Raw genomic sequence first — 57,671 nt, forward strand, 5'->3', positions numbered from 1 at the left:
GTCATTTGTTATAGATGTGTGACAGATTCTGATCCTTGTGTTGACGGATTCTTTAATAGTGCTTTTGTTAGCGCTCTAGACGTGGCAAGCACTGCAACTACTCCTTGTGAAAATACTGTAGTATCACTTACCGGTACTATCACTCTTCCAACATGCTAATATGACCGTCACTTTTCTAATGCCCCAACACAAGGAACGACCAAGTAAAAACTAAAGTAAGGGGGGAAACCAAGATGAGTAAACTATCTTCACCTAAATCATCAAGTAAAAGCTACTATTCGAGAAGCCCCGCTAAAGCAAGGAGAATAGTTAGAAGGTCTTCTGGCTGTGGATGCGGGGGGAAAAAACCAGCAAAAACGACAGACAGCCAAAATCAAACAAAACCAACGTCGGCCTCACTATCATTACCTGTATTAGAGACTCATGAAACAAAGTCTAGTTTGAAACTCCAAACACAGCTTCCAAAACATTACGGGGACCAAAGTAAATCTACTCCAAATACAATTAAAGAGAATTCAAAATTTTCAAAAGAAACAACTGTTCAACCCTCAGGGACTGCTGAACATTCAAGCTGGTTAAAAAACATCGCGGGTTGGTTTAAAAAATTTCGTCAAAAAAGTATGATTTAAAACAGGCATTTTCTACTTGTTATGAACTGTACCCCAAATGGTGGACACTTAAAAAAGTCCCTATTTGGGGCTTTTTGTGTTTTGGCGAAAAAACCCGTTTATAATGAACATAACAAAATGAGTAGAGGACATGAGCATGAGTAAAAGGATATTCAATGAATTTCAAATACGGCAGCTGGAACACAATCCGAATGTGAAACATGTTTCAGAAGGCTCTATTTCCTATCAGCCTGATTTTAAAGTAATCAATTTCTTTTAGTCTTCCATCAGATACTCGTACCTCTTTGTTAATCCCATAGTAAGAACGTCTTTCTTGAATTGCCGTGTAAAATTCTTTTGTCATTCCATTCTTTCCCTCTGAAATGTTTCCGCTTAATTATTTTTTAATGTATATATCTTACATTCAAAGTGATTTCAAACTGACAAAAAGAGCTTGTCAAATCATCTATCTCCATAATATTTAACAAATAAACTTCAAGGTCAAACTATGTCGCTATTTCCTATGAAACTACTAAAATGGATAGCCTATTTCACTAAGAGTAGAGTATTTGGATCATCATGTGGTAAAATGGAATTGTGAACAAAATGGACAAACTGGGGGTATAAGGATGACTGAATATGAAAAAGCAAAGGTCCACTTAATTGAAAAATGGATGAAGTCTCGGGAATTGGACAAGCAGCAGGATGATGAATTCAACAAAGGAATAACATATGGGATGCTCTCTGGGCTCCACTCCATTTGCTACCAGGAATTTTTGACGCGTCCAGCAGAAGAGAATTGGTTGGTGTTTGAAGAGTGGCTTCAACAAGAAGTCATTCGTCTCAAGAATAAAGGATAAAAACTTGCCTTGAATGATCGTAAACAAGGCGAAAGAAAAGGATAGATCAAAGCCGAACACATCCGCTTTGATCTATCCTTTTTCGCACTGCCTATGACCTCATCTACGGGCAGTAAGACCCCACTTTTTAACATACTTCTGTTTTCACCAATATGTAAAACCTTGTTTTTTTAACGCAGGAGGCACATTTTTTTCGTATGCTTCAAAGCCGGTATCGTAAAAAGCTGCTGTTTTTTCGGACCAATTCGCCGACTCTTTTCCATCCGTTCGCTCGCTTAAATAGCTGCTATACGTCGTATCATATTTATTTATGTCACGTTGTACATGTTCTTTATCGTACTTTTCCTTATGGTGAACTGCACGAATGGGAAGTCTTGGCTTCTGATCTGGCAGGCCCTCTGGATGCCCCACTGCAAGTCCCGCCACAGGAAAAACATACTTAGGCAAATCTAGCATTTCAATCACTTTTTGAGGATCTTTACGAATCCCTCCAACGGGAACAATGCCTAGATTCATTGATTCAGCAGCCGCTATCGTATTCGATAACGCAATGCCGACGTCTGTCGATCCAACAAGCGCAAATTCAATATTATGGACGATTTCCAATGGTCGATTGTTTATTTCTGCTGCCAGCTTTGCCCGGTAAAAGTCTAAGCAAAAAACAAAAAAAACAGGCGCTTCCTTTACCCATGTTTGATTGCCTGCGAGAATCGACAGTTCATGTTGCGTTTCTTTATTTTGGATTTCAATAATCGTCACTTGTTGTCCATTCGCCCAATTCGGCGCTGCCATAGCCGCTCTCATCATGACATCGATTTGATGTTCCGTTACAGGTTTTTGTTGAAAATCGCGAACCGAACGATGGTTGTTCAACACATGAATGACTTCGTTCATGTTATGCTCCTCCTTTCATAATCTACACTCGTTACCATATCGAAATGTCAAACATCCGAAATATTGCAAGTGGGGCGTTTGCGAAAAGAACCTATGGCTTTGCAATAGGCTCTTTCTTTTTAACGTCTGAAACGTCTCCTTCTTTAAGCTCCATTGAGTACTTTTTCAGCGTTCCCTATCCACCGTATTACCTTTATTCAACACCGTGCCTTCTAGATAGATCCAGTACAATTGCTTTATAACCTATACCCTCACCTCAAAAATTCGGATTATGTACTAAAAATATTAACAGCCCACCCTCTATAAGAACATAGGCTCCTGACAATTTCAATTATTTTCCCTTATTCCATTTATGCTCATTCTAAAATCTTCATAGTAAACAATCCTTTCCTCATACATATGTTTTTCAAAATAAGATAGCTTATCCAGAAAAACGTAAAGTTCATATAGAGAAGTTTTGTTTCTTTAAACGGCGGGGAGGGAAGCATCATGTAAAGCCCGGTCCATCCTCCAAGATGAAACGAGCTTTGAATGATGTAACATAGAGTAGCAAGATGTCATCCGCTTTTTTCTTCATACTCCGCCATTTCCTGTTTATGTGTTATTAAGAAAGCCTCTGTGATGAGCAATATATCAGCTGAATCATTATAAATTACTGTATTTTCCGGTATTTGAAGGTTTTCCATTACAATCGCTCGTTCAATAATAGAGCCACGTCCAATCTGTGCATTTGGCATAATAACGGAATCTTTCACAAAAACGTCTTTTTCCACTTCAACACCTTGGGACACAACCGAATGCTGAATTTCTCCATCAATGATACACCCTCCAGTTACAAGCGAATGGGTGACAACCGCGTTATATCCCATCATTTGCGGCGGCTGATTGGAATGTGCCGAATAAATGCACCATGAAGGGTCATATAAATCCAATGTCTTTTCTCGGTCCAGCAAATCCATGTTTGCTTCCCATAAACTTTTAAGCGTTCCAACGTCTTTCCAGTATCCTTTAAATGGATAAACAAACAATTTCTTATGATCCGTAAGCATTGCCGGAATCACATCTTTGCCAAAGTCATTGGTTGAATCTGGATTATGAGCATCCTGTTCCAAATATTTTTTCATTACGGACCATTTGAAGATGTAAATACCCATTGAGGCAAGATTGCTTGCCGGGTTTTTCGGTTTTTCATCAAAACGCGTCACGCGATAAGAATCATCTATCTTCATAATGCCAAAACGGCTTGCTTCCTCCCACGGTACCTCAATAACAGATATCGTTGCATCTGCTCCTTTCTCCATATGATAATCAAGCATCAAATCATAATTCATTTTATAAATGTGGTCACCTGATAAAATTAAAACATGCTCTGGGTCATATTGTTTTATATAATCAAAGTTTTGATAAATGGCATTGGCCGTACCCGAATACCATTTCACTTCAGATGAATTAGTGTATGGTGGAAGAACCGTTACCCCGCCATTACGGCGGTCAAGGTCCCATGCACTGCCTATACCGATATATGTGTTTAACACAAGTGGCTCATATTGAGTTAAAATGCCGACCGTATAAATTCCTGAATGGGCACAATTGGATAGTGGAAAATCAATGATACGATATTTCCCTCCAAATGGCACCGCTGGTTTTGCTATGTGTTCAGTCAATTGTTCTAATCGGCTCCCCTTTCCTCCCGCGAGGAGCATTGCTATACATTTTTGTTTAGTCATGTTGTGAGTTCTCCCTTTTTATCTGCTATAATAATGCCTAATACATCGTGTTCAGTATTGGTACTTTTATCATTGACAAGGTCTAAAAGTACTCATGTCTTTTAGCTTACCCTATTTAAACCATTGTAGACCCGTTATCATTTACATATTTATTCCACTCTTGTTGATCAATTGTTTTTTGTTTTTTATTTTTCAAGTATAATGGTGGTTCCTTCATTTTAATTTTCAAAAGCCTTTTTTATAAAGGGACAGCTGGTTAACGTAATCGTATAAGGTAGAGATTTACGCCCTGCTCTTACATACTCAAAAAGGACCTTCTAAACAAGATGATGATCCTATACTACTTTCTTTAGGAGGAATAAAATGAATTTGATCATTTTATTTGATGGCGAATGTAACTTTTGTGATTCGAGTGTACAGTTCATTATAAAGCGGGATCCGAAAGGACTTTTTCACTTTGCTTCCCTTCAAAGTGAAGCAGGCCAAAAATTGCTAAAGAAGCACAATATTCCTACAGATATAGACAGTATGGTTTTAATGGAGAAAGAAAAGACGTATTATAAATCGTCTGCCGCGCTGATGATTTGCCGCCATCTACAAGGAGCATGGAAATTATTTTATATCTTTATCCTTATTCCAAGCCCAATTCGGCATATCGTCTATGATTGGATTGCCAAGAATCGTTATAAATGGTTTGGGAAAAAAGAAAGCTGTATGCTGCCACCACCAAGTAGTCGAAAACGTTTTTTGTGAAGATTTAATTAGAACGATATTGATCCATAAATAAGTACATATTCAAGAAGAATCCACTAATAATTTTATTTCTTCTTCTCATACTATAAAAGCGGGAATACCCGCACCCGACGTTCATTAAGCAAAAGGAGATGACAGAATATGGGGAGAGATGGGAATAAAAAAGGCAACCGCAATAAAAATTCGTTGCCGCAAACACCAAAACATTCAAAAATTCTTCCAGACCAATTAAATGAAGAGTTTTCCACTGAGCTGACTGGAATCACTAACCGGGATCGAAAAAACGCACGAAAAAAATAAAGTGCTGTTACGCCTGAGGAGGGGATCGTATGGAATTAGTACGAGCAAAACAAATTGTATCTACTCCATCATCCAATGTGGAAGTTCAATTTAATGGTGTTTCCGTCTGGATTGATGAAGTTCATGAAAATGGGAAAACAGCGACTGTCCATTTACGCGGGCTGGGGGAAGAACGGACTGAAGTAGGTATAGAAGACCTGAAAGAAATCACATATTAAACGACGCAACAACCATCCTGTATGTTAAATTGGATGGTTGTTTTTCATCATTCAAATCTACATAAGAAGGCCCTATTCACAAGTGCAAAGGAGTGTTTTTCTTGATGTATAGCGATATTGTCGTCCCCATTGAACATCCGGGTATTTTATCTGGATATAAACAGGTTCATGTCCAACCTTATATGTTTGATCATCCAGTACGATTTACTGTTTACCGTCATCAAACACATTCTCATTCCGTGATGATGGATGACAAGAAACAGTGGTATTTCGCTATTCGCTGGGAATGCAACACATTGACCGACGTTAAATACACCCGGCACGTTCACCGTCCTTCTTATGTGGACGTAAACACAACGTTAAAACTTGCCGATTATTTAGCCAATTCGGGTTTCACGTCTCAAATGACTGATTTTGATAAAGCATTTGTCCATACAACCGTATTTGCCGATAATCTGGATAATATCTCGTTAAGTAAGCAACTGCGAATCGCAAATGCCGATGGAGAAGATGATCCAGCTGTCATTCAGACCGTTCACTTCATTGAAAACACATATAACAGCCAGCGGACCCGTTTTTTATCCGGATTTGAATCCTATTCCATCGCCACCATTACGGAAAACCGCTATTATTTGCAGTACATTCACTTGCCCGCTGCCGCGTTTCTTCATTTGCAGTATTTCGTTTATTTTCAGCAATACGCGACCATTCCTTCCAAACAAATGATGGCAAAACTGCTCGGAAACTTGTGGGCCTCTACACAAGCGATGAACAGAAATTGGAATCAATCGCTCTTAACGATTGAAAACATTGAAATACGTTAATGTCTTTTCTTTTTAAAGCCTTTTCCCTCTAATCAAAACACGCGCTCAAGAATTTTTGATAAACGATAAACCTTTGTCAACGAGAGTACTACGGAGATGATGTTCCCCTTTAAAGGGATCATCAACTCACCTTTCCGTTCAATCAATGTCATCTTTCAAACATTCCTTAATCGCTTTTAACGTCAACGACACCTGACAGATTAAATAAATAATTAAGACGATTGTCCATACCTCTGCCTTATTTGTAAAAAATCGCATGAAAACATACTCAACCGTTTCTCCAAATTAAAGAATTTATTAAGAAACTGCGGAAAATAGCAAACAGAGTTCCGATTCGTATAAAAATAGGGACAGGTGGCATAATTGAAGAAAACATTGATCATTTAATTGATTTGGATGTTACTTATATTGCGATTGACATTGGACGTTTTTTCAAAATAGTTCATTTATTTAAGTGTCTGTGCTTGTAATGAAAACTTTTTCTTTTTCATTATATGACCATGGCTTTATGACTTAATAATAGGAACGATCTATGTATGAAATTTATGTAATTATGGAGAAGTGATTATGCCAAACATATTATTTTATTTGACGTTTATAATGATATCCATATTATTTGTCCTAGCTTTATTTATGCTTGTTTTTTGGCGTTGGATTATGAAACAAATAGTGAAGAAAGCTGGAAAAATCACTTTAACCGACAGCTATCAAGAAAATATTATGGAGTTAATGCCAGGGCTTCGGCATATGGGCATTCAAAATATGCTGGAAAATAGCTTGCGTGCGCAGACAGGTAATGTCCTTTTTCGCCCGCTTGGTGGCTCTTCACAAAAATGGCCGCACCTTGATCAGATTACATTTATCCCTGCACAGACGGAACCATTTCCCATTGATGGTAAAGAAGATGTCGATATACAAATAACCATTGGGCCACTAGCAAAAAAACCAATGCCAATAAAAATTCCGCTTATGATCAGCGGGATGGGCTACGGGGTTGGACTAAGTGAACAAGCAAGGCTTTCTTTAGCAGAAGCAGCAAAAAATGTAGGAACCGCGATTAATTCTGGTGAAGGCGGAATTTTGCCAGAAGAATTAGACACAGCTGGAAAATATATTTTACAGTTTTCCAAAACAAAATGGGCAAAGGATGTTGACATTATCAAGCGTGCTGACATGATTGAAATTAAGTTAGGACAAGGTTCTGTGTTCGGGATAGGAAAGAAAATCCCACCTAAAGATTTAACAGGTCCGGCTCGTGAAACAATGGGGCTTAAGGAAAATGAAGATGCAGTGATTTCTGAGCAATTTTATGAAAATCAAACAGTAGAAGATCTTACAGCACTTGTTGAGAAACTCCGGAACCTATCAGGTGGTGTTCCTATCGGGGTGAAAATAGGGACCGGGGGGAAAATTGAAGAAGATATTGATCATTTAATTGAAATGGGTGTCGATTTTATTGCGATTGATGGTGGACAGGCAGCCATGAAAGAGTCACCGCCTATTTTAAGTGATGACTTTGGAATTCCAACATTACATGGAGTTGTTCGGGCGGTTAATCATCTCGAAAAACGAAAGCTCAAAGGAAAAATTAGTTTAATTGTCTCAGGGGGACTTTTAGTGCCTGGACATTTTTTAAAAGTACTTGCACTCGGGGCTGATGCCGTATATTTGGGCTCCTCGATGTTATTTGCTGTCTCACATACTCAGTCCTTGAATCCCATTCCATTTGAACCACCTACACAAGGTGTCTGGTATAACGGAAAATTCAAGGATCAATTCAAAGTCGAAGATGGGGTTAAGTCCGCAGAAAAATTCTTAACTTCATGTACAGAAGAAATCGAAATGGCCTTAAGAGCGATGGGAAAACGCTCTTTAAAAGAGTTGTCTAAAAAAGATTTAGTATCCTACGATGAATTGACGGCTCGAATGATTGGAATTCCATTTTCATTTGAATCTTCGGATAGTAAGGGGATAAAGTGACTATTTGATCAGATACCGACAAACCTCATAAAGTGAAACTTCATTCAGTTGGGGGTTAGGTTCACAGGATGGGAATCATGCAGACGTTGTCACAGGACGTGACGATCTTAGTCTGCGTTCCCCGCTATCCCCCACTGAATGAAAGGGTAATGAGTTATACGATTTTACTAACGATTGCCGCCTCGATTTCCGCTTTCAATTCATCTGCAGATAATTCTGTAGGATATTGATATTCTTTGTTATTAATAAAAACAGTAGGCACCATTTTCACATTTCTGCGGATGGCCTCTGCCGTTACCTTTAAGCTGATTTCGATGTTTTGCGGTTCTTCTTTTAATTGATATTTTTCCGCTAACACATTTTTGATTTCCTGATTATTCAATTGGTCCCATTGTCCTTGTGTTTCAAATAATTCCTTTAAGATTTCTTTTACACGCAATGGATTCTCATAATCAAGGAAGAGGTTGATTAACGTTCCATTTAACAGCATTTCTCTCGGCTTATCATAATGTTTGACAATGAATTCAACTTGTCCCTTGTCTAAATAGTCTTTTAGCACCTCTTCCGCAATACCAAAAAATGTGGCGCAATAAGGGCACGTTAAATTTAAAAATACTTCAACCTTTACAGGCGCCTCTTTCTGTCCAAAACTCAATTGTGTATTCTCCATCTCTCTCACTCGCTTTCCATTATAATTTAATTCTTATTTTACAAATCATAAGAATTTATACAAAAACTAACAACAATGAAATTGTAGAATATTCACTGTTTTTTAATAATAACATATAATTCCGATCAAAATAAACATTCGTTCCGTTTCGATAAACTACCTTATTTAAGGTTACCTATGTTCCCTGCCGACACTTATTCCTTTTCTCTATCCATTATTTTTCATACAGTTTTGTATTCTTTTATCTGTAACATTCTTATAAACCTATGTGTGACAGCGGGCGCCCCCGCCAGATGTATCGCGGAATGTCGGTATTTCATTGTAGATATTAATTAGCATCTATTTCTTCGCTCAATTTAAAGTGACCCACAGAATGATTTAACTCCTCAGCTAAATGGGCAACAGATGTAAAGCGTATTACAATCTCATCCATGACACTTGTTGATTGTTGTACAGAGGCCGATGTCTGTTCAATACCCGCTGAAGATTCTACAGCGATTGAAGCTACATGATCCAATGACTGATTAATTTCTTCACTTTGTTTAAAGATCAACTTTAAGTATTCTGAAATTGATTGTACCTGTTTTTGTATGTCTAAGACAGAATGATTGATTTCCTCAAATGTTCCTTTTGTATTTTTTACTTTATCTGCTCCTTCCACTACTTGCGTAAAGCTTTGTTCCAATACTTGTATCGTTTGACTTGATTCATGCTGAACACCTTCAACAATCTTGACAATGTTTTCAACCGATCCAGTTACTTGAGTGGCTAATTTTCTTACTTCCTCCGCTACAACAGCAAACCCTTTACCATGTTCTCCTGCTCGTGCAGCTTCTATCGCAGCATTTAATGCCAGCAAATTTGTCTGATCTGCAATGTCTTGAATCATCTGAACTAACGCTGAGATTTCCTTAGATTGTGCATCTAATCTTCTTACTTTATCAATTGATTCAATAACTTTTTGATGAATCGTATCCATTTGTGTTTCATATTCATTCATCAAGTACGAACCGTTCTTCGTAAGTTCCATAACGTTTCTTGATGATCGATCAAGCATTTCCCCTTCACCCGTTGCTTTTTGTAGTTGATGAGTAATATCTCCCATCATTTCTGATACTTTACTTGTAGAATCTGCTTGGTCGTCTGCCTCTTTTGATAGTTGCTGCATTGTAACGGCAATTTGCCAATTTCCTTCTTTTACCTCGTTTGTGTTTTCTAATAATTGAGAAGAGGCGTTCACTAATTGATCAGAGCTGGAGTGTATGCTAGAAATAATCTTTTTTAAATCATTTGCCATCTGGTGAAATGAATTAGTCAACACACCGATCTCATCACTTCTTTTTGTTTTTAGTCTAATAGAGAGATCTCCTTCGCCGATCAGTATAACTTTTCTTGATAAGTCTTTTAAAGGCTTAACTAAATAGTAAGAAAAAATATAGACTATAATCACGCTAACGAACAAAATAAGGATCGTTGTTTGAATGCCTTTTTTCTGATTTGCGGCCATTGAATCATACACTTGCGCGGCGTCTAAGTCTGCTCCTAAGATTCCAATGATTTCACCAGAAGTAGATTTTAGTGGAACATATGTAGTAATAAGAGCTCCATGTTCCTCTGTATTGGACATTTCAATTTGTACAGTCCCTGTTTCAAAAGCATTAATGATCTTTGGATACTGTTCTACATTTTCTTTTTCCCCCATTTGTGATGCGTCTGCATCATCCATCGGCAGGCCATCTACCATATAGAAGTACTCATAGCCCTTTTCAGTCTTTTCACGAGCCATTGTAAATAGATAAGTTAGCCCAGTATTTTCCCGTAGACTATTTAATTCTTCGCGTAATTCTTTGTAGTATGTCGTTTCACCGGTCTCTAATGTTATTTCTTGCTGATACTTAGTTGGATCTATTAATTTCACTGCTTGCTGAGCAATTGTACCTGCCATTCCACTTAAAGAGTCCTTCACTAAACTAACAGAGGAAGTGTAACTTGAATAGGAAATAACTATACATGATAACAAAATAATTGATGAAAAGATGAAAATCATTTTTAAATGTAAACTTTTTTTCACTGTAACGCCCCCATATATAAAAAGTGTTAAATTATGTAAATTAAAAATAAATCTCATTCAATTAAACATATTTATACATTTTATTATAACCTAATACCTAGTTATATACTATTATAAAATAACATCCGTGGTAATTATCCAGTAGTATCCTAAAAAATAGACAAAAAAGCACCTCTCTTGTAGATTGTAAGTACGACCAAACAATCTAAAAAAGAAGATGCCTCTATGAAACAAATTACCGCTTTCTTAACATTGCTTCAAAAACGGATGACCGATGATCAAATCGCTAAGCTAAAAGAACAGCTTGGCTATGAAGATACAGCACGTAAATGTAACTTGAATACAGCTGTATTTTAATTGTGCCTGTTACATATAAAGTGAAACTTCATTCAGTGGAAGGTTAGGTTCACAGGATGTGAATCATGCAGACGTTGTCACAGGACGTGACGATCTTAGTCTGCGTTCCGCTCATCCCCCACTGAATAAAAAGGAACTCAGGTAAAGAGCACCGCATCCTCTTCATTCAGTGGGGGTTTTCTTCATCCCCCACTGAATAAAAAAAGAACTCAGGTAAAGAGCACCGCATCCTGCGGCAATACCTGAGTGACCGGCTTCAGCCGGCCCGAACCAATCGGGCTTTTACGGACAGTTGATCCCCCGCTTATTCTTCTTTTCTTTTCGTAGTCTTGAAGCGGGGATCTTACTGCCCGTTAATGCGGGATAAAAAATCACTTCCATTGTGCGACTTTATCAATCGGAAGACGAACGGAGTTACGGCCTTTATCTGCTGCTTTCCCGATTGAAATTAGCATAACTGGAACGTAGCGATCTTTATCTAATCCGAAAGCTTCTGCTATTTGGTCTTTTTCATAACCGCCTATTGGATTTGTGTCATATCCATAAGCACGGGCTGCAAGCATTAGTTGCATAGACACAAGACCACCATCAATTAGAACGACCTCTTTCATCTCTTCTCGTGTGATCGTTTCGTAATATCCAGAAATTGAAGCTAATATATTTTCTTTTACTTCTAAAGGCATAAGCCCTGTCTCCACTGCTTTACCGTAAATTTCTTCAGCATTTTCAAAATTGTTCATATCGCCAAATACGGCAATTACGGCAGATGATGTTTCGACTTGATTGTGGTTGAAGCGAGCAAGTGGTGCAAGTGTTGCTTTTCCCTCAGGACTATCAATCACAAGGAAGCGCCATGGTTGCATATTAATTGAAGATGGAGCAAGTGTTGCTACTGTAAGTATTTCTGTCATTTCTTCACGGCTAATTTTTACAGATTTATCGTAATTTTTAATTGAATGGCGTCCTGTGATAATTTCTTTGAAGTCATTTGTTTTTTGTGCTGTAGTCATGGTTGATATTCTCCTCTTTTTAACTTTAAATAGTTTAATGATGAAGCTATTTTCATTTCAATTTGTAACTATGCAAGCATTAAATTAGACTTGGCTTATATTATTTTGAATACGTGTCAGCATATCCATTAACTCTTGACGTTCTTCTTCTTTAAAATCTTTAAACACGAGAGTGACGAAACGAGCTTTTTCAGCTTGATAAGAATTAATTTTTTTGCGACCATGATCTGAAAGACAGACGAGAGTAAACCTATTATCCTCTGGATTTTTGCGTCTTAAAATCATCTCCACCGCTTCAAGTTGCTTTAAATGCCTGGTAATCGCAGCGCTGTCAATGTTGACCTTTTTTTGAAGTTCTGTTTGACTAATTTCATCAACTTGATAAAGCTGTTGTAAGATATCATGTCTTGATTGACTCATTCCAATACAACTTTCGAATTTTGAACTAATCTGTTTATTGATGCAGTACAATGTATATAAAATAGAAGCTTCCTCAGAACACGAATTCGTCAAGAAATATCCTCCTTTTCATACGTTAGAATTATAATTGATACATCAATAGTTGATGCATCAATTAATATACTCTCTTCCATATAATAAATCAAGTATTTTGATTTTGCCTTATGTACAAAAAAGAGCCCTCAATGTAGTTAAGGACTACATCTATATTAAAACTCCACGATAGAAGCCGCTATTTCAATGGATCTCTACACTTATCTGGACAGAAAAATAAGGTCACGTATACTTGACCTAAAACAAATGAGAAGCCCATATCATGACCAAGCAAGAATACCATTTAGGGTTAGAGAGTAAGGTCAGATTTGGGAGAGCTTTCACTCCCTTCATTTGTTCGTTTAAAATAAAAAAGAGCTTGTTTTGAAAAAAGTTTGTTCAAAACAAGCTCTATAAATAGATTAATGAAGGAAAATAAGTTAATATTTAGGAAACATTCAAAATATTTTCACCATTATATTAAACTGTAAATCCTACCTTAGTCAAAAGTAATGGACAGTTCTTCTAGTGACCTAAAACCGGTAAGTTTTCGCCACTTTGGATCCAGAGTAACTAGTTGAAAGTTAGAGAATCGCTGCAGGAGTGTATGAATAGCAATTTGTGCTTCTATACGCGCCAATGAAGAACCTAAACAAAAGTGACTGCCGTAGCCAAATGCAAGATGAGGATTAGGATTCCTCGTTATATCAAGTACATTAGCATCAATGAATTTTTTTGGATCACGATTGGCGGCACCTATAAAGATGTATACATGTTCATCTTTCTTAATGGTCGTTCCATTCAGCTCAATATCTTCTGATGCCATACGGGCTGTCATCTGTGTTGGGCTCTCATATCGTAAAAACTCCTCGATTGCTTTTTCAATAAATGATGGATTTTCCTTTAGCTCTATTAGTTGCTCAGGGTGGTTCAATAAGGAAAGGATCGAATTGCTAATGAGATTTACTGTCGTCTCATGCCCTGCAATGACGAGTAAAATACAGGTTGCCAGTAATTCCTCGTCTGTTAATGTGTCACCCTGCTGTTCCTCTTTAATCAACATACTAATGAGGTCATCTTGAGGGTTTTGTTTCCGCTTTTGAATCAATTCTCTAAAATAAACGAGTAACATCTTGGTTGTATCGTTACCGCTTGCTAACGCCTTTCTCGATCGTGTAAAATCAATTGTTTGAATTAACGTTACAGTCCATTCTCTAAATTGATGCCGCTCTTCTGCTGGTACTCCTAATACTTTAGCTATAATGAGGCTAGCTAAAGGAAACGCAAAATCCGACACAATATCCATTATTTTCTTATGCTGTACCTGATTAAGTAATCCATCAACCGTTTCTTTTATGTAAGAACGATAGTATTCTACAACTCCCTTGGTAAATACTTTACTGACCAGCATACGTAACCGCTTATGATCAGGTTGATTTTTAAAAAGCATCATGTCGTTCTGTATATGTTTAAGATGTTCATATTTTTTTGACGTCTGAGGCAGCGGGATACGATTTTGAAATCTCGTATCTTTAAGAATCGCTACCGCTTCTTCATAACCAGTTACATACCATCCCGGATATTTCAACGAATTTCCCCAGCATATAGGATTAACCGAACGTAGCTTATCATAAAATGGATAAGGGTTGTTTAAAAACTCAGGAGAAGTAAGTGAACTTTGGATTGTTTTCAATGCTTCTAAATGTAAACCGTTTGTCATTTCTTTCCCCTCATTATGTTATTTTTACTAATGTGCTCTTCAACTATTTAATTAATTTTCGCCTTCATTTGATTTAGTAGAAATGTTACATCCACATGATCATTTACCATTTTTCGAATGTTCAGTTTTGTTATCTCTTTAAGCTTAGGTGTGATACCTATAATGGGCACACCGCATAATTCTTCAATTACGTTCGGGTTTGTTTTTTCTGCGAGGTCGGGATGATCGCTTATTCCATTTATCACAATTCCAGCAATCGTAAGACCGATACTTTTTGCGTATTGAACAGTTAAAAAAATATGATTGACCGTACCGAGATTAGGTCGAGCTACAATAACAATTGGGAGATGTAAAGCTTTAATTAAATGACTGACGAGGAAATTTTCACCTAGCGGCACTGAAATACCACCAGCACCTTCTACGATGAAGTATTCGTGTTTTCCTTTAATCTTTTCCCAGCAGCGCAATACATCTTCAATTCTAACTTCATTCCCTTCTAGCTTCCCTGCCACGTACGGAGCAAGCGGCTCCTTGAATGCAAAAGGAGTAATGTCTTCATAGGTAAGAGCCGTTTGTGACGATTGCTTTAGCAAGCTTGTATCGCTTTCTGGATGATCTCGCGAAATGCCACTTAACAATGGCTTAAATACCCCAACATCCATCTTTTTCTCTTTTAATACCGCTGCAAGTCCACAAGATATCATTGTTTTCCCTACCCCAGTATCCGTTCCTGTTACAAATAAACCCTTCATTTAATTATGTTCAACTCTTTTCCAATTAAATTAAATGATTCTAATAAATAATCTATTTGTTTAAATTGATGGTCCGTGGTGACCGTTAACCGAATACGACTTTCTCCTTTTGCTACAGTTGGCGGACGAATAGCCGGTGCATATATTCCTTTTTCCTGTAATCTGTTCGCAAATGTTACAGTCTTTTGGGTATCCCCAATGATCACTGGAATAATCGGTGTATGCCCTCCCTTCACGGTATAACCTATTTCTTCTAAACTCGTTTTTATTTGTTTTACTTTTGATAGCAACAATTGACGCTCTTCTTTACTATGTTCAACAATCTCCAAAGCTGCATACGAAGCAGCACAGATGGATGGCGGGATGGCGGTTTGATAGATAAACGTTCTAGCATTGTTTAGCAGAAAATCAATGAACACCTTCGAACCAGCGACAAAACCACCTTCCGTGCCAATGGCCTTGCTTAGAGTGCCTATCACTACATCTGGAAAAACACCAAAATATTCACTAGTTCCCCGGCCGTTCTCACCTAAAACACCTGTTGCATGTGCATCGTCAACAATAACGAAAGCATCATAGCGTTTAGCAAGTGACATAATCTTATCAAGCGGCGCAATCGTTCCATCCATACTAAATACTCCATCTGTTACAATAAAACGGTGCTGATAAGATCCTGTTTCTTTCAGTTTTTCTTCCAGATTCTCCATATCAACATGGTTATAAATGACTGTTTCAGCTTTTGATAGACGGCAACCATCGATTATACTCGCATGATTTAATTGATCACTTAAAAGTACGTCCCCTTTTTCAGGTAAAGATGACAGTACACCAACATTCGCTAAATAGCCGCTTGAAAACAGAAGGGCTGCTTCCGTTTGTTTAAAGCTCGCGATTCGATTTTCGAGTTTTTCGTGCCACTTAGAATTTCCTGTCGTTAACCTTGAACCGCTGCTGCCTACTCCAAACTCGTGCAGTACCGTTCCTGCTGCATTGACCAATCGTTCATTATTCGCCAGCCCTAAATAATTATTTGATGAAAAGACAATTTGCTGCTGACTATCTATACACATCTCAGGTCGGGGAGCCGTATTCATTGTTCGTAACGTTCGATGCAAACCAGCCTCTTTCGTCTTATCTAATCGTTCGTTTAACCATTTATCAAACTTCAGCACGTGTTACCTCATTTGTTACCTCAATGATGGCTTCTTTCATGATCGCTACCATTTCTTTTAATTCTTCCCTCGTACTGACAAGCGGGGGCATAAAGACAATAACATCACCGAGTGGCCTCGTTAACATACCAAGCTCTCTCATCTTTAAGGTAACGTGATAGCCTACTCGTTTTTTAGCAGAAAAGGCTTCTTTTGTTTCCTTGGAGTGAACGAGCTCGATTCCACACATAAAACCGAGTTTCCTAATATCGCCCACATGAGGGAGTGGTTGCAGCTCATGAAGGAGTAATTGAAGATCCTCTGCTTTTTCGGCTACTTGTTCCACGATTTTTTCACATTCAAACAAACGTAAATTTTCAATGGCAACCGCACATCCGAGTTGATTTCCCGTATAAGAATGGCCGTGGAACAAGGTTTTTAACTTTTCGTAGTCATCATAGAAGGCCATGTAGATCTCCTCTGTTGTAAACGTTGCAGCGATTGGTAAATAGCCTCCTGTAATCCCTTTCCCAGCTGCCATCAAGTCTGGCTGCACACCCTCATGTTCACAGGCAAACATTTTCCCGGTACGGCCAAAGCCCGTCGCAACTTCATCCACAATCATTAAAACATCATATTTTGTACAAAGCTCACGTACACCTGCCAAAAAACCTTCTGGCATAATAATCATACCGGCAGCCCCTTGCACCATCGATTCAATGGATAGCGCTGCTATTTCTTGATGATTTTTAATAAGCAACTGTTCAAGTGCAACTAAACATTCGTCGCGACATTGTGCAGGATCGCCACTTTCTGAGTGATATACGTAAGGTATTGGTGACTTAAAACTTTCAAACATTAATGGTCCGTATACATGATGGTAAAGGTCAATTGAACCAACACTTACAGCGCCAATCGTATCGCCATGATAGCCATTTTGCATCGCAATAAACTTTTTTTTCTCTGGCTTCCCTATGTTCTTCCAATATTGAAAGGCCATTTTTAGCGCAATCTCCATTGCTTCTGCTCCACTATCTGAATAAAAGACGCGTGTCAATTTTTCAGGAGTGATTTCAATTAATTTTTCAGCAAGCTCCGTTGCTGGAACATTTGTCATGCCTAACAATGTGGAATGAGCGATTTTTTCAAGCTGTTTCTTAATCGCATTATCTAATTCCTTTTTACGATGGCCATGTACATTGAGCCAAACAGAAGAGAATCCATCATAATATTCCTTTCCATAAATATCTTTTACTTTAATGCCATTTCCACTCTCAATAATTAAAGGATTTTCATCGTAATCTTTCATTTGAGTGAAAGGCAGCCAAAGATGCTTTTTACTTTTTTCAATTAATTCTTTTGTCATCCTCTTCCTCCCATTGAACTAAAATAGTCTCTTTTTCTAGATAGTGTATGTATTCCTTCAGATCTTCCAAGCAATCAACGAAGAAAATTCGACAGCCTCGTTCATCTCCGTATTCTTTCAGCTTAGTGATACGTTGATAGCCTAACTTTTTACTTGCAACATACCCTGTTATATATTCAGGGTCATCTGACCAGCATAGTTCTGCGACAGTAGCTGGATGCTCACTTACCTTTGTTGCAAGCACAAGCGCCTCTTTCACTCTCAAATTTTTAGGATTATTGTAGTAGTCAGCCCATTTTTCAAAATTAGTGTTCAACCAGTCCATTCTGGAAACACGTACGCCCTTTTCTTTCCGATCATCCATTCGTTCACCTGAATGAACATCAATCAATAGGGCGCCCCTAATGCCTGAACATTCAGTCATATGTTTATACGCTTTTTCAATGATTTGTTCCTGAATACCAGCCTTCTCCAAGAGTCGCCAAGACAATGCTTGTCCTATTTCTACGGATTCCACTTCATTTGACTCAATTTGTAACGGCTTAACCCGTTTTATAGGCTCGTCAATAGCTTCAAACTGAATCTGCATAAAATCTGGTTTTCCCCTTGAATGAGTTAAGCCCTTTTCCAATAAGGCATTCACCGCATGTCTCATATCGCTAAAAGTTGAAAGTATTTCCCCGCCAGAAATATGTTTCCCCCCCTGCTCATGAGATCCATTCTTGGCAGCTCTCATTCTAACGCTATAATACTTTTCCTCTTGCATACCTTTTATCTCCCCCCTTACATTTGTTTCAACGTCCTTATTAGTGAAATAGCCGCACTCATCTTATAATATCTATAAATCGTACAATATTTAACGATCTATCAACCAAATGGTCTGCTAACAGGCTGCTGTAAATAGCTACAAAAAAATCGAAACAATTATCTAATTAATCGCGGATACTCCCCTTTTTCAGCTACCTGTCTCTAATTAAGTAAACCTAAATAAATAAATGGTTAACATAACTTTAATATTCTTCACCTATTTTGTCAACATGGTTACTAAATCAGACGGTTCTGATGCATAAATCATGGCTCGGTTGATGTATAAATAAAGTGAAACTTCATTCAGTGGGGGTTAGGTTCACACGATGTGAATCATGCAGACGTTGTCACAGGACGTGACGATCTTAGTCTGCGTTACGCTATCCCCCGCGTTTATCCTTCTGTTCTTTTAGAAGTCTTGAAGCGGAGGTCTTACTGCCCATTAATCTGCGATAAAATTCAAATTTCTTGTGTAAAGCTTTAATTTAAGGACACAAAAGCCCCTCCCGACTAGTATGATCGGGAGGGGCTGGCCATTGCTGATTATATGGTGATCGTTATTTAAACACTTTTTTAATAATGTTTCTTCAAAAAGATGAAGGAAACTTTTCACATACATGTAAGCACTGTCGTTACATCACAAAGCCGCCATCGACAAACAAAGTCTGTCCGGTCATAAACTTGCTCCAATCAGAAGCTAGAAACAAAACCGGCCCCGCCACATCCTCAGGAAGCGCAATTCTCCGAAGAGGGGTTTGTGCCATAATCATTTCCTTCACTTCTTCTTTTGTATGCTTGCTGGCACTCGTAGGATATACGATTCCTGGTGCGACACAGTTGACTCTAATGCCAAAAGGGCCGAGCTCTGCTGCTAAATTACGGCTATATCCCTGCAGTGCCGCTTTCGCGGTGCCGTATTCATGATAGGGGACAATAGGTCTCTCAACCAAGTTGCTGATCACATTGATGATGCTTCCCTGACTCTGTTTTTTCATAAAAGGAAGAACCGCTTGGCACATATAATGAGTGGATCGTAAAGCTCCGTCAATTTGCTTCTGATAATCTTCCCATTTTAGCTCCCAAGCCAACTTACGCTCATCAGGATTAAAGGAATACGGTGTAAATGCATTATTAACGACCACGTCTATTCTTCCCATTTCTAACAACACCTGTTCGACCATATCATTTACAGCGTTTTCAGATGTAACGTCAGCTTGAATAGCCCAGCCATCCCCCCCCAGTTCTAGACAGGATGCCACAACCTTTTCAGCGGCCTCTTTGTTTTGAAGGTAATTGACGACAACAGATGCTTTCTCTGCTGCAAAAGCACGAGCAATAGAAGCGCCAATTCCCCGACTAGCTCCTGTGACAAGCACCACTTTGCTTTGAAATTTCCCCATATTGCCCTCCATTATTTTGTAGGAATCAGTTCCTCTATTATAACCTCTTCCATATTGAGCTTATTTTCAACTAAGCCTAGTTTTTGATACGTGTCTGCACCTTGTTGCAAAATGGCTGCATCAAGTGTACCCAAGCCTTGCTCTTCTGTTCGTTCTGAGATGCTTGATGCATTGCGAAGTTTAATGATTTCTAAGTTTAGCTCCTCGTTTTTTCCATCGATCGCATATTCTTTTGCTAATGAAGCAGCTTCTTCGGGATAATCAATCATCCATTGCGCGCTAGTTTGATAAGCTTCTAAAAACTTCTCTAGTACATCTTTCTTATCTTCAAACGTTTTCTCTGTCACAACAAAAATATCACTTGGAATGTTCAAGTAGTCTTTTACTTCTAACACGTTGACATCGCCTAAGCCTTTTTGTTTTCCAATAACAAGTCCAGTATCAGTTGCAGCTGTGGCATCTACTTGTCCCTGCATGAGAGGTGCAAAGTTTAGAAGGCCTGTTTCAACAATTTTGACATCTTTTTCAGAAAGACCAACTTGATTCAGCATCACAAGCAGATTCTGACGGGTTCCGCTTGCCAAGCTATACACACCAATCGTTTTGCCTTTTAAATCTTCAGGCTTTGTAATGTTTTTTTCTTTCAGTGAAACAATGTTAAATACATTTTGAGGATAGACATTATAAAGAACCTTTAATTTTTCTCCTTTATCCAAAGCAAAATATAGAGAGCCAGGATCAGTAAAGGCAACATCTGCTTGTCCAGAAAGAATGTTTTTAATCGCATCTCCTCCGCCGGCTCCAGGAATAACGGTGACATTCAAGCCGTTTTCTTTAAAATATCCTTTTTCCTCATCTACGAGCAAGTTTGTTTGCTCAGTGATCGGCTGGCTCCAGCTGGCTACCCGGAGGTTTTCCATCTCTTCTGTTTTAGGTGCTTCCGTTTTTTGTTCCTGTGCACCGCAAGCCGTCATAAATACTGCTGCGGACAATAATAAAGCAAATATATTTTTCGTTTTCATTTTTTTGTCTCCTTCATATATAGTTTTAACCATCTTTTTTCTGCTATATTAACAAGCTGATAAAGGACCATTCCGATAATGGTTAGTAAGATTAAGGAAGCAAACATTAAGGGCGTATCCATCATCCCTTGGGACGCAATAATCAATGCTCCAAGTCCCTCACTGCCGCCAATAAATTCACCTATTACCGCACCTACTACAGCCAGTACAACCGCTACACGGAGTCCGGATAGAATGCCGGACAGACCTGCCGGGATTTTTAAATGAATCAATGTTTGCCATCGGCTGGCTTTAAGCATACGAAACAATTCTAATTTTTGCTTGTCCACATACTGAATGGAAGACATCGTATTTTCCAGCAGCGGGAAAAAGCAAATGAGCGCTGTGATGATAACTTTAGACGTCATACCAAAGCCAAACCATAGAATAAACAAGGGAGCCAAAGCGAGTTTAGGAACCGCTTGGCTGGCGATGATATAGGGAGAAAGAAGCTTGCGTAAAAATTCGCTTTCCCCCATTAAAATACCGATAATAAATCCAAAAAGACTCCCTAAAGTTAGGCCCAGTACAATCTCTAGGGTCGTCCGAATAATATGTGCTGTAAAATATCCATTCATTAGTCCCTCTATCAGTGTATGAAGGATGACAGAAGGGGCAGGGAGTACAAGTTCTGACATGTTGCCAGCTCTTACTTCCCATAAAGCAAGCAGGAGGATAAAGAGCAAGAATGAATACAATCGAATATTTTTCATAATCGCGCCTCACTCATAATTTGGCGTACTGTTAAACAAAGATCGTTAAAGTACGAACCATATCTCATTTTCATCGTACGTGGCTTTGCCAGATTCACTTCTTCCTCATAGATAATGCTGCCTTTATCCATGACAGCAACACGGTCTGATAAGTAGACAGCTTCTGAAATATCATGTGTGATAAAAAGCACCGTTGTATTTTGCAGCTGGCAGATTCTTAATAAATCTTCTTGTAATTCTTCTCTCGTAATGGCATCTAAGGCAGCAAAGGGTTCATCTAAAAAGAGCATAGGCGGTTTTTGAATGAGCGCTCTTGCTAAAGCAACACGGCTTTGCTGTCCTCCCGATAGTTGTGTTGGATACCTATTATGATAAGCAGACAGGCCGATCATTTCCAGTAAAGCGGCAGCATGCGCCCGGTCCTCTTCCGTTAGCTTTCGTCTAAGAGTGATAGGGAGCAGGACATTATCCATGACTGTTTTCCATTCTAAGAGGGTAGGTGACTGGAAAACAAATCCGCATTCATGAGAAGGCTCGGCCATGTCTTTTCCATTCAACTGTATACATCCTTTATCCGGCTTTAATAAGCCTGATGCAAGTTTTAGCAAGGTAGTCTTCCCGCATCCGCTTTTCCCTAATAAACAGTGAAACGCTCCTTTTTCAATGGCCAAATTCACTCCATTGACGACAGGACTTGTTCCTTGATACGTGTAGGTAATATCTTTTATTGTTAAAAACCCCATTCCGCGGCCTCCTAATCCACATAAGGCGCAAACTGTTCACTTGATGCTTCCGCAGCTGCTTCTATGTCTACCATGTTCACTAAGTCTAATAAATTAAAGCGGCCATCATGATGCCATCCAGCTTCCGGAGATGTCATTGATCCGAGAGCCGTAATCCGTGTGACGCCGGTTTTTCCTAGTAATTCAGCCCACTCAAAAAGTTCTTTTGGACTTGCGGCGACCCCCACAGTCTGAAGTAGGGAACGATGAAGATCAATACAAGAAAGAATCTCTTCAATCGTTTCGAATGCAATCACTTTAATCACACGGTTTAAACAGCTCGGCGTAAAATGGAGGTCGTTTTCTTCATATACAACAGTCCAGTCATTTGCCTGATTGCCGAGCACTTCATTATTCGGGTTAGAAAAAATAGTCATTTCTTCTCTTTGCCGCCACGCTGTTATGGATGCAGACTCCTCTATCGAAAGATTCCGCCGCGGATATCTTCTTTGATAGTTTTCTAATTCATTTGCTAGAAACCGTGCAAATTCTCTTGGAGAAACCTTTCCCCCATGCTGCACATAAAAAATATGAGGAGAATAGCATCCTTGCTGATCATATCGAATCACATCCAGAGCTGCCTGATGAACCGATTGCCATGCTTTTCTCGAATCAAGGCTTGATTGGGACACAATACCAAAACTGATTTTATGGCCAAATGGTAAAAAGCGTGTTGTAATCGGCATACGATTTTGCAACGACTGCAACGACTGATTGCCGCCGTAGCCAACGACAACATCTGATCGCTCCAATAGACAACGCTCCCGCTCTTCGTCACCGCCTTTCCACCAAACAATAGCGAAACAGTCAGCTAACCGTGGTTCTATTTCGACCAGTATATGAGCAAACCAGCCCGAAAACAAGGGCTCTGTGCTCGGAACTTTTCCAATATTCCCCGCTTTCACAAGCAAGCCTGAGATCAAACTCCATAAAGGCAGAGCAGGAACGTTGCCAGACCAAATATGAGTGACGATGTTCGGTCCCATCGCTTTTGAAAATCCCCCTTTGACACGAGGCTGGAAGTCGTCAAGCAGCAAAGGATTACCTAAATCCTCTACAAGAAAACGCTGAAGCTCTTTCTTTCGGAACGCTTTCAAATAGGAAGTAAGGCCAAGCCGAATGATTTCTTCATCGTATCCTGTCACAACGGGCAACAGCTTTTCTGCTTTTTGCCGGTATGGAGATTGGCGATCCAGCAGCTGATCAATGGCTTGATCAATGACGCCGGCAATTTCCGAAACAGAAAAAGATTTTAAGATTTCAGAACTGGCTCTTTTCACCTTTTCAATCACCTTGTTCATCTGCTCATTCGTAAGAAAAGGTATTTCCACTTCGACCTTCTCACTCTGGCTCTGAAACGTTAACACCTTTGTCTCAAATTCTGTTTCACCTATATCTGGAAGGTAACCTGCACGTTCCCTCATTCTGAAACCCCTTTTGATGCGGCCTTTAAGAACTCTTCTACAGCAATCGAGCAGCCTTTTGCTTCGGTGCCTTGCACTCTACCTAAAAGAAGAATACCGTTTTCAAGCTCAACTCCAACGTCTTCTGTTAAAATAGTGGTCACTGAATTGAAATTGCCCAAATCACAGTGAACAAGAACCCCACGTTCGCCCTTAGGCACCTCTTCCCCAGTTAAAGGATTAATGACTCTAGTCCGTATCCAATGAGGTCCTGATTTAATAGAAGGAACAGATTCATTCCCCTTATCGTAAAATTGCGTGCTAAGCTCGGTCACTCCATACATATTGATACAGTCTGCGCGATCTACACCAAGAGTAGTAGATAGTAGATGATAAAATTCATTTAATTCCAATTCCTTTGACTGGTTTTTAAATCCGCCTGTATCCAAAATCCTGCTTCCTTTTGGCAATGAAAACGTTTTCCCCATGCGTTCCAATGACTCAAGCATATGGACAAAACTATAGCTTGCGCCTAAGAGAGCATACGGTTCTCCTGTTTCCTCCGCATGATTCAGTTCACCCAGCAGACGTGTCATATCAATTCCATGTTCGTTTACAAAATAATGGCTTTCCTTCGTGCCAAATTCTTTTACAGCCAATGCTAAATAATGGGCCAACGAAGAATTCGGCATTTCCTTTTTCGTTGGAAAAAGAATCCCCATCCGGATGTGTTCCATGTCTTTCATAAACCGTTTCTTAAAGTTTAGTTTCATAGATTGATCATAGATATGTAAGGTAGGATGGTAGTGCTTTCCTTTTACTCCTTTCGTCGTGCCACTTGTCATAAATATGGCCTCCGCTTTTTCCGGATCTGTACAGCTTAGCGTAACATCTTTAAATGCATTGATCGGAACGGGAGGTATGTCTTTCCACGTTCTCACCATTCTTGGTGTTTTGCCTTTTTGCATACAAAAAGTTCGATAAGGGAGGTTATATTGATATTGATAAGCATACAGGCGTAGCGCCAATTCATTAAACTCCGTCGCCTTAGAAGCATCTGTTTGAATGAACTGAAAAACATGCTGAATGATTTCTTTCTGATGATCCATTATTTTCCACCCTTTCTAAATCTACATAAAATAAAAACACTTTACATAAGCAAAGTGTAAATAATAAATATTCTTCATCACTTTCCCTACGCTGGCATTATCCAGCAGGTTATAACGGTCTCCAACGGATTAGTTGCACTCTCAGTCTGATTCCACAGACTCCCGACGAATCATTTTGATCAAAGTCTACTCTTTCTAAATATAGAATGCAAGATTTTTCTCTATTTGGTCCAAATACTAACGTTCTATTTATTCAAATGAAAACCGAAAATTATGTTCATAATCGCGCATTTTAATGTAATCACTTTTTATATACAGCTAATCGCCTTGTGAGGATAGCTAATTCGCTTGTAGGCCAACGCTATATTACAAAGAAGCTTCCGTTTTTTACGCCTTGCAGCCTCTTTTCATATGCACCCCGCTTAAGGTTCAACATAAGTTGGTATATAGTACTGCTGCTTGCAAAAAAATTTTAGGAATAGGAGATAACTGATGAGCCATAACTATTTAGATTTATTAGCCTATTTTGGAATTGGGGGGGCGCACCCCGGTGGTTTTCCTTTAACACAACGTCTATTGCAAGATGAAATCATTACCCCATGCAGTTCGGTTTTAGATATCGGCTGCGGGACCGGACAAACGGCGGCTTTTCTAAATCAAAAATATGGGTGTCATGTGACAGCCGTAGATAATCACCCCATTATGCTTGAAAAAGCAAGAGAGCGCTTCAAGAATCAAGAGTCAACTGTACAAGTGATCGAAGGAGATGCACAGAAATTACCTTTTAAAGACCATTGTTTTGATTTCATTCTAGCGGAATCCGTTATTACGTTTACTGCTATTTCTAAAACGTTGAATGAACTCTTCAGATTATTAAAAAGGGATGGGTGTATGATCATTATTGAAATGACAGCGGAAAAGCCCCTATCAAGAAAAGTACGAAAAAAAGTGCACACCCTTTACGGCATACACGAAGTTTTAAGTGAAAAGGAGTGGAAATTGAAACTGCAACAGATCGGATTTACGCATGTCGACATGATAAACCCATCTTCTAGACTCATCCAAACAGACATTACAGATATAAATCCATCGAAAAATCTTAGCGATGAATGGTATGATTTATGGGAAAAGCACCACTCTTTTATCAATCAATCCACTGTCCCCCTTGGCTTTCGTGTATTTCGTTGCAGTTTCAAATAATATTTTCATTTCTTCCTAACTAGTTACTTATACGGGAACTTAGATCCAGCGATCAACTCTTCAGACGTTTTGGCGTACAATTCGTTATTCTTAAAAGGACCGTGGCGCATTTGATAGGAATCCACAATTTGAAATCCTATATGATACCCAATCCATTTTGGAAGTTGTCGATTGCCTTTGCCATATAAAAAAAGATCGTGTTTTTCCTTCCCCATAATGTTTAATGACGGAACAAAGTGGCGCTCCCACAATCCCACGCTCTCTTCAAACGTATAGAGATGGACCCAGGGCCCTAACCACTTTTCGCCATATAATTCTTTAACAGCAAACTCCCCAAGCCCTTCAATCATAAGTGAATCTTTTAAAGTGAGCTTTTTATTCTCTACATCTAAATAGGCTAGCCGGCACACATGGTTATATTCATGAGCAAATATGGCCTTTATTTCTTCTTTTAATAGATCTGGCGATAAAAATAAAAAGATCGCTCCCATAAATGTTACCCCGTTTTTTTTAATACCCTTTTTAATTGGATAAATAAAGATCGGAGCCTCTGGACCATTCCATCTCTTTTTTAATCGCTTGTATTCCTGATTCACTAGTCCCCGCATGTTGTTTTTTTCCATCTTCTGAACAGTCGTTACAATCCCTTTCCATTCTCTCGGTTCAAATAATCCTTGTTCTAGCAAGTGATAATGCAGTTCTTCAGCGCTTATTTCAGGAATCCAGTCTTTTAATGGATCACATAAAGTCTCACATTGAATAAAGTAGGGCTCTCTTGATTGTTGTTCTTTGCATGCCTTCACAAACGTATTCAGCCATATGTGGGTCTCTATAACGGACAAGTGTCTCCCCCTTTTTACGCATACGTGCTTTCTTATTTATATGATCTTCGGTATTTCATTATTAAAAGAAGACACTATTTTTACTTAAATAAATATAATGTGCATATGGAGACAAGTGTCTATGACAAAATCTCATTTTCTACATACGTTAATAATACATGGAAGCATGTAAATAAGATTAAAAGGAGGATATGTATGCCCTATTCAAATATGTATAATCTTTGCTGTAAATACCACGGGCAAATGGTTAGAATAACGGGTCGTGATGGCAAAGTGCATATAGGAGAAATCACTAGAGTTAATAAGGATTACGTTTGGCTACGGCCTAGAAATCTAGGAGGCTATGGCTATGGATTTTTCGGAGGATATGGACGGGGATATGGTTATCCGTTGGCTCTCGGTTTCATTACGGGGATTGTTTTAGCATCCGCGTTCTTCTGGTAATCTGAATGGATGAATAAAGATAAAAAAGCTGTCCCAAAAGTCGATGAATAACGAACTGTGGACAGCTCTATTTTTTGTTTACAGCCTTACGTCTTACACGATCTCTACAAATGTAGATGATTCTGTACTGCCATGTCTGTTGCGTACGTTTACCCGTTTGTCTTCAGCTTCTCTCAGTTTGAATTTTGATATTTTAATGTGATCTCTTTTATATAATCCATTGTGACTTTAGTAGCTTGCTCAGGAGAATAACTTAAACGATTATTGAGTATTGTTGTCAGCATCCCCTTCCATACTAGAACAGCTACTTGTAAAAGAAAGTCTATATTTTCCTCATTAAAATTTTCATTTTGTGTAGCTTCAATAAGCAAAGGTTTTGATCGTTTCGCTATATCATGTTCTAGCATAATATTTTTAAGTTGGTCAGGAAACTTATCGAAGTCATTACTGTATACACTATAGTAATGTTTTATTAATTCATTTGGGTGTTCCCCTAAATCAGATATGAAAATGGCATGATAAATTTGTGGTTTAGCAAAAGAATGTTTACAAAAACATTCCCAAGAAACTAAATATTTATCTAGAGGTGTTTGTGCTTTTTGAGTGTAAGTGGAAAGATCTTTATTATAATCATCTAGGAATCTCATCGAGGCGAAAAAAATCAAGTGTGATAATTCTTTGAAATAATTATAAATCGTTGAACTCGTATAGCCAGCTATGTCTGCAACCCCTCTAGCAGTTACATGTTCAATACCTTTCTCTTCTATTATAGTAGCTGCTGCTTCGATAAAATAGTCATGCATTCTAGCAGTTTGTTTTTGTTTTCGTGCATTCATTTAATCACGCTCCCATAATTAATTATATGCTTATGACATGGTACATAACAACAGCCTACATACAATAGCAATCGTTAAACTTTTTTCATCAAAAAACAATTTGTAATTTTAAAAAAGCTCGAATTGAAATTAATCGAGCTTTCTTGGATCCTCACTATTTTAATAGGCTTTCATTTTCTTTATAAATCAGTTTAATCTAATCGGGTTCCTAATGTTAAACCACCATCAACAACTATTTCTGTACCCGTACAATACGAGCTTTCATCAGATGCTAGAAAAGCAACCACCTGGGCAATTTCTTGAGGTAAACCTATACGTCCTAAAGGAGTATTCGAGTAAAAATCAGGAACCTCCCCATCTGGAGCTGCCATATTTGTTTTAATTCCACCAGGATGAATAATGTTGACACGTATTCCTTTTGGACCTACTTCCACAGCAGTCGCCTTTGACATAGCTACTACCGCAGCTTTTGTAGAAGCATATGCTGCGGTACCATCTAATGGAGCAAAAGCCGATATAGAAACAATATTAATGATAGAACCTTTTTTCTGCTCTGACATGATTGGGATAATGGTTTGCATTCCAAGAAAAACACCTATTTGATTTACCTGTATTAATTTTTGATAATCCGCAAGAGAAGTGTTTATTAATGGACTGTTTTGGTATATTCCTGCATTATTAACAAGGGCATCAACTTTTCCGAATCTATCTAATACAGCATCTTTAGCGTTTTGCCAGTCTTTTTCTCTCGTGACATCTAGCTCAATTGGAAATACATTATCTTCTCCTATTTCATCTGCAAGTTTTTTTGCATCTTCTAAAACCCGTGCACCTATTACAACGTGCATTCCTAAGGATGATAAGTAGCGTACTTGGGCTTCGCCTTGACCTCTTGATGAACCTGTAACGATGACAACTTTTCCTTTTAAACTGTTCATTTTATTGTTTACCCCTCTCACTATTAGCTACGTAGGCTACGGCATCTATTTCGACAAGAATGTTTTCTTGAAAGGACGCAATTTGAACGGTTGTCCTAGCAGGAGCCCCGTCCATTGTCACCCGTCTACGGTAAACCTCGTTAAATTCTTCGAGTCGATTAATATCCGTAACGAACGCTGATATTTTTAAAACTGTAGATAGATTTGCACCGGTGGTCTTAAGTGCAGCTTCCAGGTTATCAAAGGCTAAATCTATTTGTTCAGAAAATTCATCAGGAATGCCTCCTTGACTGTTCATGCCTATTTGCCCACTTGTCCAGACAAGATCGCCAAAACGAACGGCTGAACTATAAGGATGGGTTGGATCTTGTGTTGCAACTTTAAATAGTTCTCTTTGCTTTTGTAGGGTCATTTTCTATTTCCTCCATTTCAATAAAGTGATACTTCATTCAGTGGGGATTTTCTTCATCCCCACTGAATGAAACAGGAACTCAAGTAAAGAGCGCCGCGTCCTGCGGCAATACTTGAGTGACCGGCTTCAGCCGGCCCGAACCAATCGGGCTTTTACGGACAGTTGATCTCCGGTTTATCCTTCTTTTCTTTTCAAAGTCTTGAAACGGGGGTCTTACTGTCCGTTAATGCGGGATAAATTTTATTTGAAGGTGAAGTACCTAATAAACTTAGAATATCCTGTGCCGCATCATACCCTGTTTGGATAGCCGTTTCTGTATAGAGAGTTCCCAGATAGTCTCCAGCTAAATATAAGCGACCTGATGGTCTAGTCAAGTAAGGCTGAATTTTACTGCGTCCTGGGAAACAATAGACCAGTCCAAGCGGCCATCTTTGCACTTCGGATTCTACTACATGGTTACTGAAACCAGGAAAAATATCATCCAAGTCATTTAAATAAGTTTTTACTATTTGATCATCTGTTTTCTCAATAAGATTGCGTGCTAATCGTGCAGGTGAGAAGGTCATAAAACTACTGCCTTGTTGTCTTACAGGCTCGTTGTTTCTTACGATATTAGACATATTAAAAGCAACATTGAAGGATCTTTTTGGTGCTGCAACAGCATATGCATTATCCCAAACCTGAGGACCCGTTTCATTTGTTAAGAAGGCAGCGCTTACATATGGCCCATAAACGATTTGATCTAGTGCTTCTCCCATTTGTTGGTCAATATCAACCGCTATTTTACGTGTAATTGGAGCTGGAGTGGCAAGAATAGCATAACGAGCTTCTTCTTCATAAGATACTCCATTTTGAGTATACCGTACAACAACTGAATTTGGTTTATGAAAAACTTCATTTACTACGGCACCAATCTGTACTCGTTCACCTAACCCTGCTGCCATTGTTTCCGTTAATGTTGAAGGACCCCCTATTATATTACGTGTTAATCCTTCCCCGTCCCCTTTACTCCAGACAAGATTGAAATATTCTACTCCTGCACCTGCTGAGATTTCTTCAGGGTCCCCAGCTGATCGACTAACTGTTGGACGGAATAAAGCATCTGCATCTGTTGGAAGTTCCCCAACAAAATCGGTAAACGTCTGATCGTTCATAAAATCATATACCCTTTGTTGCTGAGCCCAATAACTCTCATCAGGTCATCTAGCAACTATTTTTCCGTTTCTCTAAGTCTTGAAGTGGGCGTCTTACTGCCCTTTAATCTGGAATAAAATACAGATTGAAAGTATATAGCAACTTAACACTACACAAAAAAATCGTTTGGATTTTCCAAACGATTTTTTATATACTGAAATGTATAACATTCAAGGATCTATTGTAGAAAAACTAATGTAATACGACGTATCGAAAACCGTTTTACATGCTTCCACTGCAAAGGTCATTAGGTTTGAAAGGAGAGTGAGTTGACGGTGTTTTTACTTTTTCTTGTACATCGAGCAGCATTCTTTCAGCCAGTTGATCGAACCATCTCTCGTCCCCGGTATGAATGGCCAGGTCAATCAAAGAATCCCAATCCTCTTTTTCAAGTGTTAAATTGAGTTTCCCAACACGATCGACGGTAAATAGTTTCGGTGTTGGTTTCACAGAATGCGTTACACCTTCAACGTAATTTGCTACTTTTGTAATAAACACCTCGTTACGTGCCACAGAAATACTCTCAATAAAACCGATCACGTGATAATTATCGATCTGAGCAATAATCCAATCTCCACTTCTCAACATGCTCCTTGCCCCTTCCTGTATTTATTCTATAGCAATTGACCTTTCTCTATTTAGCTGTTCCGGTTAAAATAAAGACTTATCTACATCTAGATTAGTCTCTTATTATCATTATCCCATTAAGTCTTTTTAAAGCAATAATCAATAATTGGAAACGCTTTCATAATTGTGAGCCGTTTACGTTTCTATCAAAAAACTTCATCCATATTTGAAATTTCCTCAATCGGTGCAACGGGTATGTTGAGATCTTTCTTGATCAGCAGATGCTTCTTTTTTTTTCGATCATTACATGAATAAAAAAGCTTTACATGGTTATCTTAAAAATGGTCAGTACCTATTGTATGAAAGTTCACCGGCAGAAAGGGGTGTTCGATAAATTTACTGACTTGGTTAAAAGAGTGTTTCCTGATGCTCATTAAATAGATGTAAATAAGTTTTAATGATGCATCTTTATTCGAATTTTACTAACAGGAAGGAGGTTTCTTTTTATGAACAACCAAAATGGGATGATGTCTTCATTACTTACTCTTGGTTTAGCTGCTACAGCTATTTACGGATTGACAAGAGGACTGCGCAACGGATCTTTCCAGCCATTCCTGCAAACATTGATGAGCTCCTTTGGTGGACAGGGACAAGTAGCACAACAAATGACACAACCGATGATGCAAGGTATGATGAATAATCAATCCTCAGGTCAACAAATGAATAATTTTAAACAAAGTGGAACGATGAACAGGCAAACACAGGCAGCCCAGCAAATGGCACAGCCAATGCAAGGTATGATGAATAATCAATCCTCAGCACAACAGTCATCGAATCAACAAACAAGTAATTTTAGACAAAGTAGAACGATAAACCGTAACCAGTCAAACTAAAAAAGCCTCTAGACTTAGCCTGTACGAATGGCGGTCTAGAGGCTTTTTCAGATGGGATTATTACTACTAGTCATTTGGATTTGAGAAAGGCTATTTTTATCTTTTTAAAGTTAAGCAACTTCTCCCTTTTACTCGATAAGAAAGAACCGCGTGCTATTTAGCCATTATTTCCCCGTTTGCTACCATTACTTTGTAGGCTTTTGGAAAATGGATTGAATGACGTGGCTTGTGCCTTGGTGAAGTTTCCCCTCGTTCCGTTTTGCTTCGCCCGTATAGAAGTGATGGATATACCAATCTTGAAACGTATTCAACATTTGAATAGGTGTATATAATAGCTCAATGTCCCTCGGTCCGCCCGATTTAAAGTGTATTTGCTCAGTTGAATATAATTCAGACACATACAGGCCGCCAGGTTTTAGTGACTTCTTGATGCCTTCCATTGTCTTTTCAAAAACAGGTACCGGGAAATGGCCAAATACATGAATAACAGCATCCCACTTATCCTCCGTCCACTCTGCCTCAGCCAGGTCACAAAATTCGGCTTCTACAACAACTCCTCGTTCTAATGCCAATTTTTTCGTTTTTTCAATGCCTGAAAGAGCGTAATCCCATGTTGTTACATGCAAACCGTTTTCAGCCAGAAACACCGCATTGCGCCCCTCGCCCTCTGCAATAGATAGAACTCGGCTTTCTTTTCGTAGTTTTTCCGCAGCTATACGGACAATTTCGCTTGCTTCCTTACCGTAAACATACTCCTCTTCTTTGAATCGTTCATGCCACATGTTCATTTTATCCGCTCCTTTAAATCAAGCTTAATGCTGACCAGCTTACTCTTTCCACTTTAAGTATGAGGTCAAGAATGTGGAAAAATCAAATCATCTAGCTGGCAGCCATTTTTCTAAAATCATTACTCTTCATCGAGATTCTCTGATAATATTCCTTTGCAACTTTTGTAACAGCCGCTCCTGCTTTTTTTCTGTTTATCTCTTAAGTTTGCCTTATCCTTTTGAAGTGGCTAGATTTAGAAAAGAAAACAAAAAGGAGCCATTGTTGACTCCCATGTTTTTATTTCAAAGAATGTCCATCCAAATTTTAATCGAGGTACCTAATATTAACAAGGCTAACACCACTTGCAATATTTTCGTATTCACTTTTTGTCCAGCCTTTGCTCCTAAAGGAGAGGCAAGTAAGCTAGCGACAATCATGATGGCTGCTGGGCCATAAAGAACCTGGTCAGTCGTGATTTTACCGACCGTGGCGCCAATCGAGGAAATAAAAGTAATCGCGAGTGAAGTAGCAATGGTCATCCGTGTTGGAATCTTTAAGACGACGAGCATTATGGGTACGAGGATAAAAGCTCCTGCTGCCCCAACAACTCCTGCTCCAATCCCTACGATGAAAGCCAATCCAGCTGCTAGCCATTTATTAAACGTGACCTGATCCAGTGAAATATCATCAATTCCTTTTTTCGGGAGAAACATCAAAACCACTGCAATCGCAGCGAGTATCCCATAAACAAGATTGATGCCTCCTTCTGACATCATGCCAGAACCATAACCGCCAATGAAACTTCCGACTAATATACTAGACCCCATATAGATAATCAGAGTTTTGTTCAAATAACCACCTTTTCGGTACGCCCACACTCCTGCGATAGTAGCGAAAAAAACTTGAATGGCACTAATTCCAGATACTTCATGGGCACTGAACGCAGCCATACCAAGTATCGGGGGAATATACAAAAGCATTGGATATTTAATGATGGAACCGCCAATCCCGACCATTCCTGAAATAAAGGACCCGATAAAACCAATCAAGAAAATCGTGATAATAAACGTAAGATCCATACGCTCCTCCTCCTTTCAAAAAAGAAAGGGTATCGAACAGATACCCTTTTTTCTGATCAGCCTTTTTTGATCCAGAATTTTAGTACATCGTCCTCTTCTGCCTGATTCACAAGATCATGTCCGCCGGATTTTGCCCAGGCTGTGAGGTCTGCTTTTGCACCTTTATCTGTCGCATGGATTTCCAATACTTGACCTGTTTCCAGTTCATTCATAGCTTTTTTCGTTTTCACAATTGGCATTGGACAGGCAAACCCTTTTGCGTCTAATACTTTATCTGCGTTCATTTTCATCTCTCCATTCATTTTTTACGTTATTTTGCTTGCACACTTTTTATCGAACGGCACAACGATTTGGCCCAATTTCCATCTCCCGTTGTTTTTCTTCATCCGGATTGATTTTCCCCATGTTCGTTTCACGGATCTCCTGATAAGCGTTTGGCTGTGGCGGCAGGTTGCCGGTTACCATTTCTCTGAATGTCGTCTCATCTTCTATATTCAAGCCGTGATTTTTCTCAAACAATGTGCCCAACTTTTCCGATACACTGCCGTCCTCATTCAACTCTTCCATGATCATAAAGTGAGCAGGTAAAACGATGAGATCATCAGATAATTCTTTATAACGGGTGTAAAGTGTATCTCTCAAATCTCCCACCCAATCTTCTGCCAGTCCAGCCAAGTCAGGTCTTCCGATCGAATCAATAAATAGAATGTCACCTGAAAGTAAATACGTGTCATCTACAATAAAAGAAGTAGAACCGATCGTATGGCCTGGGGAATACAACGGCTGAATGTTGATTGTCGTATTGCCAATCGTTACATCTTGGCCTTCTTCTAATGGCTGATAATCAAATGTTACTTCCTGTGCATCCTTTGGCGGAAGCCAGTAAGTGGCATTTGTTGTTTCAGCAATCTTTCTGCCGCCTGAAATGTGATCAGCATGAAGATGTGTATCAAACACGTGAGTGATTTTCGCACCGATTTCTTGAGCAAAATCCATATATACTTCTGTCATACGCGTCGCATCAATAAGAGCTGCTTCTCCATTTGATACGACCATATAAGAGAGACACCCTTTGCCAATTCGAACAAACTGATACAGTTCTCCACCGTCTTTTAAATCGCCCACTTTAACAGGGTCTAAATGTTCACTCCACGCTTTCATGCCGCCTTGAAGATAAGATACGGTCATCCCTTCTTCTGAAAGCATATCAGCGACCATGATGGATGAACCTTCTTTTGCACATACAACCAATACTTCTTTATCTTGAGGGAGCTGTGGTAAAATTTCTTCGACTCCATCCAACAGGTCAAAGTAAGGAATGTTTAAATATTGCACATTTTCTCCTTCCACTTTCCAGTCTTGAAAAGCATCTTCATTCCGAACATCTAAAATAAAGAACGACTCTTTATTGACAACCTTTTTAGCGACTTCTTTCGCTGTCATTGAATTTACTGGCATATCCAATTACCTCCTAGGGTATAATTTATTTTAAAATTTTTTATTTTCTTTATCGTACATTAAAATGTTAACGTCACATCGGCATCTTTAGCGAATTCTAAGAAAGTCACTGCTCCGCCTACTTCAATTCCGTCAACGAATGCTTCTTTTTCCAGACCTATGACATCCATCGTCATTTGACAGCCAATAAAGGTCACGCCCATTTCTTGAGCCATCTCCACTAACTCTGGAATGGAAGGGACATTTGCTTTCTTGAATCCTTCTACTAAATGTTCTTTTCCTTGAGGCATTGGCAGCTGCTGGTATGCTTCTTTGTGAATGAGGTTCAGTCCTTCAAATGTAAAGAAAATGGCTACTTCCTGATCAGTCGCTGCTGCAGCTGTCGCAATATTGAATACCTTGTATGCATCGAACAATCCGCCATTTGCGGCAATGATCGCTGTTTTTGTACTCATATGTTCTTTTCCTCCTTTCTTTAAATCGTTTTCCCTGTCCAGTCACGCATGCCAGGTACAACATTGAATAATTGTTTGAATCCTTTTTTCGCTATTGTTTGAGCGGCTAATTCACTTCTTCTGCCCGAGTGACAGATCACATAAATGACGTCTTCTTTGTCCAGCTCTCCAGCACGCTGTTCGACCTCTCCAAGTGGGATATGGATAGCACCCTCAATGTGTCCTTCTTCATATTCCTCTATTTCCCGAACATCTAAAACCGTTAAATTTTCATTTTTGTCTACTTTTTCTTTAAATTCATCTAATGAGATTTCAGGAATCACAACGCCCTCTGCTTCTATTGCTCCCGCTTTGCGCAGGAAATGACGCAAGGTGTCCCCTTCTGTTTCTGTTCCTAAATACTCGTGGCCCGTGCTTTTAGCCCAAGCCTGCAAGTCGGCCGTTGAACCCTTATCGGTTGCCTGGATTTCTAATACCTCGCCCGGCTCTAAATCCTTCATTGTTTTTTTAGTTTTGACAATAGGCATCGGACAAGCTAGTCCTTTTGCATCTAATACATGGTTTGATTCCATCATTGTGTTTCCTCCTTGTTAATAATACCTGTATAGTTTTTAATACCGTAAAAAATTATTTAATAGCGCCTTCCCACTCATTCATACCGCCTGTCATATTGATGACTCGATATCCATGGCTTTCTAAAAGATTAGCGGCCATCGAACTTCGCCCGCCTGACCGGCATACCATGACGTATTCTTTTGACTTATCCAGTTCATGCATGCGAAACTCTACTAAACCTAAAGGTATATTTACAGCCCCAGGAATCTGTCCAGTTGCTACTTCATCTGTTTCACGAACATCAATAATGGTAAGATCTTTTCCTTGACGGATTAATGCTTCTAACTCACTCGGCACCAATTGTTTCATTAAAAATCCTCCTTTTTTGATTAATACCAGGCACTCATGCCGCCTTTAATATTAGTTATGTGTTTAAATCCAAGCTTTTTTAACACTTTGCTTGCTTTACTGCTCCTCATACCACTTTGACAGATGACAAAAACCTCGTTGTCTTTTGACAATTCACCGGCCCGTTTCTTTAATTCATAGAGGGGAATACTTTTAAACCCGTCGATTCGATTTGCCTGAAATTCATGTGGCATACGCACATCAATAAACTGCTTCCCGCTTTTCTTTAATTCTGATTTTAATTCACTCGTCGTCATCGTTTTAATGCCTTTTACGGGAGCAAAACGTCGGTAAGCAAACCATACAACGAATGCAATCAATAAAGCATTGATCAAGAGATCTGTTTCAATCATCTTATTCATTTCCCACCTTTCCTTTATTCATTTGCTTATTTATCCATAGCCATTAGATAAACAAGTTGACATTTCCCTCTTCAGCGTCAGCTAAATAAGCAGCTACACCAGCATATTCAATTCCATCCAGCAATTCTTCCTGCTGAAGACCAAGCAGATCCATCGTCATTGTGCATGCGATAAGCTTAACGTCCTGTTCCTGCGCCATCTCAATTAATTGAGGAAGTGTCATCGCGTTGTGTTTTTTCATGACATGCTTAATCATTTTTGGTCCCATTCCGGCAAAGTTCATGTTTGATAAGCCCATTTTGTCTGAACCTCTCGGCATCATCTTCGCAAACATCTTTTCAAGCAATCCTTTTTTCAATGCCAATGGTTCATCTTTACGCAGCGCATTTAATCCCCAAAATGTGTGGAAGATGATTACTTCATGATCATAAGCAGCTGCACCATTTGCGATAATATACGCTGCCATCGCCTTATCATAGTCCCCGCTGAATAAAATAATCGTTGTTTTTTTCTTTTGTTCAGTCATAGTAAAACCTCCCTGTCCTCACTTACCCATACTAGCATGGGTATAATATGTGATTAAAAAAAATTAGCCTTTTTGAATGTAGAATGTGAATATTTCATCTTCTTCTTTTGCGTTTAAAAGTGTGTGCCCCATTGATTTTGCCCATGCGGTTAAATCACCGTTTGCCCCTTTATCAGTTGTTTGAACTTCTAATATTTGTCCCGCTTCTAGCTGATTTATCGCTTTCTTCGTTTTCACAATGGGCATTGGACATGCAAGCCCTTTTGCATCTAGTACTTGATCTGCTTTCATTTATTTTCCCTCCGATTCTTTTTATACCTATAAGGGTATATTAAAGGATTGAGATTCATTCGTCAACCCTTATATTTTTTATTTTTATCTGCTTTTGACAAGTAAGTCTACAGCTTCTTGCACAAGATTATCTGTTTCTTTCCCTGCCTCAATATTCTCTCTAAGGCACTGTTCCAAATTCATACTGACAATAACACCCATTGTCCGGTCAATCGCACTGCGTGTAGCGGATAATTGAGTCACAACATCACGGCAGTCCTTTCCGTCTTCAATCATTTTCAATACCCCTCTGATTTGCCCTTCAATTCGTTTTAAACGATTTTCAACTTTTTTATCGTACATCATAACGCATATCTCCTTTTTCTTTTATTTTCGATTGACTGTTTTTAAATAAATAACTGTCCACTTTAAAACCTTTCGCTTGTAAGTACCGCAAACTATGATGCAATTCGAGGTGATCCGTAGCGATTACATGGATTTAATCGCATGGAATTTCCAGGTGATTTTTCTTTAAATTAGCAACTGGAATGTTCAAATAAGCTTTTGAAAGCCCTTTTTGAGATTTATGGTAATATAGTCGTTCACACCGCTTTCTTCTTATAATTAAGAAACCCCTTTAACAAGATAATAACGCCTATAAGCAATAACGGCTACAAAAAAGAATAACATACTGATGATGATAGAAATAATGTATCCAATCTTTTTACATGAATGCTTTGTACCCTTATATTATACCCCGTTAGGTATATTGTCAAGCGGTTAAATTGTATAGTCAGCACTATTTTTTCTTCTTTTATTTGTTTCCATTCATCAAAAAAGATACCTGTTTAGGCACCTTTTTTGATGTGTTAACGAACAGCACAGCGATTCGGAACGATTTCCCCTCTCCCCTTGCTGTTCTAAATCTGCCGTTATTTTCCCCTTATTCACCTGACATATCTTTTGATAAGCATTTGGCTCGGGCGGGAGATCCGTTGCCGTTTTTCTACATTCTTATTCGTCCATATATATTTGCTCCGAGTTTTTCAAAAACGCTTTCAGCCTGATTCACTTCGTTTTTAATATACATTTACCTATAACGGTATATTGTTTTCAAAAAGAAAAGAAAAAAGACATCCATTCCCCAAAAGTGATTTACACACTTTTATCAATACAAGAAATAAGACGCTTTTCAATATCCTGTGCTAATACTTTGATTTCTTCATTTTGAAGCATCTCGATCATGGCAGTTGGTTTAGGCATCCCTATTTTTGTCCCTTCATGATCTTGATACACAACGATTTTACATGGCAAAAAGTAGCCTACAAGCAGATTCTCAGACAGAACACGCTGTGCTTCTTTTGGATTGCAGACTTCTAATACCGTATACGGGGTCTTAAATTCCATTCCCTTTTCCTGAAGCTTTGCCGTTAGATCAAAATTCCACAATACGCCGAACCCTTCACTCTTTAAAGTTTCTTCTAAAGACAGAATAGCTTGTTCAGAACTTTTCTCTGTTGATACCGTATAATCGAACATCTTAAATCTCCCCATCCTATTGATAAATTTTGGGTTTCAAAGTCGTAAACCCGAACACATCTCTTATTCCCAAAAAAGGATCAGATAAAACCTTCACCTAAGTGTACACTATTTTTACGTATTTCGGTTATATGTATGGTGAGAAAGTTCATGATAATACGGATAAAGAAGGCACCCAGAATTTGATCTCTTACATAGATCATTCTTATTTTACACCGACTCTAACAGCCCCTTCTCCAAACAAGTCGCAACCAATAATGCTTTTTCTTTTGCCTCAAATATGAATCTTTTCTTCGTTTGTATGTGGGCTCTTATATTCGCTGCCTATATAACGGTTAATTTTTCATAACTGCGGCAAGATACATAAGCAGCACCTATGAACAGGAGGATATATAGATGAATGTAAACGATACAATGACGTTTCACGTGACAGGCATAACAGAAAAAATGAAAACGACTGTAAAATCAAAACAACATGAAATTATCATTGATGAACCGCCTATTTTGGGTGGGATGGATGAAGGGCCAGACCCGCTTTCTTATCTTTTGGCTTCTTTGGCAGGGTGCGAAAATATAGTCGCTGCTATGACCGCACGGGAAATGAACTTCGATCTGCAGTCAATGAATTTTGATGTAAAAGGCGAGTTTGATCCACGGGGGATGCGAGGAGAAGCAGGAGTACAGGTCTTTTTTAAAAAAGTATGGTTCAAAGTAAATGTCGCAACAAGTGAATCGGCAGAACGGATCGCTGAACTGAAAGAAAAAACAGATGCCCGCTGCCCCGTTCTGACCATGATGAAAGCAGCTGGTATTGAATTAGAAACGGAATGGGTTAAAGAATAACATACTGATACGAAAGAGGACTCTCTAAAACATGCTTCACATTCCGGTTATGTTTTAGCAAGCGTATTTGATTTTGCCCGAATACCATTTTACTCTATCTCATACCCCTGCCCATTTTTTTGCGTTTATTTACAAAAACCGTTTGGAATATCTAAACGGTTTTTCGGATTGTCGATACTAGATCAGGCACTTTTTTAAGGGGGATTTTATGAAAAGCGACGGACTTACCGACGGACTTACATAGCCTAGTACCTCATTTTAATCTTTAAGAATTAAGAAAATTCCATTGCTTGTTTTGGTTACATCTCCTTTCACGGCCTTAGCGATATCGAGCATAATTTGTTTTTGCTCCTCCTCATTTTGAGCTTCTACAACAAATGAATTACCCCCAGAAACTTTGTGATGAGCCAATGTTACAGCCGCAATAATGTTGTTCGTTTCCTTCTGGGCACTCTCTCTTCCCATCTTTTCACTCTCCTGACGTTACATTCGTGTCCATGAGTGCATGACTTTTCTTAACTGATTCGAGCAAAGGTGTTTTTTTTACTGCTTCTATTAGCTTATTTATGTCCCGAATAAGCGGAACGATAACAATGATTGTCTTACCGCTTTCAAAATCTTTACGGGTATAGTGATATCGTTTGACACCGATGGCGCGTGTAGCTTCAAATAAAATGGCTTTTCGTTGCCCGAAATTGTCTAACGTGATCCGATAATGCTCTTCATTCGGTTCAATCGTTACTGCGAAAGCTTCTTTCAGAAGCATCTTTTGTGCATTATCCGTTCCAACTAAGTTGCTAATAAAGATTCCATCCACAAACAATTCAGATTCCTTTACTTCAATTTGGCCTTCTTTGATTATTGCGATATCTTCAACTTGTTTACCTTTTGAAAATCGCTTCAAAAGGAATAACACAATAAAACCCGTGATTACCCCCAGCCCAATATCTAATATCAACATGGGCGGTTTGTAAATCTGCATAGCAGCAGCCGTAGAAATAGAGACAACTAATGCAAAATAATTACGAGATTCAAATGTTTTAGCAATACCATCGATATACGCGTCTCCTCTAGGTGTAAATTCTGTATTCTCTAGGCTTTTTAAGCTTTCCTGTTCTGTTTTTCTAACATCTCGGAACTGTTGGATAGCTAAAGATAAGAATGTGACCGCCACCCAATTACTCGTCATAAGCGCCGGTATAAATACTGCCCCCAGCGTGGAAGCAATGAACCCAATTAAAATGTGAATCATGTAGCCATTCGGATAGGATGGATATTGTCTATAGTCCTCTTTTAAAACGAAGATCCTAGCCAACGTTCCCATAACCATTGCTGTCAGGATTAATGTAATATTATCCGTTGAAATAATTGATTCTTGACCACCCATTAACAAACCTCCTTGCAACTTATTTACTAATAGTTAGAGTGGACTTACTTTTCAAAAAGTAAACCTACCGGAGACAGATTAATTGGATAAGAAAAAATTGAATTGGAGAGAATAATACTGATTAAATTATATTGGAGGTTTTAATAAATGGGTGTATTGTCGACATCACCAACTAATATGGATCATTGTATTGAAGCATGTGTAAAATGTGCAAGAGCTTGTGAAGAATGTTCGGTAGCTTGCTTACAAGAACCAGATGTTCAAGCAAGAGTAAAGTGTCTTCAAACACTAAAGGATTGTGCAGAAATTTGTTTACAGTCCGTGGCTTATATGGCAAGGAACAGTGTATTTGCTACACAACATTGTCAGCTATGTGCTGCTATTTGTGAAGCATGTGCGGTGGAATGTGAAATGTTCAAAGATGACCATTGCCAAGAATGTGCTAAAATTTGCCGTGAATGTGCAGAAGTTTGCCGAAACATGGCTTCTTAACAATCCATTTTCTGAAATAACCAAAGCCCCTACTAAAAACAGTAGGGGCTTTGGTTATTTAGTTTATTACAATAGACTACGGCATTCTGTAATACATGCTTCCAAGTCTCTGGATGCATGTTGCATTTTTTGTTTAGCATGGTCATGAGCCTTACTCATCGCATTGTTCAAATGAGATAATGCACTTTCACATTCTGTAATACATTCTTGAAGGTCATTCTTATTCATTCGGAACAAACCCCTTTCTATAATGATTTAAACAAGACGTATTGTGTGTTATTTAAACCTTTCTTATTCAATTCCCATATAAAAGAGGGTTTCTCTGGTACAATGCTCACGCTGCACGGAAGCCTAATAGTTGTTTATATATCGTATTAAGTGTAGCGTCACATGCCCATAAAGCTAAGTTAAAATCATATCCCAAAACGAAAAAGTGCTATGCTTTTTGTATGTTAGAATTTGTAACTTTCAGTATATGAAATAAGAATAAACGAAAGATCTGGGAGCTACAAACAGAAAGGGGAAAAGGGACAGAATTTCTGATCGTGTCTACGTATGATGTATTTCCAAAAGATATGCCTTACTTCGATCAAATTTCCTTCAACTTACGGTCAGAAAATCCTCTTTTAGCCTAATACTTCTTTGTTCACTAGCATCTATTGAGCAAGAAAGGCCCTAAATGGTCTCCTTCATGCATATACATATACAACCGAAAATAAGGATCACACCGAAAGAACATAACGAATAATTTTTCTAAGTTGTCCATTATCAAACCATCTCAAGAAAATCAACGATCATTAAGGGGGAGTATCCATGTTAGCAAAGGTTTCAAAAAATATATTTCTCTACGCTTCACAAAACAAAGCCTTAAATACGGTCGCAAAGAAATGGGGCCTTAAATTTGGCGCGTCCCAAGTAGTAGCTGGAGTAAACATAGAGAGCGCGATCAATCAAGTTCAGCGATTAAATGAAAAAGGACTTCTCTGTACTCTCGATCATTTAGGAGAATTCGTTTCAAGCCGAGAAGATGCACTAGAAGCGACCGTATGTAATACAAGAACGTTGGAAGCCATTGCAAAGGCCGGCGTCAATAGTAACTTGTCGGTTAAAATGACCCAGCTTGGTTTAGATATCGATCGGGATTTCTGTGTCCAAAATATGCATCGAATTCTGGACACAGCTAAATATCACAATAACTTCGTCCGAATCGATATGGAAGATTACTCACATTGCCAAATTACTTTAGACATCTTAAAAGAGCTGCGTGAAACGTATACGAATGTCGGGACCGTCATTCAAGCTTATTTGTTTCGAGCCGAACAGGACGTGAAAGAGTTGAAAGGCATTCCTCTTCGTCTAGTAAAAGGAGCATATAAAGAATCTTCTAAAGTGGCTTATCAGGAAAAAGAAAAAGTAGATGAAAATTATATGAGAATTATTGAAGAACATTTATTGAGCGGAAGTTATACAGCGATTGCGACTCACGATCATCATATCATTTCTAAAGTGAAAGATTTTGTGCAAAAAAATGAGATTAATCGTGATCAATTTGAGTTTCAAATGCTGTACGGTTTTAGAACAGAGATGCAAGTAAGCTTAGTTCAAGAAGGATATAAAACTCGTGTTTATATTCCCTTCGGCGACGACTGGTTTGGCTATTTCATGCGCCGGCTCGCTGAAAGACCTCAAAATATCTCATTTGCGTTGAGAGGTTTTTTTCTAAAGAATTAAAGTGTTCGTAACTACTGCCTAACCAAAGGGGATAAGCCACTGTTTATCAGCAGGTGCTTATACCCTCTTTATTGAATTAAGTGAATCTTCCATCAGCCGAGGTTTTCTGTCCTCCCCCACTGATGGAAGAGGAACTCACGTAAAGAGCGCCGCGTCCTGCGGCAATACCTGAGTGAACAGGCTCTGCCTGGCCCGAACCAATCGGGCCTTTACGGGCAGTTTGTCCCCCACTTATCCTTTTTCGATTTCTCTAATTGTTGAAATGGGGGTCTTACTGCCCATTAATCTGCGATATAAGACTTTTGCATACCTCTTTCCCCTCAAAATGCCTCCGTTATGGTCTGTCCCTGCATATGGAGAAGCAAGTAATCCGGGCTTCCCGCTTTTGAATCTGTTCCCGACATATTAAAACCGCCAAATGGCTGATAGCCAACGATTGCGCCTGTGCACCCTCTGTTAAAATATAAATTGCCCACATGGAATTCTTTGCGCGCACGGGCGATGTGATCGCGATTATTGGAAAGTAGCGAGCCTGTTAGTCCGTAATCTGTATTGTTTGCAATCGTCATCATATGATCGAAATCCTCCGCTTTGCATATAGCAACGACCGGACCAAAAATTTCTTCCTGCATAAGACGGTCTGTTTCTTTGACATCCGCAAAAATCGTTGGTTCAATGAAGTAGCCTTTTTCAGCATTTCCTGTTCCACCTGTCATCAAGCGGCCTTCTTCTTTGCCAATTTCAATATAGTCCATAATTTTTTTGTACGCTTTTTCATCAATAACCGGTCCCATATACGTATCAGCTTGTTCAGGGCTGCCTATAATTAATGTTTCGGTCAGTTCAACCACTTTTTTAAGCACTTCATCGTACACATCCTGATGAATGACCGCACGGGAGCCTGCTGAACATTTTTGACCGGTGAAGCCAAAGGCAGAATAAACAATGGATGAAGTAGCCAGGTCAAGGTCAGCGTCACAGTCAACAAGAATCGTGTCTTTTCCACCCATTTCCGCAATGACCCGCTTCAGCCAGATTTGACCTTCCTGTACTTTTGCCGCCCGTTCATAAATACGGCAGCCGACAGCACGGGATCCCGTAAACGATACAAACCGTGTTTTGGGATGCTCCACAAGATAGTCCCCGATTTCAGCGCCGCTGCCCGGAATATAATTCAAGACGCCGGCCGGAAGACCCGCTTCTTCCATCACTTCCACAAATTTTGCAGCAATAACCGGTGCTGTCTCGGCCGGTTTTAAAAGAACCGTATTGCCAGTAACAAGCGCAGCGACAACTGTTCCCGCCATAATCGCCAGAGGAAAGTTAAAAGGTGAAATGACGACGCCAACGCCAAGAGGAATGTAATTGAACACATTTTGCTCACCCGGACGGCTGTTAACCGGTGCGCCGTTTTTCAGTTCAAGCATTTGCCGTGCGTAATATTCAAGAAAATCAATCGCTTCTGCCGTATCCGCATCTGCTTCTTTCCATGGCTTCCCTGCTTCTTTTACAAGCCAGCTTGAAAATTCATGCTTCCGGCGGCGGATGATCGCGGCGGAGCGAAATAATATGTTAGCTCGGTACGCCGCGTCTGTTGTTTTCCATGTTTCAAATGCTTGAAGCGCCGCCTGCATGGCCTGTTCCGCCAATTGTTTGTCGGCCATCGATACAATACCGATTATTTCGGCTTTTTTTGCTGGATTAATGGACTTTTCTTCTACGTTTGACACGATTTTTTCACCATTAATGACAAGCGGGTATTCTTGTCCAAGTTTAGTATTCACATAAGTAAGCGCTTTTTGAAAGGCCTTTTTGTTTTCTTCTTTCGTAAAATCAGTAAAAGGTTCATGCGTATAAGCTGTTACCATGAAAATCCCTCCAAATTGATTTGATCCATGCTGATGAAAATAAATAGCTTGTCTACAATGAGCCTATTCCTTCTTATCAAGGAATAGTATTCGAAGTTCATCATTTCAGAGCGAAAACACGATTTACCTTATGCATGATTCATTTCAAGGAATGGGCTCTTCTTATTTTCCCTTCTTGCGCAAAACCCCTGTTACTTTTTGTTGATTAGTGGTACTATTTTTCCTGGAGATTTTTCGTTAAATTATGCAGATAGGTAGGTATCCATATGGAACTAAACGTCGTTATTCAATCAATCGCTATTATATCCTGTATGATCCTTATAGGGGCCATCCTCTCAAAAACATTCAAATTCAACGAAGACACAAGAGGAGTTTTCATTAGTTTAATCGTGAATGTTGCCATTCCATGTATTATATTATCAAGCATTTTTCACGTGGAGATGAACGAGAATATATTTAAGATGATTGTCCTCGTTTTTTGTTTATCCATCTTGATCAATCTGATTGGAATCGGTGTTGGATGGCTACTTGCGTTTGTTTTTTATCGTCAATCCGCAATTAAAAGAGAGTTGGCCTTACTATCAGGTCTCGGTAATACAGGATTTATCGGCATTCCTTTATGCGCTGTACTTCTTGGCCCTGAAGGTGCACTTTATGCGGCTATTTTTGATGCAGGAATGGACTTTACGACCTGGACGGTAGGAGTATTCATGCTTCAAAAGAATAAAATTTTTGACATTCAAACATTTAAATCCGTGATTAACATACCGATTGTAGCCATTGTAGCAGGATTAGTCATTGCTTATTTTCAATTTACCCCCCCTTTGCTGGTCATTAACCTTGTTGACCAATTAGCAGCAATAGCAGCACCGTTAGCAATGTTTTATATCGGTGTTCTCGTCATGACGTTACAAGGTTCAAAAGTGAAAGAATCCGGATCGAAAGTATGGATCCCCCTGACAACTAAGCTACTAATCCTTCCTGGAATAGTCGCATTCCTCATGCTCTTTTTAAAGCTTGAACAGACAATTATGCAAACCATCCTCATTCAATCCATGATGCCGACGCTGACACTGGCATCCATCCTGTTTGCGAAATACTCGGCAGACGAAAATCTCGGTGCTATAACGACTGTCCTCTCCACACTATTAGCATTATTGACCATTCCATTTATGATCTATTTAGTGAATGTATATGTATTGTAGATTCTCTTATTCAGTCAAACGTCCAAGTTAATAATAGACGACATAAAACCCTTTGAACACTAAAGGGTTTTATATTGTCATTAATTTGACATCAACTCAAAGCAAACTGCTTCACAATCCCGATAAATTGGCAATGGCGGGGAAATCAATCTGCTAATTAATCTGTATATCTCGTATTTTCTAAATGCTTATTCGGGAATGGAGAATAACATCAGTATTCACTGAAAAGAAATTGTAAGATTATTTTCTAACAATTTTTGATGGATTGTTTATTTTAAACGATGCTGGCTCATCCAATATAAACGCTTCTTCCACTTCTTTCCCTTTTGGCAATTTCTTTTTCACAATTTTTCCGTCAAATTCAATTCTTTCTCCCAGTTGCAGTTCCACTTTTTTCAACGTCTTACTGTGACTGCACCAAGCAATACCAACGTCAATTGGATTTTCTTGATCAATTTGAACTTGATCCAATACGACGACTTCATCGTTTTCCTCATTGAAATGATTCCAACTCAAAGCAAACTGCTTCACAATTCCTGTAAAGTGAACCTTTTCTACCGGCAATTCAAGTTTTGGTCGTTCAGCTTTCTTTATATTTTCTGCTTTCGGTTTTTCAGCTGGCCGTGTTGAAGATAAGGAACGTTCTTCAGCATCTGCCTTATTTACTTTGTCTTCTTTCCCGAAATTGGATGATTGCATATCTTTTAAGTAATCCGGTAAAATGCAACTTAAATGGCCATCTTGAAATTCAATCACAAGCGTATTAAATGTCTTTGAAACACCAAACTCCTCGTATCCTTTAATCGTAACAAGGCGTTGATAAGTTTTATCTTTGTACCAAAATTCTTTTTTTACTTCTTTTGTGGAGGAAAGCCCCCACTCTCTCACTTTTTCTGCATAATGATCTTCATCTTGAAACAGTTGGTACTCTCCTTTTGGAGAAATATAATGTGTTAAATCGGACTCTTCGATATGAGGATATGTAATCGCCATAGTCACACTTCCTTTCTTTTTTTAACTTATAATAAAAACGGCTTCATTTTATCATGTTTCTTCTATAATACATGCTGAGCGGCTTCAAGAAAACCAATTGAAGCAACGACACTTTTATAATTTCAAGAACAACGAAGCCATTTATCAGCAATTTTCATTTTCTTCTATTACACTAATCAGTAATGGTATAATTTTAAAAAAGGAGGGTACTGCATGATATTAGAAGCTATGATACATCACGTTAAACGCGGAATGGAGATAGAATATGAAGAGGCTTTCCGTAAGGCATCCCTTATTATTTCTTCAATGAATGGTTACATATCTCATGATTTACAGCGTTGTATGGAAGTTGAAGGGAAGTATTTACTCTTAGTAAAATGGGATAGTTTAGAGGACCATACAATTGGATTTAGAGAATCACCGGAATATCAAGAGTGGAAGCAGCTATTACACCATTTTTATGATCCTTTCCCAACAGTAGAACATTTTGAAAAAGTGAACCTATCATAATACATACTTATTGTTCTAACGGGGACATGAGTTCGAGAGATCGAAGTATAACGTTCAACTTAATGAAACAGCCGTTCATGAAAAAAGCGAAATTATATTTTCCAATTGACTCGAAATGAAGTTCCTATACAGCTGGATTTGCCTGTCCAGTAAGTGCATAGAGTGAAATAAGCCCCCATCTTTATATAAAACGGGGGCTTATTTTACACAGCATAATTTGAAACAAAAGAATTATTATTGGCTAAACTGGAATGCAGACAGGCATACGTTAAGCTCCTGATTTCATTTCAGAAGCTTTGGAAGATATAGAGGGCTTTACGGACAAATACGCAACTACGAAGAGGAGGATCGCGATTATCGTTACCGCCCATGTTGTTTTTGGCCCTACTTCATCCCACTGGCCAATTAAGATTAGAAAAGCAGGAATAGTCGCAGTCATCCAGGATTGAATGAAGGTCACCCAGCCAGTAAAGATAGCAACGTTCTTCTTTGAAGCAAGTAATAAGTAAAACATTGTCCAAAGAAAAGCCCACATCGACCAAATGATGCCAAACTTCACATCGTGAAATTGGAAAAAGCTTACGCATGCATAGCCTACTGCAAGGATGGCCACCCATAAGGAGTACCAGCCTACGCCCGAGGTATCAAGATTTTTCAGATTCGTAATACCTACATAGAGGTACGTTAGGCCAAATAGAAAAATACCAGAGGCATTAAAAATGGTCCAAGAATCCCCATTCGCTGTGAATATTAAATAGAATGGAGAGATCACTTGTATAGAACCGACAAAGAGATTAAACACTCCAGCGCTTTTGCCGTCGATTTTACCTAACAGCATTAAACTGTTGACAAATAATACAGCTCCAACATACAGTAGCCCAACCGAGTTCACCTTTTAACCTCCTTCGTTCCGGATCCTTACGAAAGCAACCAATCGGACAACTGCTTGTTTTCTGCAATATCCATTTCACAAGCTCATCGCTTAAAATCTTCCCCTCTTCCGAACGGTTCAGCTTCCTTCCATTCCTCAATAATGTAAGAAAATCCCCTCATAAAACAATCATTGTCTTCAGATAATAACTATAATAAAATGCAGACATCATTTAGTGGATTCTGGTGTGGTAATAGTCTGAAAAGGGATAGAATCAAACATTTTTATCTCGGCTTTTTGATTACAAAATTGACAAGTACCTTTACATTTTTTCATTTTTTCTACGTGAGGAGTATGAAGATGTTTTAGCCCTTCTTTACCATGCTTCTGACAAACTATGACCATATTATACCCTCCCTTTCCGTTCTAAATAGGATGTGAGATATGAAAGGATGAAAAGAAAAGCAGCCAAGACTTTCTTAATAAAAACTTGGCTGCTTTGACTATATCTGTACTATTTAATTATTAACTTTATCTAATGTTTGCTCTGCTAGCCCTAATGGCAATGGTTCCTCTGACAAGAAGCGCTTCAATACATTCTCGGTAAGACGAGATATATTATTGTCATAATTATTGTGAGATAAACTGCCGCAATAGGCAATGGAACCGGTCGAGAAAACAGCACCGCCATTAGGGGTAGGGTAATAGACCATATCTGCTCTCACTTTTGGATTTTCTTCTCCCCCAAGGCCCGTAATATTAAAGTACAATTCTTCCGCTACCGGCACATACACATTTGTGTGACCTTCTGATGAAGCCAGAATGACCGCATGTGAAGGTGTCCCCAGCTCTTCATCGAAAATATCCAATTCTAATCCAGCAGCTCCTCCGCCCACTAGACCAAAGTCTCCCAGTATTTCATCCATTTCAATACCTTCAAACACCCAATCTAAATTTGAATTAAAGCTGTCTTCTGAGCGGCGGTAGTAAGATGAAACTTCAAATCCTTCAGCCATATAGCCGACTCCGCATATTTTTTGAGGTGCTCTCCCCCGGTGCTTCCAAATGCTTCCTTGCTCTCCTGTAATACTTAAATGAATTTCACCTGGTTTTGATTTCCATCCTTGGTTTCCGTAATTTTTTCTAACTTCCATCAAGCTTGGGTTTTCGGGATCAAAGGTAACAACCCAATAAAATCCATTCGAGCCCATATACATAAAGCGGCCGCCGTTACTTTGGAAGTCTTCAACTGCATCTAACATAGGGCCTGAGAAATATTCGGGATGGGATCCAGTGATGGCCACCGTATAGTGATTGAGCAGTTCAGCTCCTTCAAAATGAAGATCTTGGTCGGTAATCACATCAAAATCAAATCCTTTTTCCGTCAACCAGTCAATTAAATGCAGATCTGCATTGAATTGCCATAGGGAAGGGGATAAATTATGACGGTATTTCGGTCTCATATTTAAAATCGGGCGTAAACTGGATGAGAAGCAGACCCCGGTTCCGTCATTATGATGATCATAGGTGGACAATCCGTATTCAGCGTGTTCACCAAGATACATATCTTCCTGCTGTACGACTGGAGCCCGTCCGAACATCAACTGTGCAAGTGGAATATCTTGAAATCTATTATTTGCATAAGCTAAATAACTCGCAGTAGGCAGGATGAGTACCGCTTTCGCAGTCGGTTGTCCTTTTTTAGGTCTGACGAAAAAGGTTATATAATCTTCATTATCATCTTCCGCATAAACATGCGCCGCGTACACGCCACTTTTCAGATCATCCGGTACTTTCCACTCAAAATCCACCTCCCACTTTGCATCTGTCATATCATCATCATGGAAATGAATGGCTGCATATTGTTCCGGAGCATGAGTGAAATTTTGTTCCTCCGATGTCCAGTTATAGCCTGTTACAGCACGTGTTGGATGATTCACCGTTTCACCGTGGAGTTGATTGGGAGAAGCATCATACACTTTTTCCAGTTTCTTAAACCCTTTGCCTGTCATTCCTTGAGCGAAATCCCATGCAGCCACTACTCCGTCACCGGTAGGATTGTCAATCCATGAAACCATTTCTTCTTTACTTAATGACATATTAGCCATACGCGGACGATCAATTTTCCCATTGTAACGCCATATGACCTTATGTTTCCCGTTTGTTTTTTGATCAAAGAGACTTGCGATCAAAAACGGAGCTTCAGTGGACGCATATGCTTGAACAGTCGTTACTTTTTCATTACGCGCATTCATGTGATCGATCCCATAAGGAAGGGAGAAACGCCCATTTGTTTTACTTATATTGGCTTCTTGGAAGACGGTCAATTTTCCACTTTCCGCATCAAAGGAAGCGCCTACAAAATACCATGTTTGCGAAACTAACGGCTGGTTCGTACTTACTTTTTCAACCTTCCCCTCTTTGTCTCCAATCCATACTGCTAGACAGCCTTTTTCATCTATAAATAATCCATAGCCGGAATTTTGATTAGGTGACCATTTAGTCAGGATTCCCTGTACGCCTAATTCTGGCGTTGTTGGAAAGATCATCGCTTGTAATGAAAAACTGCGAATATTTTCAAAAGGGGATTGGTCGTCGAATTTGACGTAGGACCCCATATAGATGTCTTGTTTTCGGCCCTCGTATTCTTTATCCACATCCGCATTTATTTTATTGATTTTTAAGCCGGGGCCCTTAGGATCTGAATCTCCGTGAATAAGATGGACCATATCTGTTCTATATTTCTTGTGATCACTGCTCACCATGAATTTTATACGTTCACCAGGTTGAACACTCATTTGATTTGTATAACCGGTAATAGCCATGATATCTCTCTCCTTTATGAATGTTTATTTAATTAACACACCGTGTTTTTCAAGCCTTTTAAGGAACAATGCATGTTCTGCTTTTTCTCGCGTATCATAACATTCATCTGAAAATACAATATAGGGAACTCCGCGCTTCCCAGGATGTGCGCCTAAACACCAGGTTTTATGGGGCTCTGTACAGACAATTAAGTCCTTGCCTTCGATTTCTTCATGGTTTCTTCTGAAATAATTCATCACCTGGCTCAATGCGTGGCTATGTCTGCCAACTGGATTTTTCCGATGCTCCTCAATTAACTCCTTTGTAATTAGGGGCTTAATGTTACGTTCAAGAATTCGTTTATCTGTTTCTAAATAAGCTTTCTTTGCCTGTTCATTCAAAGTAAACCCTCCTTTTTAATTACTCTCTTTCTTTACCTATCTACTGAATGATAGAAAGAATTTTAAAAATAATCAGTCTATTTTATTTAGGTTTCGGGCGATTCTTTTTAAAACTCCACTCATCCTACAATAGGTCACTTCCTTTCCTTTCTTAACGCCCTTACTTTCTAATATGCAACATTTGTGCCAAAATAGATAATGAGTTGCAAAACAAAGATTTTTTATAATGATGAAGAATATTACACCTATGTTATTTATTGATTTCCCGCTAATAATCTAGCTTTTCTGGCTCTTGTAAATAAGATTTGCATTTTCTTTATTAAAATTTTTATATACATGCACATTTATATGTATTTCATTATATTTTTGTTTAGTAAGTGTTAAAGTGTTCAGTTTTTGTATTGAACAATAATTGAACACTTTTTAATTTGTATTGCAATTGTTCGATTTTAATTAGGCTGATAATCAATATAAAATGGCCTCTGCTGCATGGCTTTTTTCCGTTCACTTTTTGACAGAATTCGTTCTAGTAACCGTTCTTCCATATCTAGCCGAAAAGAGAACATCAGTTCTCTACCGTTCTTTAACAGCATACAATTGATTTCTAAATAAAAGAAATCCCTCTATTATCACCAGAGGGATTGTTTGTCAAGACCGCGTTTTAGGAAAATACTGAAGTCGGCGCGTTTGATCGGTTCGGCTGGGCGGAAGCTACCATCTGGGAAACCAAGTGTGATGCCTACTTCAGCGAGCGCATTGATCGAGCTGTATGAAAATGTGCCGGATGGGTTGTCCGGGAAGTAACTTTTTGTTGTTTCAGGGAGTTTCAATGCCCGCTTTAAGACAGCGGCCATTTCCGCGCGGGTCAGTTCCGCCTGCGGGTCAAATTTGTGTCCGGTGCGGCCAAGCATAATGCCGGCTTCTGCAACAGCTGCAATGCTGCCGAACGATGCATATGTTTTAGGTACGTCAATGAATTCTGGATCTTTCACTCGATCAACCGGCAAGTTTAGCGCCCGTTGAATCATAATCGCAGCCTGCACGCGCGTTAATGTCGTTTGCGGCTTAAATGTGCCATCTGGAAAACCGCTAATAATCGCTTTGTCAACGAGTGACGCAATGTCTGCTTCAGCCCGGAAGCCGACCGGTACATCGCGGAACAGCTCTTCTTTATAAGACGTGCCGTATACCGATTTCAGCGCATCGATATACACGCCCGGTTTTGTAACAGAAATAGAGGTGAGTTTCATCCAATTGCTCTGAACCGGTACAGATACGTATTTCCAGCCATTCCATGTGACTGTACCGAATGAAGCAGTGTGCGCCACGCCGTTTACATCCAAAATCGTACCAGTCACCTCTGTATGATCCGCCTGTCCGTAAACACGCATACTCATAAAACTTGGACTATTTGCTAGTGTAATAGGCTGAGCTGCGGTGACCGTACTCTCTATTTTCAAAGCGCGGCTGCCGTCATACGCTACGTTATAGACAGATGGTACGGACCACGTATTTGTTTCAAATGAATCGAGCAAAACCGCTTTGTTTTCCGGTGTTGCTTTGATAGTGACCGGCAACTTTACTTCTGCTGTGCCTTTTTTCACCGAAATGTAGCCTGTGCCCGCTTTCGTTGCGGTAAATGTCGTTCCCGATACGGTGCCGACGTCTGATGTAATCTGGACATTTTCCACTTTGATCGGATTGCCGTATTCGTCCATGATGGATTCAATGATAACGGTCATCGATTCACCGATGATCAGTTCCGCATCCGTTGATTTTTTTGCGTGAATCGTCGTCGGTACGCCTTTTGGCGCCGTAGTCACGGCCATTAAAACGGTTGACACCCGACGTTCAAATCCGAAGTCCGATGGCTTGTTTTGGATCGTCACCGTAAAATCACCCGGTTTACGCGCAAGCATCGTCGTGGAGCCACCGCCATCCATGTTCAGTGCCCGGTCATAGCCAAGTGATTGAATGTACGTAGCAAATTCTACTAAACTCATGCCGGTGCTGTAGCCAGGCTGCCGCCCATCGACCGTAATGAATGCCACATTGTCTCCTGTTTCATCAATGGCAACCGCGGTACGCGGCGCCTTCTCTCGCGCACGTGCACTGTTTGGGTCCATGCTAAGCGCCACTTTTCCGTCTTTGACGAGCATCGGCCCGCTGCCGATCATAAATTCAGCATTCTGCCATTTTTCATCTATATTCGTGAATACCGAAACTGTATCGCCAATTTTCATGTTAAGCAGCGCTTCTGTTTTCGTGCCATGTGCGGACAACACAAAGCCGTCTGCTGGGATTTTTGCGCCAGTTATTTCCCCATACGGCCGGAAGCCAACGACTTTACCGGTTAAGCTTTCGCCAAAATGCAAAGACGGATCGGCTCCTGCTCCTGACACAATCACTTCATATCCATATGGATTCGTGGCCGTTATGCCATCTGAGAAATTCGGTGTGTACACCATCATTGAATTCAGACTCCGCTGTCCATTATGACCGGCGATCGTATCTGTTTCGCCACTGTGCGTATATGTAAAAGTAGTCGTGTAATCATCAATCTGTCCTTTGCCATTTTTGTTCATGCCGAACGCAAGCGGAATATTGACAAATTGATCTATTCCCGACTCGATTGTGCCGCCATTGACAAGATGGTTGTCGATCGCAACGAAGTAAAGCGGCATTGGTTGACGGCTGAAAAAAGATCCATTAATCGCCCCGATAACTTCATTCCCTTCCTGACTTGCTTCAAGCGCTTGCTTCGTTGTCTGGATTAATTGATTCAAAGGATTAGGCATGCCCGCTTTGATTTTCGTATACGGATCGGTCGCATCAATCTCCATGACTCTGATAGATTGCTTCGTTGTCTCCTCTTCTACAACCTCCGTATAGGTTACACCATTTGAAATCGCAAACTCGTCTATCACGGCTGCTGATGCGAGTGACGGGGAAAGAAGTACTAAAACTAGCAGCCAGATTCGAAACCTTTTCATGGAAAAATACCCTCCTTTTTGAAGCTAGTATAACATAGTTAAAGCAGGGAATTTGATAGATTTATATCGTTTAAAGAAGAATAAAGGAAAGCAATCGATACATTCGAGGTCGAACCCGAGTTTATCTTTCAATTTATTCACGATCGCAACCGCTATTTGAAAAAACACTTAGTGGACTTTGATTAAAAGAGTTCTCGCCAATTTATTCTACGAAAATCCATTATTTATCACCCTGACATTAACAAAAGAAAGCAGAAAGCCACTTGGCTCTCTGCTTTCTTTTATATAGCCGCACTTACTACTCCATGCAAACGTTTAGACCATTTAACTATTTAACCGTAAATAGTTTGTTATATGAATTAATATATTTTAAGTTTTTGATGAAATTTATTCACCTGGTTTTTAACCATACTTTAATTTTCATTAAGTTTTTCACAAGAATAAAATCATTGATAATACGAACATAAATACTACCCCACCCAACATTGGAACGGATGTTCTTTTAACAATCTCTATCGGATCGACTTTTACTGTTCCTGCCACAATCAATACAACTGCTGCAACAGGAGAAACGGCTCTGAAAAGGTTACCGGCTAGCCCCATCGGAACAGAAATGGCAATTGGGCTAATACCAGCTGCTTCAGCAAGAGGTACGACTAAAGGCACCATAGCCAAAAATAGAGCAATACCGCTTCCGCTTAATAAAACGATAAGAGCTGTTAGAGCTACTAATATCAGAGGTAAAATAAAGTCAAATCCCTGTCCTTGATTATGTTGCATCAATGCTTGAATTTCATCGATTAGTCCAATCGATTTTAAACCTGTTACAAAAACGGATGCAGCAACCAATAGCGCTACAATTGGAATTGCTCCGCCCATTCCTTTAAAAAAGCTCTCTGTATTTTCCAAAACCTTTTTGTCACCTTTATATCTAATTAACTCACAAAGGATCGCAAGAATTAAGGAAGCGATTGTGGCGATCTCAACACTAACATTGATCGCTGTACCTGTACTTAATTGAATTCCATAAGAAGCTAACAATAAAATAATAGGGAAAATAGGAAGTATGGCATATACTGTTTTATACAGTTTACCTCCTGCAATTCCAAGATCATGATCTGCCACTATGCTCTCATCATTGTTTTCAATTCCATTGAATGCCAACTTTTTATCCATTCTCTTTTGCCAAAAATAATGAACAATCGCTATAAAAATTAACGTAGGTATCGAAACTAGCGCATGATATTGAAAGACATAATCGGTTACACTCATATTAGCGAATAGTGCATGTTTTGCTAGTTCTTCTGCTATAGCTACATTGTCGCTTCCTAATGGTGTTGGAATAATTGTTGCTGAAGTAGCAATTATAGCTGAAGCAGTCAACGTTGACATTCCAGCCTTTTTTAAAACAGGATACAATGTAGCCAGTAATATAATGGCTAAGTTAGACGCGCTAGGAATAACGAGAGATAGTAAATTCCCTAGCAAAAAGACGACTGGAACTAATACATACACTGACTTAAATTTAGATATTGGCTTTGTGATCACATTTACTGTAACATCATTTGCCCCAATTGCGGACATATAAGCCGTATATCCACCCAACAATAGGATAATAAAACCTGCGGCTCCAAACGTATCTCTAAATTGTTGGACAATTACTTGCAAAGGATCTAATAAGAAAGAGCCGGTTGATTCGAAATCTTTAATAGCAATTTCTTTCCCCATGCCAAGACTAATGAATATAAGGACAATACCCATCAAAAACAAAGTCATTTTTATATCCATTTTTTTAATT

Annotated in this window: 61 protein-coding genes and 2 pseudogenes (1 of these 63 running past the window's edge); 16 read left to right on the forward strand and 47 right to left on the reverse strand. The window is 39.2% G+C overall.

Annotated features, from left to right (window positions below):
- Positions 1 to 233 precede the first annotated feature (233 nt).
- Together BLL40_RS02745 and BLL40_RS17960 are read left to right on the forward strand one after the other, a co-directional pair.
- Positions 234 to 629, forward strand: a complete 396-nt coding sequence (locus BLL40_RS02745) for a hypothetical protein (protein WP_073710398.1) — start codon at positions 234 to 236, stop codon at positions 627 to 629.
- Between the two features lie 136 nt (positions 630 to 765).
- Positions 766 to 888: a hypothetical protein gene (locus BLL40_RS17960; protein ID WP_281247232.1), complete on the forward strand. Its 123-nt coding sequence runs from the start codon at positions 766 to 768 to the stop codon at positions 886 to 888.
- On the opposite strand, the pseudogene BLL40_RS17690 reads toward BLL40_RS17960, so the two are convergent.
- Positions 859 to 972: pseudogene (locus BLL40_RS17690) on the reverse strand (nitroreductase family protein); the annotation flags it as partial. The gene BLL40_RS17960 and the pseudogene BLL40_RS17690 overlap by 30 nt on opposite strands.
- A gap of 265 nt (positions 973 to 1,237) precedes the next feature.
- Here BLL40_RS17690 and BLL40_RS02750 point away from each other — a divergent pair.
- A complete protein-coding gene (locus tag BLL40_RS02750) occupies positions 1,238 to 1,468 on the forward strand; it encodes a hypothetical protein (protein WP_073710399.1) in 231 nt (76 codons plus the stop codon).
- Positions 1,469 to 1,612: 144 nt separating this feature from the next.
- On the opposite strand, the gene BLL40_RS02755 is transcribed toward BLL40_RS02750, so the two are convergent.
- Both BLL40_RS02755 and BLL40_RS02760 read right to left on the reverse strand, forming a co-directional pair.
- Positions 1,613 to 2,362, reverse strand: coding sequence for an NADPH-dependent oxidoreductase (locus BLL40_RS02755; protein WP_073710400.1), 750 nt, complete (start codon positions 2,360 to 2,362; stop codon positions 1,613 to 1,615).
- Positions 2,363 to 2,919: 557 nt separating this feature from the next.
- Positions 2,920 to 4,089, reverse strand: coding sequence for a glucose-1-phosphate adenylyltransferase (locus tag BLL40_RS02760; protein WP_073710401.1), 1,170 nt, complete (start codon positions 4,087 to 4,089; stop codon positions 2,920 to 2,922).
- Between the two features lie 363 nt (positions 4,090 to 4,452).
- Here BLL40_RS02760 and BLL40_RS02765 point away from each other — a divergent pair, with 363 nt between their 5' ends.
- From BLL40_RS02765 to BLL40_RS02785, 5 genes are all read left to right on the forward strand, one after another.
- The gene (locus BLL40_RS02765) at positions 4,453 to 4,842 is read left to right on the forward strand and encodes a thiol-disulfide oxidoreductase DCC family protein (protein WP_073710402.1); all 390 of its coding nucleotides are present in this window, start codon (positions 4,453 to 4,455) and stop codon (positions 4,840 to 4,842) included.
- A gap of 141 nt (positions 4,843 to 4,983) precedes the next feature.
- The gene (locus tag BLL40_RS17060) at positions 4,984 to 5,142 is read left to right on the forward strand and encodes a YfhD family protein (protein ID WP_143180078.1); all 159 of its coding nucleotides are present in this window, start codon (positions 4,984 to 4,986) and stop codon (positions 5,140 to 5,142) included.
- Between the two features lie 29 nt (positions 5,143 to 5,171).
- Positions 5,172 to 5,360 (forward strand): H-type small acid-soluble spore protein, encoded by a 189-nt coding sequence (locus BLL40_RS02770; RefSeq protein WP_073710403.1) that lies wholly within the window; start codon positions 5,172 to 5,174, stop codon positions 5,358 to 5,360.
- Between the two features lie 101 nt (positions 5,361 to 5,461).
- Positions 5,462 to 6,184 (forward strand): hypothetical protein, encoded by a 723-nt coding sequence (locus BLL40_RS02775; protein ID WP_143180079.1) that lies wholly within the window; start codon positions 5,462 to 5,464, stop codon positions 6,182 to 6,184.
- Between the two features lie 567 nt (positions 6,185 to 6,751).
- On the forward strand, positions 6,752 to 8,164 hold the full coding sequence (locus BLL40_RS02785) for an FMN-binding glutamate synthase family protein (protein ID WP_073710404.1): 1,413 nt from the start codon (positions 6,752 to 6,754) through the stop codon (positions 8,162 to 8,164).
- A gap of 154 nt (positions 8,165 to 8,318) precedes the next feature.
- On the opposite strand, the gene BLL40_RS02790 is transcribed toward BLL40_RS02785, so the two are convergent.
- Both BLL40_RS02790 and BLL40_RS02795 read right to left on the reverse strand, forming a co-directional pair.
- Entirely contained in the window at positions 8,319 to 8,819 is a 501-nt protein-coding gene (locus BLL40_RS02790) for a thioredoxin domain-containing protein (protein WP_245797881.1), read from the reverse strand.
- A 343-nt stretch (positions 8,820 to 9,162) separates the two neighbouring features.
- Entirely contained in the window at positions 9,163 to 10,905 is a 1,743-nt protein-coding gene (locus BLL40_RS02795; RefSeq protein WP_159434181.1) for a methyl-accepting chemotaxis protein, read from the reverse strand.
- A gap of 225 nt (positions 10,906 to 11,130) precedes the next feature.
- Between BLL40_RS02795 and BLL40_RS17965 the strand changes: the two genes are divergently transcribed.
- Entirely contained in the window at positions 11,131 to 11,262 is a 132-nt protein-coding gene (locus tag BLL40_RS17965) for a hypothetical protein (protein WP_281247228.1), read from the forward strand.
- A gap of 371 nt (positions 11,263 to 11,633) precedes the next feature.
- Here the strand turns inward: BLL40_RS17965 and BLL40_RS02800 are convergent, their stop codons facing one another.
- From BLL40_RS02800 to BLL40_RS02860, 13 genes are all read right to left on the reverse strand, one after another.
- Positions 11,634 to 12,272, reverse strand: coding sequence for a nitroreductase family protein (locus tag BLL40_RS02800; protein WP_073710406.1), 639 nt, complete (start codon positions 12,270 to 12,272; stop codon positions 11,634 to 11,636).
- 84 nt (positions 12,273 to 12,356) lie between these two features.
- The gene (locus BLL40_RS02805) at positions 12,357 to 12,785 is read right to left on the reverse strand and encodes a MarR family winged helix-turn-helix transcriptional regulator (protein ID WP_073710407.1); all 429 of its coding nucleotides are present in this window, start codon (positions 12,783 to 12,785) and stop codon (positions 12,357 to 12,359) included.
- Between the two features lie 478 nt (positions 12,786 to 13,263).
- Positions 13,264 to 14,484: a cytochrome P450 gene (locus BLL40_RS02810; protein WP_073710408.1), complete on the reverse strand. Its 1,221-nt coding sequence runs from the start codon at positions 14,482 to 14,484 to the stop codon at positions 13,264 to 13,266.
- A gap of 47 nt (positions 14,485 to 14,531) precedes the next feature.
- Positions 14,532 to 15,236 carry a dethiobiotin synthase gene (bioD, locus tag BLL40_RS02815; protein ID WP_073710409.1) on the reverse strand — a complete coding sequence of 235 codons (705 nt, stop codon included), beginning with the start codon at positions 15,234 to 15,236 and terminating at the stop codon, positions 14,532 to 14,534.
- On the reverse strand, positions 15,233 to 16,405 hold the full coding sequence (gene bioF / locus BLL40_RS02820; protein WP_073710489.1) for an 8-amino-7-oxononanoate synthase: 1,173 nt from the start codon (positions 16,403 to 16,405) through the stop codon (positions 15,233 to 15,235). The genes bioD and bioF overlap by 4 nt, the downstream gene beginning before the upstream one ends.
- Positions 16,395 to 17,753, reverse strand: a complete 1,359-nt coding sequence (gene bioA / locus BLL40_RS02825; RefSeq protein ID WP_073710410.1) for an adenosylmethionine--8-amino-7-oxononanoate transaminase — start codon at positions 17,751 to 17,753, stop codon at positions 16,395 to 16,397. The genes bioF and bioA overlap by 11 nt, the downstream gene beginning before the upstream one ends.
- Entirely contained in the window at positions 17,734 to 18,519 is a 786-nt protein-coding gene (gene bioW / locus BLL40_RS02830) for a 6-carboxyhexanoate--CoA ligase (RefSeq protein WP_073710411.1), read from the reverse strand. The genes bioA and bioW overlap by 20 nt, the downstream gene beginning before the upstream one ends.
- A gap of 673 nt (positions 18,520 to 19,192) precedes the next feature.
- Positions 19,193 to 19,960, reverse strand: coding sequence for a 3-oxoacyl-ACP reductase (locus BLL40_RS02835; protein WP_083566234.1), 768 nt, complete (start codon positions 19,958 to 19,960; stop codon positions 19,193 to 19,195).
- 11 nt (positions 19,961 to 19,971) lie between these two features.
- Positions 19,972 to 20,982 (reverse strand): ABC transporter substrate-binding protein, encoded by a 1,011-nt coding sequence (locus BLL40_RS02840; protein ID WP_073710413.1) that lies wholly within the window; start codon positions 20,980 to 20,982, stop codon positions 19,972 to 19,974.
- Complete coding sequence (locus BLL40_RS02845) at positions 20,979 to 21,734, reverse strand: ABC transporter permease (RefSeq protein WP_073710414.1); 756 nt, start codon at positions 21,732 to 21,734, stop codon at positions 20,979 to 20,981. Before BLL40_RS02845 ends, BLL40_RS02840 begins: the two co-directional genes overlap by 4 nt.
- Positions 21,731 to 22,477, reverse strand: coding sequence for an ABC transporter ATP-binding protein (locus tag BLL40_RS02850; protein ID WP_073710415.1), 747 nt, complete (start codon positions 22,475 to 22,477; stop codon positions 21,731 to 21,733). The genes BLL40_RS02845 and BLL40_RS02850 overlap by 4 nt, the downstream gene beginning before the upstream one ends.
- Positions 22,478 to 22,488: 11 nt before the next feature.
- Positions 22,489 to 23,940: an acyl-CoA reductase gene (locus BLL40_RS02855; protein WP_073710416.1), complete on the reverse strand. Its 1,452-nt coding sequence runs from the start codon at positions 23,938 to 23,940 to the stop codon at positions 22,489 to 22,491.
- Positions 23,937 to 25,028, reverse strand: a complete 1,092-nt coding sequence (locus tag BLL40_RS02860; RefSeq protein WP_073710417.1) for a LuxE/PaaK family acyltransferase — start codon at positions 25,026 to 25,028, stop codon at positions 23,937 to 23,939. The genes BLL40_RS02855 and BLL40_RS02860 overlap by 4 nt, the downstream gene beginning before the upstream one ends.
- A 492-nt stretch (positions 25,029 to 25,520) precedes the next feature.
- Here BLL40_RS02860 and BLL40_RS02865 point away from each other — a divergent pair, with 492 nt between their 5' ends.
- Positions 25,521 to 26,228, forward strand: coding sequence for a class I SAM-dependent methyltransferase (locus tag BLL40_RS02865; RefSeq protein WP_073710418.1), 708 nt, complete (start codon positions 25,521 to 25,523; stop codon positions 26,226 to 26,228).
- A gap of 23 nt (positions 26,229 to 26,251) precedes the next feature.
- On the opposite strand, the gene BLL40_RS02870 is transcribed toward BLL40_RS02865, so the two are convergent.
- The 6 genes from BLL40_RS02870 to BLL40_RS02900 all read right to left on the reverse strand — a co-directional run bounded on the left by BLL40_RS02870 (position 26,252) and on the right by BLL40_RS02900 (position 31,482).
- Positions 26,252 to 27,070 (reverse strand): DUF2268 domain-containing putative Zn-dependent protease, encoded by an 819-nt coding sequence (locus tag BLL40_RS02870; protein ID WP_073710419.1) that lies wholly within the window; start codon positions 27,068 to 27,070, stop codon positions 26,252 to 26,254.
- 617 nt (positions 27,071 to 27,687) lie between these two features.
- Positions 27,688 to 28,350, reverse strand: a complete 663-nt coding sequence (locus BLL40_RS02880) for a TetR family transcriptional regulator (RefSeq protein ID WP_073710421.1) — start codon at positions 28,348 to 28,350, stop codon at positions 27,688 to 27,690.
- Positions 28,351 to 28,541: 191 nt separating this feature from the next.
- Positions 28,542 to 29,288, reverse strand: coding sequence for an SDR family NAD(P)-dependent oxidoreductase (locus BLL40_RS02885; RefSeq protein ID WP_073710422.1), 747 nt, complete (start codon positions 29,286 to 29,288; stop codon positions 28,542 to 28,544).
- 1 nt (position 29,289) lies between these two features.
- Positions 29,290 to 29,700 (reverse strand): RidA family protein, encoded by a 411-nt coding sequence (locus BLL40_RS02890; protein WP_073710423.1) that lies wholly within the window; start codon positions 29,698 to 29,700, stop codon positions 29,290 to 29,292.
- 191 nt (positions 29,701 to 29,891) lie between these two features.
- The gene (locus BLL40_RS02895) at positions 29,892 to 30,854 is read right to left on the reverse strand and encodes a flavin monoamine oxidase family protein (protein WP_073710424.1); all 963 of its coding nucleotides are present in this window, start codon (positions 30,852 to 30,854) and stop codon (positions 29,892 to 29,894) included.
- A 262-nt stretch (positions 30,855 to 31,116) separates the two neighbouring features.
- Positions 31,117 to 31,482 (reverse strand): hypothetical protein, encoded by a 366-nt coding sequence (locus BLL40_RS02900; protein ID WP_073710425.1) that lies wholly within the window; start codon positions 31,480 to 31,482, stop codon positions 31,117 to 31,119.
- Positions 31,483 to 31,967: 485 nt separating this feature from the next.
- Here BLL40_RS02900 and BLL40_RS02905 point away from each other — a divergent pair, with 485 nt between their 5' ends.
- Positions 31,968 to 32,354: a hypothetical protein gene (locus tag BLL40_RS02905; RefSeq protein WP_073710426.1), complete on the forward strand. Its 387-nt coding sequence runs from the start codon at positions 31,968 to 31,970 to the stop codon at positions 32,352 to 32,354.
- Positions 32,355 to 32,539: 185 nt separating this feature from the next.
- Here the strand turns inward: BLL40_RS02905 and BLL40_RS02910 are convergent, their stop codons facing one another.
- The 13 genes and pseudogenes from BLL40_RS02910 to BLL40_RS02965 form a co-directional block, all read right to left on the reverse strand.
- The gene (locus BLL40_RS02910) at positions 32,540 to 33,142 is read right to left on the reverse strand and encodes a class I SAM-dependent methyltransferase (protein ID WP_073710427.1); all 603 of its coding nucleotides are present in this window, start codon (positions 33,140 to 33,142) and stop codon (positions 32,540 to 32,542) included.
- Between the two features lie 282 nt (positions 33,143 to 33,424).
- Positions 33,425 to 34,201, reverse strand: a complete 777-nt coding sequence (locus tag BLL40_RS02915) for a sulfite exporter TauE/SafE family protein (protein WP_073710428.1) — start codon at positions 34,199 to 34,201, stop codon at positions 33,425 to 33,427.
- 56 nt (positions 34,202 to 34,257) lie between these two features.
- Positions 34,258 to 34,485, reverse strand: coding sequence for a sulfurtransferase TusA family protein (locus BLL40_RS02920; protein WP_073710429.1), 228 nt, complete (start codon positions 34,483 to 34,485; stop codon positions 34,258 to 34,260).
- 46 nt (positions 34,486 to 34,531) lie between these two features.
- Positions 34,532 to 35,659 carry an MBL fold metallo-hydrolase gene (locus BLL40_RS02925; RefSeq protein WP_073710430.1) on the reverse strand — a complete coding sequence of 376 codons (1,128 nt, stop codon included), beginning with the start codon at positions 35,657 to 35,659 and terminating at the stop codon, positions 34,532 to 34,534.
- 59 nt (positions 35,660 to 35,718) lie between these two features.
- Positions 35,719 to 36,114, reverse strand: a complete 396-nt coding sequence (locus BLL40_RS02930) for a DsrE/DsrF/DrsH-like family protein (protein ID WP_073710431.1) — start codon at positions 36,112 to 36,114, stop codon at positions 35,719 to 35,721.
- 20 nt (positions 36,115 to 36,134) lie between these two features.
- Positions 36,135 to 36,689 (reverse strand): sulfurtransferase TusA family protein, encoded by a 555-nt coding sequence (locus BLL40_RS02935; RefSeq protein ID WP_073710432.1) that lies wholly within the window; start codon positions 36,687 to 36,689, stop codon positions 36,135 to 36,137.
- 52 nt (positions 36,690 to 36,741) lie between these two features.
- Positions 36,742 to 37,038, reverse strand: coding sequence for a rhodanese-like domain-containing protein (locus tag BLL40_RS02940; RefSeq protein ID WP_073710433.1), 297 nt, complete (start codon positions 37,036 to 37,038; stop codon positions 36,742 to 36,744).
- 20 nt (positions 37,039 to 37,058) lie between these two features.
- The gene (locus tag BLL40_RS02945) at positions 37,059 to 37,430 is read right to left on the reverse strand and encodes a rhodanese-like domain-containing protein (RefSeq protein WP_073710434.1); all 372 of its coding nucleotides are present in this window, start codon (positions 37,428 to 37,430) and stop codon (positions 37,059 to 37,061) included.
- Between the two features lie 52 nt (positions 37,431 to 37,482).
- The gene (locus tag BLL40_RS02950) at positions 37,483 to 37,965 is read right to left on the reverse strand and encodes a DsrE/DsrF/DrsH-like family protein (RefSeq protein WP_073710435.1); all 483 of its coding nucleotides are present in this window, start codon (positions 37,963 to 37,965) and stop codon (positions 37,483 to 37,485) included.
- A 63-nt stretch (positions 37,966 to 38,028) separates the two neighbouring features.
- On the reverse strand, positions 38,029 to 38,256 hold the full coding sequence (locus BLL40_RS02955) for a sulfurtransferase TusA family protein (RefSeq protein WP_073710436.1): 228 nt from the start codon (positions 38,254 to 38,256) through the stop codon (positions 38,029 to 38,031).
- An 84-nt stretch (positions 38,257 to 38,340) separates the two neighbouring features.
- Positions 38,341 to 38,601: a metal-sensitive transcriptional regulator gene (locus BLL40_RS02960; RefSeq protein ID WP_073710437.1), complete on the reverse strand. Its 261-nt coding sequence runs from the start codon at positions 38,599 to 38,601 to the stop codon at positions 38,341 to 38,343.
- Positions 38,602 to 39,104: 503 nt separating this feature from the next.
- Positions 39,105 to 39,249 (reverse strand): annotated as a pseudogene (locus tag BLL40_RS18100) (MBL fold metallo-hydrolase); the annotation flags it as partial.
- 141 nt (positions 39,250 to 39,390) lie between these two features.
- Entirely contained in the window at positions 39,391 to 39,774 is a 384-nt protein-coding gene (locus BLL40_RS02965) for a DUF302 domain-containing protein (protein WP_073710438.1), read from the reverse strand.
- A 396-nt stretch (positions 39,775 to 40,170) separates the two neighbouring features.
- On the opposite strand from BLL40_RS02965, the gene BLL40_RS02970 reads away from it, so the two are divergent.
- Entirely contained in the window at positions 40,171 to 40,617 is a 447-nt protein-coding gene (locus tag BLL40_RS02970) for an OsmC family protein (protein ID WP_073710439.1), read from the forward strand.
- 258 nt (positions 40,618 to 40,875) lie between these two features.
- On the opposite strand, the gene BLL40_RS02975 is transcribed toward BLL40_RS02970, so the two are convergent.
- Positions 40,876 to 41,082, reverse strand: coding sequence for a capping complex subunit for YIEGIA (locus tag BLL40_RS02975; protein ID WP_073710440.1), 207 nt, complete (start codon positions 41,080 to 41,082; stop codon positions 40,876 to 40,878).
- Positions 41,083 to 41,086: 4 nt separating this feature from the next.
- Entirely contained in the window at positions 41,087 to 42,004 is a 918-nt protein-coding gene (locus BLL40_RS02980; RefSeq protein WP_073710441.1) for a YIEGIA domain-containing protein, read from the reverse strand.
- Positions 42,005 to 42,151: 147 nt separating this feature from the next.
- On the opposite strand from BLL40_RS02980, the gene BLL40_RS02985 reads away from it, so the two are divergent.
- Positions 42,152 to 42,496, forward strand: a complete 345-nt coding sequence (locus tag BLL40_RS02985; RefSeq protein ID WP_073710442.1) for a four-helix bundle copper-binding protein — start codon at positions 42,152 to 42,154, stop codon at positions 42,494 to 42,496.
- 813 nt (positions 42,497 to 43,309) lie between these two features.
- Positions 43,310 to 44,227 (forward strand): proline dehydrogenase family protein, encoded by a 918-nt coding sequence (locus BLL40_RS02990; RefSeq protein ID WP_073710443.1) that lies wholly within the window; start codon positions 43,310 to 43,312, stop codon positions 44,225 to 44,227.
- 320 nt (positions 44,228 to 44,547) lie between these two features.
- On the opposite strand, the gene pruA is transcribed toward BLL40_RS02990, so the two are convergent.
- Positions 44,548 to 46,095, reverse strand: a complete 1,548-nt coding sequence (gene pruA, locus BLL40_RS02995) for an L-glutamate gamma-semialdehyde dehydrogenase (RefSeq protein ID WP_073710444.1) — start codon at positions 46,093 to 46,095, stop codon at positions 44,548 to 44,550.
- A gap of 266 nt (positions 46,096 to 46,361) precedes the next feature.
- Here pruA and BLL40_RS03000 point away from each other — a divergent pair, with 266 nt between their 5' ends.
- Positions 46,362 to 47,300 carry an AEC family transporter gene (locus tag BLL40_RS03000; RefSeq protein WP_073710445.1) on the forward strand — a complete coding sequence of 313 codons (939 nt, stop codon included), beginning with the start codon at positions 46,362 to 46,364 and terminating at the stop codon, positions 47,298 to 47,300.
- Between the two features lie 240 nt (positions 47,301 to 47,540).
- On the opposite strand, the gene BLL40_RS03005 is transcribed toward BLL40_RS03000, so the two are convergent.
- Positions 47,541 to 48,293, reverse strand: coding sequence for a hypothetical protein (locus BLL40_RS03005; protein ID WP_073710446.1), 753 nt, complete (start codon positions 48,291 to 48,293; stop codon positions 47,541 to 47,543).
- Between the two features lie 213 nt (positions 48,294 to 48,506).
- Here BLL40_RS03005 and BLL40_RS03010 point away from each other — a divergent pair, with 213 nt between their 5' ends.
- Positions 48,507 to 48,803: an antibiotic biosynthesis monooxygenase family protein gene (locus BLL40_RS03010; protein WP_073710447.1), complete on the forward strand. Its 297-nt coding sequence runs from the start codon at positions 48,507 to 48,509 to the stop codon at positions 48,801 to 48,803.
- A gap of 268 nt (positions 48,804 to 49,071) precedes the next feature.
- On the opposite strand, the gene BLL40_RS03015 is transcribed toward BLL40_RS03010, so the two are convergent.
- From BLL40_RS03015 to dcuC, 6 genes are all read right to left on the reverse strand, one after another.
- Positions 49,072 to 49,695 carry an AmiS/UreI family transporter gene (locus BLL40_RS03015; RefSeq protein ID WP_073710448.1) on the reverse strand — a complete coding sequence of 208 codons (624 nt, stop codon included), beginning with the start codon at positions 49,693 to 49,695 and terminating at the stop codon, positions 49,072 to 49,074.
- Between the two features lie 207 nt (positions 49,696 to 49,902).
- Complete coding sequence (locus tag BLL40_RS17305) at positions 49,903 to 50,079, reverse strand: hypothetical protein (RefSeq protein ID WP_159434182.1); 177 nt, start codon at positions 50,077 to 50,079, stop codon at positions 49,903 to 49,905.
- 113 nt (positions 50,080 to 50,192) lie between these two features.
- Positions 50,193 to 52,499: a LamG domain-containing protein gene (locus tag BLL40_RS03020; RefSeq protein WP_216820179.1), complete on the reverse strand. Its 2,307-nt coding sequence runs from the start codon at positions 52,497 to 52,499 to the stop codon at positions 50,193 to 50,195.
- Positions 52,500 to 52,523: 24 nt separating this feature from the next.
- Positions 52,524 to 52,880, reverse strand: a complete 357-nt coding sequence (locus tag BLL40_RS03025; protein WP_073710450.1) for a N,N-dimethylformamidase alpha subunit family protein — start codon at positions 52,878 to 52,880, stop codon at positions 52,524 to 52,526.
- A 629-nt stretch (positions 52,881 to 53,509) separates the two neighbouring features.
- On the reverse strand, positions 53,510 to 55,873 hold the full coding sequence (locus BLL40_RS03030) for a phosphodiester glycosidase family protein (protein ID WP_073710451.1): 2,364 nt from the start codon (positions 55,871 to 55,873) through the stop codon (positions 53,510 to 53,512).
- 432 nt (positions 55,874 to 56,305) lie between these two features.
- Positions 56,306 to 57,671, reverse strand: partial view of a C4-dicarboxylate transporter DcuC gene (dcuC, locus tag BLL40_RS03035; protein WP_073710452.1) — the 3' portion only. Its footprint extends 65 nt past the window's final position; the window shows 1,366 of its 1,431 coding nt (coding positions 66–1,431); the start codon falls outside the window, past its right edge — the gene reads right to left on this strand; it ends in the stop codon at positions 56,306 to 56,308.

The organism is Domibacillus mangrovi (assembly GCF_001906925.1).
GTDB classification, from domain to species: domain Bacteria; phylum Bacillota; class Bacilli; order Bacillales; family Domibacillaceae; genus Domibacillus; species Domibacillus mangrovi.

Coding starts and splice junctions, on each gene's coding strand:
- BLL40_RS02745 (WP_073710398.1), top strand. CDS start 234: ATGAGTAAACTATCTTCACCTAAATCATCAAGTAAAAGCTACTATTCG.
- BLL40_RS17960 (WP_281247232.1), top strand. CDS start 766: ATGAGTAAAAGGATATTCAATGAATTTCAAATACGGCAGCTGGAACAC.
- BLL40_RS02750 (WP_073710399.1), top strand. CDS start 1,238: ATGACTGAATATGAAAAAGCAAAGGTCCACTTAATTGAAAAATGGATG.
- BLL40_RS02755 (WP_073710400.1), bottom strand. CDS start 2,362: ATGAACGAAGTCATTCATGTGTTGAACAACCATCGTTCGGTTCGCGAT.
- BLL40_RS02760 (WP_073710401.1), bottom strand. CDS start 4,089: ATGACTAAACAAAAATGTATAGCAATGCTCCTCGCGGGAGGAAAGGGG.
- BLL40_RS02765 (WP_073710402.1), top strand. CDS start 4,453: ATGAATTTGATCATTTTATTTGATGGCGAATGTAACTTTTGTGATTCG.
- BLL40_RS17060 (WP_143180078.1), top strand. CDS start 4,984: ATGGGGAGAGATGGGAATAAAAAAGGCAACCGCAATAAAAATTCGTTG.
- BLL40_RS02770 (WP_073710403.1), top strand. CDS start 5,172: ATGGAATTAGTACGAGCAAAACAAATTGTATCTACTCCATCATCCAAT.
- BLL40_RS02785 (WP_073710404.1), top strand. CDS start 6,752: ATGCCAAACATATTATTTTATTTGACGTTTATAATGATATCCATATTA.
- BLL40_RS17965 (WP_281247228.1), top strand. CDS start 11,131: ATGAAACAAATTACCGCTTTCTTAACATTGCTTCAAAAACGGATGACC.
- BLL40_RS02800 (WP_073710406.1), bottom strand. CDS start 12,272: ATGACTACAGCACAAAAAACAAATGACTTCAAAGAAATTATCACAGGA.
- BLL40_RS02810 (WP_073710408.1), bottom strand. CDS start 14,484: ATGACAAACGGTTTACATTTAGAAGCATTGAAAACAATCCAAAGTTCA.
- bioD (WP_073710409.1), bottom strand. CDS start 15,236: ATGAAGGGTTTATTTGTAACAGGAACGGATACTGGGGTAGGGAAAACA.
- bioA (WP_073710410.1), bottom strand. CDS start 17,753: ATGACAAAAGAATTAATTGAAAAAAGTAAAAAGCATCTTTGGCTGCCT.
- bioW (WP_073710411.1), bottom strand. CDS start 18,519: ATGCAAGAGGAAAAGTATTATAGCGTTAGAATGAGAGCTGCCAAGAAT.
- BLL40_RS02835 (WP_083566234.1), bottom strand. CDS start 19,960: ATGGGGAAATTTCAAAGCAAAGTGGTGCTTGTCACAGGAGCTAGTCGG.
- BLL40_RS02840 (WP_073710413.1), bottom strand. CDS start 20,982: ATGAAAACGAAAAATATATTTGCTTTATTATTGTCCGCAGCAGTATTT.
- BLL40_RS02845 (WP_073710414.1), bottom strand. CDS start 21,734: ATGAAAAATATTCGATTGTATTCATTCTTGCTCTTTATCCTCCTGCTT.
- BLL40_RS02850 (WP_073710415.1), bottom strand. CDS start 22,477: ATGGGGTTTTTAACAATAAAAGATATTACCTACACGTATCAAGGAACA.
- BLL40_RS02855 (WP_073710416.1), bottom strand. CDS start 23,940: ATGAGGGAACGTGCAGGTTACCTTCCAGATATAGGTGAAACAGAATTT.
- BLL40_RS02860 (WP_073710417.1), bottom strand. CDS start 25,028: ATGGATCATCAGAAAGAAATCATTCAGCATGTTTTTCAGTTCATTCAA.
- BLL40_RS02865 (WP_073710418.1), top strand. CDS start 25,521: ATGAGCCATAACTATTTAGATTTATTAGCCTATTTTGGAATTGGGGGG.
- BLL40_RS02880 (WP_073710421.1), bottom strand. CDS start 28,350: ATGAATGCACGAAAACAAAAACAAACTGCTAGAATGCATGACTATTTT.
- BLL40_RS02885 (WP_073710422.1), bottom strand. CDS start 29,288: ATGAACAGTTTAAAAGGAAAAGTTGTCATCGTTACAGGTTCATCAAGA.
- BLL40_RS02890 (WP_073710423.1), bottom strand. CDS start 29,700: ATGACCCTACAAAAGCAAAGAGAACTATTTAAAGTTGCAACACAAGAT.
- BLL40_RS02895 (WP_073710424.1), bottom strand. CDS start 30,854: ATGAACGATCAGACGTTTACCGATTTTGTTGGGGAACTTCCAACAGAT.
- BLL40_RS02900 (WP_073710425.1), bottom strand. CDS start 31,482: ATGTTGAGAAGTGGAGATTGGATTATTGCTCAGATCGATAATTATCAC.
- BLL40_RS02905 (WP_073710426.1), top strand. CDS start 31,968: ATGAACAACCAAAATGGGATGATGTCTTCATTACTTACTCTTGGTTTA.
- BLL40_RS02910 (WP_073710427.1), bottom strand. CDS start 33,142: ATGAACATGTGGCATGAACGATTCAAAGAAGAGGAGTATGTTTACGGT.
- BLL40_RS02915 (WP_073710428.1), bottom strand. CDS start 34,201: ATGGATCTTACGTTTATTATCACGATTTTCTTGATTGGTTTTATCGGG.
- BLL40_RS02920 (WP_073710429.1), bottom strand. CDS start 34,485: ATGAACGCAGATAAAGTATTAGACGCAAAAGGGTTTGCCTGTCCAATG.
- BLL40_RS02925 (WP_073710430.1), bottom strand. CDS start 35,659: ATGCCAGTAAATTCAATGACAGCGAAAGAAGTCGCTAAAAAGGTTGTC.
- BLL40_RS02930 (WP_073710431.1), bottom strand. CDS start 36,114: ATGAGTACAAAAACAGCGATCATTGCCGCAAATGGCGGATTGTTCGAT.
- BLL40_RS02935 (WP_073710432.1), bottom strand. CDS start 36,689: ATGATGGAATCAAACCATGTATTAGATGCAAAAGGACTAGCTTGTCCG.
- BLL40_RS02940 (WP_073710433.1), bottom strand. CDS start 37,038: ATGAAACAATTGGTGCCGAGTGAGTTAGAAGCATTAATCCGTCAAGGA.
- BLL40_RS02945 (WP_073710434.1), bottom strand. CDS start 37,430: ATGATTGAAACAGATCTCTTGATCAATGCTTTATTGATTGCATTCGTT.
- BLL40_RS02950 (WP_073710435.1), bottom strand. CDS start 37,965: ATGACTGAACAAAAGAAAAAAACAACGATTATTTTATTCAGCGGGGAC.
- BLL40_RS02955 (WP_073710436.1), bottom strand. CDS start 38,256: ATGAAAGCAGATCAAGTACTAGATGCAAAAGGGCTTGCATGTCCAATG.
- BLL40_RS02960 (WP_073710437.1), bottom strand. CDS start 38,601: ATGATGTACGATAAAAAAGTTGAAAATCGTTTAAAACGAATTGAAGGG.
- BLL40_RS02965 (WP_073710438.1), bottom strand. CDS start 39,774: ATGTTCGATTATACGGTATCAACAGAGAAAAGTTCTGAACAAGCTATT.
- BLL40_RS02970 (WP_073710439.1), top strand. CDS start 40,171: ATGAATGTAAACGATACAATGACGTTTCACGTGACAGGCATAACAGAA.
- BLL40_RS02975 (WP_073710440.1), bottom strand. CDS start 41,082: ATGGGAAGAGAGAGTGCCCAGAAGGAAACGAACAACATTATTGCGGCT.
- BLL40_RS02980 (WP_073710441.1), bottom strand. CDS start 42,004: ATGGGTGGTCAAGAATCAATTATTTCAACGGATAATATTACATTAATC.
- BLL40_RS02985 (WP_073710442.1), top strand. CDS start 42,152: ATGGGTGTATTGTCGACATCACCAACTAATATGGATCATTGTATTGAA.
- BLL40_RS02990 (WP_073710443.1), top strand. CDS start 43,310: ATGTTAGCAAAGGTTTCAAAAAATATATTTCTCTACGCTTCACAAAAC.
- pruA (WP_073710444.1), bottom strand. CDS start 46,095: ATGGTAACAGCTTATACGCATGAACCTTTTACTGATTTTACGAAAGAA.
- BLL40_RS03000 (WP_073710445.1), top strand. CDS start 46,362: ATGGAACTAAACGTCGTTATTCAATCAATCGCTATTATATCCTGTATG.
- BLL40_RS03005 (WP_073710446.1), bottom strand. CDS start 48,293: ATGGCGATTACATATCCTCATATCGAAGAGTCCGATTTAACACATTAT.
- BLL40_RS03010 (WP_073710447.1), top strand. CDS start 48,507: ATGATATTAGAAGCTATGATACATCACGTTAAACGCGGAATGGAGATA.
- BLL40_RS17305 (WP_159434182.1), bottom strand. CDS start 50,079: ATGGTCATAGTTTGTCAGAAGCATGGTAAAGAAGGGCTAAAACATCTT.
- BLL40_RS03020 (WP_216820179.1), bottom strand. CDS start 52,499: ATGGCTATTACCGGTTATACAAATCAAATGAGTGTTCAACCTGGTGAA.
- BLL40_RS03030 (WP_073710451.1), bottom strand. CDS start 55,873: ATGAAAAGGTTTCGAATCTGGCTGCTAGTTTTAGTACTTCTTTCCCCG.